General features: G+C 37.7%; 45 protein-coding genes, 1 tRNA gene and 1 pseudogene (1 of these 47 running past the window's edge). 35 read left to right on the top strand and 12 right to left on the bottom strand.

Annotated features, from left to right (window positions below; translation table 11 throughout):
• From ACFIQC_RS05060 to ACFIQC_RS05120, 13 genes and pseudogenes are all read left to right on the top strand, one after another.
• Nucleotides 1-65 (top strand): annotated as a pseudogene (locus tag ACFIQC_RS05060) (elongation factor Tu); the annotation flags it as partial.
• A gap of 47 nt (nt 66-112) precedes the next feature.
• Nucleotides 113-188, top strand: a tRNA-Trp gene (locus tag ACFIQC_RS05065).
• A gap of 200 nt (nt 189-388) precedes the next feature.
• Nucleotides 389-601 carry a preprotein translocase subunit SecE gene (gene secE / locus ACFIQC_RS05070; RefSeq protein ID WP_273790652.1) on the top strand — a complete coding sequence of 71 codons (213 nt, stop codon included), beginning with the start codon at nt 389-391 and terminating at the stop codon, nt 599-601.
• 20 nt (nt 602-621) lie between these two features.
• Nucleotides 622-1,152 (top strand): transcription termination/antitermination protein NusG, encoded by a 531-nt coding sequence (gene nusG, locus ACFIQC_RS05075; protein WP_273790740.1) that lies wholly within the window; start codon nt 622-624, stop codon nt 1,150-1,152.
• A 150-nt stretch (nt 1,153-1,302) separates the two neighbouring features.
• Nucleotides 1,303-1,731, top strand: coding sequence for a 50S ribosomal protein L11 (gene rplK, locus ACFIQC_RS05080; protein WP_375706824.1), 429 nt, complete (start codon nt 1,303-1,305; stop codon nt 1,729-1,731).
• A 4-nt stretch (nt 1,732-1,735) separates the two neighbouring features.
• Complete coding sequence (rplA, locus tag ACFIQC_RS05085; RefSeq protein ID WP_375613460.1) at nt 1,736-2,440, top strand: 50S ribosomal protein L1; 705 nt, start codon at nt 1,736-1,738, stop codon at nt 2,438-2,440.
• Nucleotides 2,441-2,795: 355 nt separating this feature from the next.
• A complete protein-coding gene (gene rplJ / locus ACFIQC_RS05090) occupies nt 2,796-3,314 on the top strand; it encodes a 50S ribosomal protein L10 (protein ID WP_012755027.1) in 519 nt (172 codons plus the stop codon).
• 101 nt (nt 3,315-3,415) lie between these two features.
• Nucleotides 3,416-3,787, top strand: coding sequence for a 50S ribosomal protein L7/L12 (rplL, locus tag ACFIQC_RS05095; RefSeq protein WP_375620778.1), 372 nt, complete (start codon nt 3,416-3,418; stop codon nt 3,785-3,787).
• A gap of 289 nt (nt 3,788-4,076) precedes the next feature.
• Entirely contained in the window at nt 4,077-8,225 is a 4,149-nt protein-coding gene (gene rpoB / locus ACFIQC_RS05100) for a DNA-directed RNA polymerase subunit beta (protein ID WP_375706825.1), read from the top strand.
• 172 nt (nt 8,226-8,397) lie between these two features.
• A complete protein-coding gene (gene rpoC, locus ACFIQC_RS05105; protein WP_375613463.1) occupies nt 8,398-12,609 on the top strand; it encodes a DNA-directed RNA polymerase subunit beta' in 4,212 nt (1,403 codons plus the stop codon).
• A gap of 724 nt (nt 12,610-13,333) precedes the next feature.
• Complete coding sequence (locus ACFIQC_RS05110; RefSeq protein WP_375630046.1) at nt 13,334-13,486, top strand: hypothetical protein; 153 nt, start codon at nt 13,334-13,336, stop codon at nt 13,484-13,486.
• Nucleotides 13,487-13,742: 256 nt separating this feature from the next.
• Nucleotides 13,743-14,432: a nitroreductase gene (locus tag ACFIQC_RS05115; RefSeq protein ID WP_375612167.1), complete on the top strand. Its 690-nt coding sequence runs from the start codon at nt 13,743-13,745 to the stop codon at nt 14,430-14,432.
• 340 nt (nt 14,433-14,772) lie between these two features.
• Nucleotides 14,773-16,164 (top strand): L-serine ammonia-lyase, encoded by a 1,392-nt coding sequence (locus tag ACFIQC_RS05120; protein WP_375640931.1) that lies wholly within the window; start codon nt 14,773-14,775, stop codon nt 16,162-16,164.
• A 1,829-nt stretch (nt 16,165-17,993) separates the two neighbouring features.
• Here the strand turns inward: ACFIQC_RS05120 and ACFIQC_RS05125 are convergent.
• On the bottom strand, nt 17,994-18,272 hold the full coding sequence (locus tag ACFIQC_RS05125) for a hypothetical protein (protein WP_375640930.1): 279 nt from the start codon (nt 18,270-18,272) through the stop codon (nt 17,994-17,996).
• Nucleotides 18,273-18,304: 32 nt separating this feature from the next.
• The gene (locus ACFIQC_RS05130; protein ID WP_375706826.1) at nt 18,305-19,654 is read right to left on the bottom strand and encodes a D-alanyl-D-alanine carboxypeptidase; all 1,350 of its coding nucleotides are present in this window, start codon (nt 19,652-19,654) and stop codon (nt 18,305-18,307) included.
• Nucleotides 19,655-19,888: 234 nt separating this feature from the next.
• Here ACFIQC_RS05130 and clpS point away from each other — a divergent pair, with 234 nt between their 5' ends.
• Both clpS and clpA read left to right on the top strand, forming a co-directional pair.
• Nucleotides 19,889-20,260: an ATP-dependent Clp protease adapter ClpS gene (clpS, locus tag ACFIQC_RS05135; RefSeq protein WP_375706827.1), complete on the top strand. Its 372-nt coding sequence runs from the start codon at nt 19,889-19,891 to the stop codon at nt 20,258-20,260.
• A 6-nt stretch (nt 20,261-20,266) separates the two neighbouring features.
• Nucleotides 20,267-22,618 carry an ATP-dependent Clp protease ATP-binding subunit ClpA gene (gene clpA, locus ACFIQC_RS05140; RefSeq protein ID WP_375706828.1) on the top strand — a complete coding sequence of 784 codons (2,352 nt, stop codon included), beginning with the start codon at nt 20,267-20,269 and terminating at the stop codon, nt 22,616-22,618.
• A gap of 7 nt (nt 22,619-22,625) precedes the next feature.
• Here the strand turns inward: clpA and ACFIQC_RS05145 are convergent, their stop codons facing one another.
• Entirely contained in the window at nt 22,626-23,048 is a 423-nt protein-coding gene (locus ACFIQC_RS05145; RefSeq protein ID WP_375607220.1) for an HIT family protein, read from the bottom strand.
• A gap of 134 nt (nt 23,049-23,182) precedes the next feature.
• Nucleotides 23,183-23,644 carry a RidA family protein gene (locus tag ACFIQC_RS05150; protein WP_375620782.1) on the bottom strand — a complete coding sequence of 154 codons (462 nt, stop codon included), beginning with the start codon at nt 23,642-23,644 and terminating at the stop codon, nt 23,183-23,185.
• A 145-nt stretch (nt 23,645-23,789) separates the two neighbouring features.
• On the opposite strand from ACFIQC_RS05150, the gene ACFIQC_RS05155 reads away from it, so the two are divergent.
• The 13 genes from ACFIQC_RS05155 (at nt 23,790) to lpxB (ending at nt 37,878) form a co-directional block, all read left to right on the top strand.
• Nucleotides 23,790-24,626 (top strand): cell envelope integrity EipB family protein, encoded by an 837-nt coding sequence (locus tag ACFIQC_RS05155; protein WP_273790664.1) that lies wholly within the window; start codon nt 23,790-23,792, stop codon nt 24,624-24,626.
• A 167-nt stretch (nt 24,627-24,793) separates the two neighbouring features.
• Complete coding sequence (gene rpsB / locus ACFIQC_RS05160; protein WP_273788135.1) at nt 24,794-25,573, top strand: 30S ribosomal protein S2; 780 nt, start codon at nt 24,794-24,796, stop codon at nt 25,571-25,573.
• Between the two features lie 102 nt (nt 25,574-25,675).
• Nucleotides 25,676-26,599 carry a translation elongation factor Ts gene (tsf, locus tag ACFIQC_RS05165; RefSeq protein WP_375630041.1) on the top strand — a complete coding sequence of 308 codons (924 nt, stop codon included), beginning with the start codon at nt 25,676-25,678 and terminating at the stop codon, nt 26,597-26,599.
• A 157-nt stretch (nt 26,600-26,756) separates the two neighbouring features.
• Nucleotides 26,757-27,476, top strand: a complete 720-nt coding sequence (pyrH, locus tag ACFIQC_RS05170; protein WP_375612123.1) for a UMP kinase — start codon at nt 26,757-26,759, stop codon at nt 27,474-27,476.
• A 37-nt stretch (nt 27,477-27,513) separates the two neighbouring features.
• The gene (frr, locus tag ACFIQC_RS05175; protein WP_273790667.1) at nt 27,514-28,074 is read left to right on the top strand and encodes a ribosome recycling factor; all 561 of its coding nucleotides are present in this window, start codon (nt 27,514-27,516) and stop codon (nt 28,072-28,074) included.
• Between the two features lie 731 nt (nt 28,075-28,805).
• Nucleotides 28,806-29,621, top strand: coding sequence for a phosphatidate cytidylyltransferase (locus ACFIQC_RS05180; RefSeq protein WP_375613469.1), 816 nt, complete (start codon nt 28,806-28,808; stop codon nt 29,619-29,621).
• A gap of 15 nt (nt 29,622-29,636) precedes the next feature.
• Nucleotides 29,637-30,785, top strand: coding sequence for an RIP metalloprotease (locus tag ACFIQC_RS05185; RefSeq protein ID WP_375706829.1), 1,149 nt, complete (start codon nt 29,637-29,639; stop codon nt 30,783-30,785).
• A 202-nt stretch (nt 30,786-30,987) separates the two neighbouring features.
• Complete coding sequence (gene bamA / locus ACFIQC_RS05190) at nt 30,988-33,384, top strand: outer membrane protein assembly factor BamA (protein WP_375630040.1); 2,397 nt, start codon at nt 30,988-30,990, stop codon at nt 33,382-33,384.
• Nucleotides 33,385-33,449: 65 nt separating this feature from the next.
• Nucleotides 33,450-34,496: a UDP-3-O-(3-hydroxymyristoyl)glucosamine N-acyltransferase gene (gene lpxD, locus ACFIQC_RS05195; protein ID WP_375630039.1), complete on the top strand. Its 1,047-nt coding sequence runs from the start codon at nt 33,450-33,452 to the stop codon at nt 34,494-34,496.
• 1 nt (nt 34,497) lies between these two features.
• Nucleotides 34,498-34,965: a 3-hydroxyacyl-ACP dehydratase FabZ gene (gene fabZ, locus ACFIQC_RS05200; protein WP_375620785.1), complete on the top strand. Its 468-nt coding sequence runs from the start codon at nt 34,498-34,500 to the stop codon at nt 34,963-34,965.
• A gap of 24 nt (nt 34,966-34,989) precedes the next feature.
• A complete protein-coding gene (gene lpxA / locus ACFIQC_RS05205; RefSeq protein WP_375609506.1) occupies nt 34,990-35,814 on the top strand; it encodes an acyl-ACP--UDP-N-acetylglucosamine O-acyltransferase in 825 nt (274 codons plus the stop codon).
• Nucleotides 35,815-35,816: 2 nt separating this feature from the next.
• Nucleotides 35,817-36,689 (top strand): LpxI family protein, encoded by an 873-nt coding sequence (locus ACFIQC_RS05210; protein WP_375629630.1) that lies wholly within the window; start codon nt 35,817-35,819, stop codon nt 36,687-36,689.
• Complete coding sequence (gene lpxB / locus ACFIQC_RS05215; RefSeq protein ID WP_375640927.1) at nt 36,682-37,878, top strand: lipid-A-disaccharide synthase; 1,197 nt, start codon at nt 36,682-36,684, stop codon at nt 37,876-37,878. Before ACFIQC_RS05210 ends, lpxB begins: the two co-directional genes overlap by 8 nt.
• Nucleotides 37,879-37,898: 20 nt before the next feature.
• Here lpxB and ACFIQC_RS05220 read toward each other — a convergent pair whose 3' ends face one another.
• The 7 genes from ACFIQC_RS05220 to gltX (ACFIQC_RS05250) all read right to left on the bottom strand — a co-directional run bounded on the left by ACFIQC_RS05220 (nt 37,899) and on the right by gltX (ACFIQC_RS05250) (nt 45,924).
• Nucleotides 37,899-38,672, bottom strand: a complete 774-nt coding sequence (locus ACFIQC_RS05220; protein ID WP_375620787.1) for an amino acid ABC transporter ATP-binding protein — start codon at nt 38,670-38,672, stop codon at nt 37,899-37,901.
• Nucleotides 38,673-38,751: 79 nt separating this feature from the next.
• Nucleotides 38,752-39,459, bottom strand: coding sequence for an ABC transporter permease (locus ACFIQC_RS05225; RefSeq protein ID WP_375620788.1), 708 nt, complete (start codon nt 39,457-39,459; stop codon nt 38,752-38,754).
• Nucleotides 39,456-40,178, bottom strand: a complete 723-nt coding sequence (locus ACFIQC_RS05230; protein ID WP_375620789.1) for an ABC transporter permease — start codon at nt 40,176-40,178, stop codon at nt 39,456-39,458. The genes ACFIQC_RS05225 and ACFIQC_RS05230 overlap by 4 nt, the downstream gene beginning before the upstream one ends.
• Nucleotides 40,179-40,257: 79 nt before the next feature.
• Nucleotides 40,258-41,010 (bottom strand): transporter substrate-binding domain-containing protein, encoded by a 753-nt coding sequence (locus tag ACFIQC_RS05235; protein WP_375630036.1) that lies wholly within the window; start codon nt 41,008-41,010, stop codon nt 40,258-40,260.
• A 466-nt stretch (nt 41,011-41,476) separates the two neighbouring features.
• Nucleotides 41,477-42,229, bottom strand: a complete 753-nt coding sequence (locus ACFIQC_RS05240; RefSeq protein ID WP_375706830.1) for a transporter substrate-binding domain-containing protein — start codon at nt 42,227-42,229, stop codon at nt 41,477-41,479.
• 707 nt (nt 42,230-42,936) lie between these two features.
• Nucleotides 42,937-44,232: a citrate synthase gene (gene gltA, locus ACFIQC_RS05245; RefSeq protein WP_375618359.1), complete on the bottom strand. Its 1,296-nt coding sequence runs from the start codon at nt 44,230-44,232 to the stop codon at nt 42,937-42,939.
• A gap of 261 nt (nt 44,233-44,493) precedes the next feature.
• On the bottom strand, nt 44,494-45,924 hold the full coding sequence (gene gltX / locus ACFIQC_RS05250; RefSeq protein ID WP_375706831.1) for a glutamate--tRNA ligase: 1,431 nt from the start codon (nt 45,922-45,924) through the stop codon (nt 44,494-44,496).
• A 111-nt stretch (nt 45,925-46,035) separates the two neighbouring features.
• On the opposite strand from gltX (ACFIQC_RS05250), the gene ACFIQC_RS05255 reads away from it, so the two are divergent.
• From ACFIQC_RS05255 to gltX (ACFIQC_RS05285), 7 genes are all read left to right on the top strand, one after another.
• A complete protein-coding gene (locus tag ACFIQC_RS05255) occupies nt 46,036-48,294 on the top strand; it encodes a ComEC/Rec2 family competence protein (protein ID WP_375706832.1) in 2,259 nt (752 codons plus the stop codon).
• A gap of 482 nt (nt 48,295-48,776) precedes the next feature.
• On the top strand, nt 48,777-49,481 hold the full coding sequence (gene rpiA / locus ACFIQC_RS05260; protein ID WP_375612139.1) for a ribose-5-phosphate isomerase RpiA: 705 nt from the start codon (nt 48,777-48,779) through the stop codon (nt 49,479-49,481).
• Nucleotides 49,482-49,587: 106 nt separating this feature from the next.
• Nucleotides 49,588-50,157: a DUF2059 domain-containing protein gene (locus ACFIQC_RS05265; RefSeq protein WP_375612140.1), complete on the top strand. Its 570-nt coding sequence runs from the start codon at nt 49,588-49,590 to the stop codon at nt 50,155-50,157.
• A gap of 203 nt (nt 50,158-50,360) precedes the next feature.
• Nucleotides 50,361-51,752, top strand: a complete 1,392-nt coding sequence (gor, locus tag ACFIQC_RS05270) for a glutathione-disulfide reductase (protein ID WP_375706833.1) — start codon at nt 50,361-50,363, stop codon at nt 51,750-51,752.
• Nucleotides 51,753-51,820: 68 nt separating this feature from the next.
• The gene (locus ACFIQC_RS05275) at nt 51,821-53,200 is read left to right on the top strand and encodes a class II 3-deoxy-7-phosphoheptulonate synthase (protein WP_375640923.1); all 1,380 of its coding nucleotides are present in this window, start codon (nt 51,821-51,823) and stop codon (nt 53,198-53,200) included.
• 119 nt (nt 53,201-53,319) lie between these two features.
• Complete coding sequence (locus tag ACFIQC_RS05280; protein ID WP_375706834.1) at nt 53,320-54,981, top strand: NAD+ synthase; 1,662 nt, start codon at nt 53,320-53,322, stop codon at nt 54,979-54,981.
• Nucleotides 54,982-54,991: 10 nt separating this feature from the next.
• Complete coding sequence (gltX, locus tag ACFIQC_RS05285) at nt 54,992-56,365, top strand: glutamate--tRNA ligase (protein WP_375630030.1); 1,374 nt, start codon at nt 54,992-54,994, stop codon at nt 56,363-56,365.
• 59 nt (nt 56,366-56,424) lie between these two features.
• Here gltX (ACFIQC_RS05285) and ACFIQC_RS05290 read toward each other — a convergent pair whose 3' ends face one another.
• Nucleotides 56,425-57,671, bottom strand: partial view of a DEAD/DEAH box helicase gene (locus ACFIQC_RS05290; protein WP_375620798.1) — the 3' portion only. 157 nt of this gene lie beyond the right edge of the window; only the last 1,247 of its 1,404 coding nucleotides appear in the window; its start codon lies beyond the right edge, outside the window; it ends in the stop codon at nt 56,425-56,427.

Consider the following 57,671-nt stretch of genomic DNA (forward strand, 5'->3'; position numbering starts at 1 on the left):
GTTTTGCTATTCGTGAAGGTGGTCGTACTGTTGGTGCCGGTATCGTCTCTAAGATCATTGAATAAATAATGCTTGTTAAAGGGGTGTTAAAAGTGTTTTAGTTTTGAGAGTTAGGGGTATAGCTCAGTTGGTAGAGCGGCGGTCTCCAAAACCGCAGGTCGCGGGTTCAAGTCCTGCTGCCCCTGCCAAAGAGGGATTTTACATATAAGGGAGTGGATTTTGCTACCTTTTTCGCTTTTTTTGATATGGGGCTTGTTTTTTTGTGTGTGAAACGGTATTGAATAGAAAGTAAGGAAATTGCATAAGTCTGAAAGTTGGCTTTTGCATTTTTTTCCTGTTTATTTTGTTCTATAAAACACAATAGGACTAGAGAGAGTATAGTGTGACGATGGCATCTAAAACCAATCCGATTACCTTTTTGAAGCAGGTTTATGCAGAAACAATTAAAGTGAAATGGCCTACACGTCGTGAGACGGTTATTTCTACTATTATGGTTTTGTTGGTAACTGCATTGGCTTCAGCTTTCTTTTTTATTGTGGATCAGGTTATGCATTTTGGTGTTTGGCGGGTTATTGATCTTCTGAAATATCTTTTTAGTTGAGAATGTAAGGAAATGTGACTGTGGCAGCTCGTTGGTATATTGTTCAGGCATATTCAAATTTTGAAAAGAAAGTAGCGGAAGCTATTGATAAGGAGGCAAAGCAAAAGGGACTTGATCATCTTTTTGAAAAGATTTTTGTTCCAACAGAGCGTGTTGTAGAGGTACGTCGTGGACGCAAAGTTGATACTGAGCGAAAATTTTTTCCTGGTTATGTTCTTGTTCGTGCTGAGTTAACAGATGAAGTTTATCATCTTATTAAGAATACGCCTAAAGTGACAGGTTTTTTAGGGTCGGATGCGCGTCCTGTTCCTATTTCTGATCGAGAGGTTGAGCAAATTCTCAAACAAGTTCAGGAAAGGGTTGAGTCTCCAAAGTCCTCTGTATTGTTTGAGGTTGGAGAGCAAGTTCGCGTTGCTGATGGTCCTTTTGTTTCGTTTAATGGAATTGTTCAAGAGGTTGAAGAAGAGCGCTCTCGTCTTAAGGTTGAGGTGCTTATTTTTGGGCGTCCTACGCCTGTTGATTTGGAATTTGGTCAGGTTGAAAAACTCTGATTAAACTTAGAGTAGTTTTAATTACTTTAAGGAAGGAGTGGGAGGTGATTTATAGCTTTTGTCGGCTTAATGATCCGAACCACGTGACTGCAAGCGGGTGACGGGCAAGATGAATTGTCAGTATACCAGTGAAATTAAAGGCAGATTGTTATGGCAAAAAAAAGTATAGGTCAGCTTAAGTTGCAGGTCCCTGCAGGAACTGCTACTCCATCTCCACCAATTGGTCCAGCTCTTGGGCAGCGTGGTATTAATATCATGGAATTTTGTAAGGCGTTTAATGCAGCGACACAAGAAATGGAAAAGGGGGCACCGATTCCAGTTGTTATTACGTATTACCAAGATAAGTCTTTCTCCTTTTCTCTCAAGACGCCTCCTGTATCCTTCTTTTTAAAGAAGGAAGCAAACCTGAAATCTGGCTCAAAAGAGCCTGGTAAAGTGTCTGTAGGAAGCATTTCTCGCGATAAAATTCGTTCGATTGCGGAATCAAAGATGAAAGATCTTAATGCGAATGACATCGAGGCAGCAATGCGTATGGTTGAAGGTTCTGCTCGCTCGATGGGCTTGGAAGTGGTGGGCTAATATTATGGCAAAAGTAGCAAAAAGAATAAAAAATATCCGAAAAGATATTGATTTTAATGAACTTTACGCTTTAAAAGATGCCGTTTCAATGGTTAAGGAGCGTGCCGTTGCTAAGTTTGATGAAACAATCGAAATTTCAATGAACTTGGGTGTTGATCCTCGTCATGCTGATCAAATGGTTCGAGGCGTTGCTCATTTGCCTAATGGAACAGGGAGAAATATTCGTGTTGCCGTTTTTGCTCGTGGGGATAAGGCTGAGGAAGCTAAGGCGGCAGGAGCTGATATTGTGGGTGCCGAAGATTTATTTGAAAGCGTTAATAGAGGGACTATAGATTTTGATCGTTGTATTGCAACGCCAGACATGATGCCTCTTGTTGGTCGTCTTGGTAAGATTCTTGGTCCACGGAGTTTGATGCCGAATCCGAAAGTTGGTACTGTAACACTTGATGTCGCCGGTGCTGTCAAAGCTTCTAAAGGTGGTGCTGTTGAGTTTCGTGTGGAAAAAGCTGGTATTGTGCATGCTGGTATTGGTAAGGCTTCTTTTGGTGTTGAAAAAATCGTAGAAAATATAAAAGCCTTTGCAAGTGCAGTTATTAAAGCCAAACCGCAAGGTGCAAAAGGTGAGTATATTAAGCGCGTTGCTGTTTCGTCGACTATGGGAATTGGTGTTAAAGTTGATCCAGCAACGGTTCGTTCAGAGCTAGTATAAGCTGATTTATAATTTTGTTTTGGGGTATGGGAATATCAAAATTGTATTTAAAATGCTGATTTTGATCAGCTCGCTATCTAAGCTTTATAGGGCTTAGGTTGTACCGGGAGAAATTCCGGAATATCCTGTCCGAGATTGTAGGTGATGCTTTTAAGTATCTTAATCAAAAAAAACCTGCATGAGACTGGGGTAAAAACTGAGAGTTAAAAGACTTAAAGGGTTTGAGCCAAGGTTGCCTTTGAACGCTGTGCGTAAAAAAGGGGACAGGATCCTCATCGGTGACATGAAGTATTTTATGTTATCAAAGGTAACCAACAGGTTTGTTTTAAGCAAATCTGTTAAATGGAGAGAGACAGTGAATAGAGCGGAAAAACGCGAATTTGTTACATGGCTTAACGAGGCTTTTCGGAAGTCTGGTTCTGTTGTTGTTGCACATTATTCCGGTCTGACAGTTTCACAGATGAATGATCTGCGTTCGAAAATGGGTGAAGCTGGCGGTGCCGTTAAGGTCGCCAAAAACCGTCTTGCTAAAATCGCTCTTCAGGGCACGGAATCTGAATCGATAGTGGGTTTGTTTACTGGACAAACACTTATTGCTTATTCAGAAGATCCAATCACAGCACCGAAAGTTGCTGTTGATTTTGCGAAAAGCAATGACAAATTTGTCATACTTGGCGGTTCAATGGGTGCAACAAGTTTAACTGTAGATGCTGTGAAGTCATTGGCTTCATTGCCTTCATTAAACGAGTTGCGTGCAAAACTTGTGGGTATGATTTCTACCCCTGCGACCCGTATTGCACAGGTTGTTAATGCCCCTGCTGGTCAGGTTGCACGTGTCATTGGAGCATATGCTCAGGAGGATAAGGCGGCTTAAGGCTGTTTGTATTCACGTTTATGGAAGAGCTTTAATGCTTTTCTGTTTTTTTGAATAAGATTTAATAATGGTTCAAATCTTTTAATTGAAGGAATTTAAAAATGGCTGATCTAGAGAAGATCGTAGAAGACCTTTCTAATCTAACCCTTTTGGAAGCCGCTGAGCTTTCTAAGTTACTTGAAGAAAAGTGGGGAGTTTCGGCTGCTGCTCCTGTAGCTGTCGCTGCTGTTACTGGTGCTGCTGCTCCAGCTGCTGAAGAAAAAACAGAATTTGATGTTATTCTTGTTGAAGGTGGCGCACAAAAAATTAATGTTATTAAGGAAGTTCGTGCTCTTACTGGACTTGGTCTTAAAGAAGCTAAAGATCTGGTTGAAGGTGCACCTAAGCCTATTAAAGAGGCTGCTTCTAAAGAAGAAGCAGAAAAAATTAAATCTCAACTTGAAGCTGCCGGTGCTAAGGTGGAACTTAAGTAAATTTAATTTTATCGGCGGGCATTTATGTTCGCCGATTTTCTTTCTCTTAATACAAAGAGGGAAAATAATGAGTAAAAAACTTTTCCCAATGGTTTCGTAACAGGAATGGGATAAGTTTGGATTACTTATCCCTTCATCATAGAGTCAAAGAGATAAATGGCTTATGTTGGTGGGGAAAGTTAATGATGCTCATTATTGAGTGTCAAGTGAACTGGTCTGCATATGCAGGTTAATGGTATAAGGCTTTCAAGGTTGGTCTACCTTGAAGAGTAAAGATCAAGGAGCGACGATGGCTCAGACTCACGCAATGATGTCTCAATTCAATGGTCGTAAGCGCGTACGGAAATTTTTTGGTAAGATTCCTGAAGTAGCAGAAATGCCGAATCTTATTGAGGTTCAAAAAGCCTCATACGATCAATTTCTCATGGTTGAGGAACCGAAAGGTGGGCGACCAGATGAAGGTTTGCAAGCTGTTTTTAAATCGGTTTTTCCTATTTCAGATTTTTCCGGTACAGCTATGCTTGAGTTTGTAGGTTATGAATTTGATTTACCAAAATTTGATGTTGAAGAGTGCCGTCAACGTGATTTAACTTATGCTGCCCCATTAAAGGTCATATTGCGTTTGATTGTTTTTGATGTTGATGAGGATACTGGCTCCAAAGATATCAAAGACATTAAAGAGCAAGGCGTTTATATGGGCGATATGCCTTTAATGACGACGAATGGTACCTTTATTGTTAATGGTACGGAGCGTGTTATTGTTTCTCAGATGCATCGTTCTCCTGGTGTCTTTTTTGACCATGATAAAGGAAAGTCCCATTCATCAGGAAAGTTTCTTTTTGCTGCTCGTGTTATTCCGTATCGTGGTTCTTGGCTTGATATTGAGTTTGATGCTAAGGACATCATTTATGCGCGTATTGATCGACGGCGCAAGATTCCTGTTACTAGTCTTTTGATGGCATTAGGTATGGATGCGTCGGATATTTTATCGACGTTTTATGATAAAGTGACTTATGAGCGTGATGGAGAAGGATGGCGAGTTCCTTATTCTGTGGATCGCTTTAAAGGAATGAAGCTCATTTCTGACCTTATAGATGCAGATAGTGGTGAAGTCGTTGCGGAGGCTGGTAAAAAATTAACAGTTCGTACTGCGAAGTCTTTGGTAGAAAAAGGACTTAAAGCGGTTAAAGTTAGTGAAGATGATTTATTAGGTTGTTATCTAGCCGAAGATATCGTCAATTACGAAACAGGTGAAATCTACCTTGAAGCTGGTGATGAAATTGACGAAAAAGTATTAAAAGTTCTGCTCGATGTTAGTGCTGATCAAGTCAATATTCTTGATATTGATCACATGAATATTGGCGCTTACATCCGCAATACTTTGAAGGTGGATAAAAATGAAAGTCGGCAGGATGCGTTATTTGATATTTACCGGGTGATGCGTCCAGGTGAACCTCCAACAATCGATACAGCAGAAGCAATGTTCCATTCATTGTTTTTTGATCCAGAGCGTTATGATCTTTCAGCTGTCGGGCGTGTTAAGATGAATTTACGTATGGATCTTGATTGTCCAGACACAGTTCGCATTTTACGCCAAGAGGATATTCTTGCTGTTGTTAAGATGTTGGTTGAATTGCGTGATGGACGTGGTGAAATTGATGATATTGATAATCTTGGCAACCGTCGCGTTCGTTCCGTCGGGGAGTTGATGGAAAATCAATATCGCATTGGTCTTCTTCGTATGGAGCGTGCGATAAAAGAGCGTATGTCATCGGTTGAAATTGATACAGTTATGCCACAGGATTTGATTAATGCAAAGCCTGCGGCAGCAGCAGTCCGTGAATTTTTTGGGTCTTCACAATTGTCGCAGTTTATGGATCAAACCAATCCATTGTCAGAAATTACCCATAAGCGCCGTCTTTCTGCTCTTGGTCCAGGTGGTTTGACACGTGAACGTGCGGGTTTTGAAGTTCGTGACGTACATCCTACGCATTATGGTCGTATTTGTCCGATTGAAACACCAGAAGGCCCCAACATTGGTCTGATTAACTCCTTAGCAACATTTGCGCGAGTTAACAAATATGGCTTTATTGAAAGCCCATATCGAAAAATTATTGATGGAAAAGTCACAAAAGAAGTTATTTATCTTTCAGCGATGGAAGAAGCAAAGCATTATGTCGCTCAGGCTAATTCTTCATTAGATAACGAAGGTCGTTTTATAGAAGAGTTTGTTGTTTGCCGTCATGCTGGTGAAGTTTTAATGGCGCCGCGTGATCATGTTGATTTGATGGATGTTTCACCAAAACAGTTGGTTTCAGTTGCAGCAGCGCTTATTCCTTTTTTGGAAAATGATGATGCGAATCGTGCGCTTATGGGATCGAACATGCAGCGTCAAGCAGTTCCTCTTGTACGCGCTGAAGCGCCATTTGTTGGGACGGGAATGGAATCTATTGTTGCGCGCGATTCAGGAGCTGCTGTGAGTGCAAAGCGTAGTGGTGTTGTTGATCAAGTCGATGCTACCCGTATTGTTATCCGTGCAACAGAAGATTTAGATCCTTCAAAATCAGGCGTTGATATTTACCGCTTACAGAAATTTCAGCGTTCTAATCAGTCCACTTGTATTAATCAGCGTCCTCTTGTACATGTCGGTGATAGGGTAGAGAAAGGTGATATCATTGCAGATGGTCCATCCACGGATCTTGGTGATTTGGCTCTTGGGCGGAATGTTCTCGTAGCCTTTATGCCTTGGAATGGATACAATTATGAAGATTCTATTTTGTTATCCGAGCGCATTGTTGCTGATGATGTGTTTACTTCAATTCATATTGAGGAATTTGAAGTTGCGGCACGCGATACAAAACTTGGACCTGAGGAAATTACGCGCGACATTCCTAATGTTGCGGAAGAAGCGTTAAGAAATCTTGATGAAGCTGGCATTATTTATATTGGTGCTGAAGTTCAACCAGGTGATATTTTAGTTGGAAAGATTACCCCGAAAGGTGAAAGTCCCATGACGCCGGAAGAAAAGCTTCTGCGTGCAATTTTTGGGGAAAAGGCATCCGATGTTCGTGATACTTCTATGCGTATGCCTCCTGGGACTTTTGGTACTGTTGTTGAAGTTCGCGTTTTTAATCGCCATGGTGTGGAAAAAGATGAACGTGCGATGGCAATTGAGCGTGAAGAAATTGAGCGTTTAGCAAAAGACCGTGATGATGAACAGTCTATTCTTGATCGCAATGTTTATGCGCGCCTCACCGATATGTTGACAGGTAAAGTTGCTGTAGAAGGTCCGAAAGGCTTTTCGGGTAGTAAAAAGCTTGATAGTACAGTAATGGGGCATTATCCACGATCCCAGTGGTGGCAATTTGCTGTTGAGGATGAAAAGCTTCAAAATGAAATTGAAGCTTTGCGCAAGCAATATGATGAATCAAAAGAAGCATTACAACGTCGCTTTATGGATAAGGTTGAAAAGGTCCAAAGAGGTGATGAAATGCCTCCTGGTGTCATGAAAATGGTGAAAGTTTTTGTGGCTGTGAAGCGCAAAATCCAACCAGGTGACAAGATGGCGGGGCGTCATGGGAATAAGGGTGTTGTTTCACGTATTCTTCCCGTAGAAGATATGCCATTTCTCGAAGATGGGACCCATGCTGATATCGTCTTGAATCCGCTTGGTGTGCCTAGTCGTATGAATGTTGGACAAATTCTTGAAACGCATCTTGGTTGGGCATGTGCGGGGATGGGCAAGAAGATTGGTGCTTTGTTAGAGTTATATCAAGAGACTGGGGATATATTGCCGTTGCGTCAGCGTATTGAAAATCTTATGCCTGATGATAATCATAATGAACCAGTTCGTCAGTATGATAATGAAAGCCTTTACAAATTGGCATTGCAGATGAAGAAAGGGGTTTCAATTGCAACGCCTGTTTTTGATGGAGCACATGAGTCTGATATTAACATGATGCTGGAAGACGCAGGCTTAGATAGTTCAGGGCAGGTTACGCTTTATGATGGTCGTACTGGGGAGCCTTTTGATCGCCCAGTAACGGTGGGATATATTTACATGTTGAAATTGCATCACCTTGTTGATGATAAGATTCATGCACGTTCTATTGGTCCCTATTCACTCGTTACGCAGCAGCCATTAGGAGGTAAGGCACAATTTGGTGGTCAGCGTTTTGGTGAAATGGAGGTTTGGGCACTTGAAGCTTATGGTGCTGCATACACTTTGCAGGAGATGCTAACAGTAAAATCAGATGATGTGGCTGGTCGAACAAAAGTCTATGAGGCAATTGTGCGTGGTGATGATACATTTGAGGCAGGTATACCCGAAAGCTTTAATGTGTTGGTAAAAGAAATGCGCTCACTTGCTCTTAATGTGGAGCTTGATGATGCGCGTGAACTTATTGCACAGCGGGCATTGTCTGATACGGCAGAATAATAATTCAAGGAGCGCACTAGAAAAAGGCTGCGCTCTTATTGCTTTAAGAGGCTCAATAACCTTATTAAGGCTATACAGGTCGTTTTTAAAAGTAAATGTATTTTAAAGAAGATCTGTTATAAAATAAATGAGATATTACAACAGGTTCTAAGAATCTTTGAAGGAGAACAGCATGAACCACGAGGTCATGAATCTTTTCAATCCTCAAGCGCCAGCGCAGACATTTGACTCTATTCGTATTTCTATTGCGAGTCCTGAGAAAATTTTGTCCTGGTCGTATGGTGAGATTAAGAAGCCTGAGACGATTAATTATCGGACTTTTAAACCAGAGCGTGATGGTCTTTTTTGTGCACGTATATTTGGCCCTATTAAGGACTATGAATGTCTATGTGGCAAATATAAACGCATGAAGTATAAGGGCATTATTTGTGAAAAATGTGGTGTAGAGGTTACTCTTTCGCGTGTACGTCGTGAGCGTATGGGGCATATTGAACTTGCGGCACCCGTTGCACATATATGGTTTCTTAAATCATTACCAGGTCGTATTTCTACACTTTTAGATTTAACTTTAAAAGATATTGAACGGGTTCTTTATTTTGAGAATTATATTGTAACCGAACCAGGGTTAACATCTCTTAAGCTCCATCAGCTTCTTTCTGAAGAAGAATATATGCTTGCTATTGATGAATTTGGAGAAGATCAGTTTACAGCTATGATTGGCGCTGAAGCTATTTACGAGCTTTTAGCTAGTATGGAGTTAGATAAAATCGCTAATGATTTGCGTCTTGAATTAGCTGAAACAACTTCAGAGTTAAAGCAGAAAAAATTGATTAAACGACTTAAAATCGTTGAAAATTTTCTTGAATCTGGAAATAAGCCAGAGTGGATGATTATGAAAACAATTCCGGTTATTCCACCGGATTTGCGTCCATTGGTTCCGCTTGATGGTGGGCGTTTTGCGACATCAGATCTGAATGATCTTTATCGGCGTGTTATTAATCGTAATAACCGCTTGAAGCGGCTGATTGAATTGCGAGCTCCTGGAATTATCGTACGCAATGAAAAGCGTATGGTACAAGAAGCTGTTGATGCATTGTTTGATAATGGACGGCGTGGGCGTGTGATTACTGGAGCCAATAAACGTCCTCTTAAGTCTTTATCAGATATGTTGAAGGGCAAGCAAGGACGTTTTCGTCAGAACTTACTTGGGAAGCGTGTTGATTACTCGGGGCGTTCTGTTATCGTGACGGGTCCTGAATTAAAATTGCATCAATGTGGTCTTCCCAAAAAAATGGCTCTTGAATTATTTAAGCCTTTTATTTATGCGCGGCTTGATGCAAAAGGCTATTCATCAACGGTAAAGCAGGCAAAGAAGCTTGTTGAAAAAGAACATCCAGAAGTTTGGGATATCTTGGATGAGGTTATTCGTGAACACCCTGTTTTACTCAACCGCGCGCCAACATTGCACCGTTTGGGGATTCAGGCTTTTGAACCTATCTTAATTGAAGGCAAAGCTATTCAACTTCATCCACTGGTGTGTACTGCTTTTAATGCAGATTTTGATGGTGATCAGATGGCGGTTCACGTGCCGCTTTCTCTTGAAGCACAGCTTGAAGCCCGTGTTTTGATGATGTCCACCAATAATATTCTTCATCCGGCAAATGGTGCTCCCATTATTGTTCCCTCACAGGATATGGTTCTTGGTCTTTATTATCTTTCAATTGTTTCTGAAAAAGAACCAGGTGAAGGAATGGCCTTTTCTGATATAGGTGAGCTTCATTATGCCTTGGAAAATAAGGTTATAACGCTTCATACGAAGATTAAAGGCCGTGTTAAGAATATGGGGAAGGATGGAAAAGAAGTCTCTAAACTTTATGATACGACACCTGGTCGTTTGATTATCGGTGAGCTTTTGCCAAAAAGTGCGGATATCTCATTTGATATTGTCAATCAAGAGATGACGAAAAAGAACATTTCTAAAATGATTGATCATGTTTATCGGCACTGTGGACAAAAAGAGACGGTTATTTTTTGTGACCGTATTATGCAGCTTGGCTTTTCTTATGCTTGTCGTGCAGGAATTTCATTCGGTAAGGACGATATGGTTATTCCTGATAGTAAGTCGCGTTTAGTCGCAGAAACAGAAGCTTTGGCTAAGGAGTACGAACAGCAATATAATGATGGTTTGATTACACAAGGTGAAAAATACAATAAGGTTGTAGATGCTTGGGGTAAATGTACAGATCGCGTCGCAGATGAAATGATGAAACGTATTCAAGCTGTCGATTTTGATCCTAAAACAGGTCGTCAACGGCCGATGAATTCTATCTATATGATGTCGCACTCTGGTGCTCGTGGTTCTGCTAACCAGATGAGACAATTGGCCGGTATGCGTGGATTAATGGCAAAACCATCGGGTGAAATTATTGAAACACCCATTATTTCAAATTTTAAAGAAGGTCTAACTGTTAATGAATACTTCAATTCCACGCATGGTGCACGTAAAGGACTTGCTGATACTGCGTTAAAGACGGCGAACTCTGGTTATTTAACACGGCGTCTTGTTGATGTTGCACAGGATGCTATTATTTCAGCAGTTGATTGTGGTACCGCAAAAGGGCTTACCATGCAGCCGATTGTTGATGCAGGACAAATTGTTGCCTCCCTTGGGCAAAGAATTCTTGGTCGTACAGCGCTTGTTGATATTCTACATCCTGTCTCTGGAGAGGTTATCCTTGAAGGTGGAGCAATGATTGAGGAAGCTGATGTCGCGAAGATTGAAGCAGCTGGGATTCAATCTGTTCAAATTCGTTCTGCATTAACATGTGAAACACGTCTTGGTGTTTGTGCAAAATGCTATGGTCGTGATTTGGCGCGTGGAACACCTGTTAATCAGGGAGAAGCCGTTGGTGTTATTGCTGCTCAATCCATTGGTGAGCCGGGAACACAGCTTACTATGCGTACTTTCCACTTAGGAGGAACTGCGCAGGTTGTTGATTCATCGTATTTAGAGGCATCTTATGAAGGTAAGGTGGAGATTCGTAATCGTAATGTAGTTCGTAACTCTGAAGGCCATTTGGTTGTTATGGGGCGTAATATGGCTATCCTTATCAAGGATGAGTTAGGAAAAGAGCGCGTTGTACATCGTGTTAGCTATGGTGCTCATATTTTTGTTGATGATGGTGATGTGGTTAAACGTGGCCAACGTATAGCAGAATGGGATCCTTATACACGTCCAATTTTAACGGAAGTTGAAGGCTATGTGGGTTTTGAAGATATGATTGATGGTTTATCTGTCACTGAAACAGCTGATGAATCTACGGGTATTACGAAGCGTTTGGTGATTGATTGGCGCGCTAATCCACGTGGTGCGGATCTTAAACCAGCTATTATTATTCACACGGATAAAGAAGGTGAATCCATTGCTAAATTGTATAAGGGAGGTGAAGCCCGTTATATGATGTCAGTGGAAACTATTCTTTCTGTTGAGCTTGGTGCTCATGTTAAGGCTGGTGATGTTATTGCTCGTTTGCCAATGGAAAGTGCCAAGACGAAAGATATTACGGGTGGTCTTCCTCGTGTGGCTGAGCTTTTTGAAGCGCGTCGTCCAAAGGATCATGCGATTATTGCTGAAGTTAGTGGTACAATTCGATTTGGCCGTGGTTATAAGAATAAACGTCGTATCATTATTGAACCAAATGATGAAACTCTTGAGGCAGTAGAATACTTGATTCCAAAAGGTAAGTTGTTCCACTTCCAAGAAGGCGATCAAATTGAAAAGGGAGATTATATCCTTGATGGTAATCCAGCACCTCATGACATCTTGGCGATTAAGGGGGTTGAAGCTTTGGCATCTTATCTTGTTAATGAGATTCAGGAGGTTTATCGTTTGCAGGGAGTTCTTATTAATGATAAGCACATTGAAGTGATTGTTCGTCAAATGTTGCAAAAAGTTGAAATTACTGAATCTGGAGATTCTGGTTATATTCCAGGTGATAATGTTGATCGTATTGAACTTGATGAAATCAATGATAATTTGATTGCAGAAGGTAAGAAACCTGCATCTGGTAATCCCATTCTTCTTGGAATTACAAAAGCTTCTCTTCAAACGCCTTCTTTCATTTCGGCGGCATCGTTTCAGGAAACAACACGTGTTCTTACTGAAGCAGCAGTTTCTGGTAAAATTGATACTTTGCAAGGACTTAAAGAGAACGTTATTGTCGGTCGTCTTATTCCAGCAGGTACGGGTGGTACAATTTCTCAAATCCGTCGTATTGCTGCAGTTCGTGATGATTTGATTGTAGATGAGCAGCGTAAGTCTAGTAATAACGAAGTGGCTAAGGCTATGTTGACAAATATGACAACTGGGGCCGTTGCTGAATAATTTAAATACAACATCACATAATAAAAAACGTCTGAATAGAACGTTCAGACGTTTTTTTATTTCGAAATACAGAAGTTGTATATTTTCTTGAAAAATATCAAAAATTATAAGGCGATAGTTATTTTAAACATCTTTAGTAGCTTATTGTTTTGTAATGATGCTTATCTTTTTTGTTACTTTATTTTAAAGTTTCTTAATTTCTAAAAGCAGTATAGAAAGTTTTTTCCCAAATATGTGAAACTCAAAAATCATATTCAAGGAAAAGAGTTGATTATCTACAAATCAAATAATGATTGATTTTGAATTTGAGGAAATTTTTTGATTGATATCTTCTATAAAGCTTTAAAAAGACTTATAATGAAAGATCAATAGTCTTTTCTGTAATCTAAAAAATAATTGATTCTCTACTATACAATGCTTGTACGATAAAATGTATTTTCTTATAAATTAGAATGCAGGAAAGTAGAGATTGGGGTGCTTATTAAGTTATATAAAAAATAGACATATTTCTTATAACAATGTGATCTATGCAGACAGAATAATAAAATGTACGAATATTATTCAATTGGAAAATTAACACGTGAGTTTTCAATAATAGCTCGAACTTTGCTATGAAGAAGAGGGACTTCTTATCCCTTTTCGGTGTGGAAGTACACGGATTTATACATAAACGGATCGTCATAAGTTAAAACAAATCCTGTATGCTAACAGAGTAAAATTTTCGTTGTCTGAAATATCTGATATGTTGACAATGGTTGGAAAACCACCTGATGATGAGAAAAAGCTTAAGAAATTAATTGCAGGAATTCATAAAAAACGAACTGATTTAAAGCAGATGCAGCATGATGTTGATGATCTTCTACAGGATTTAGAATGAATTGAAGAGAGTTCTTTTGAGAGCTTCGCGGAGTTGGAGGGTAGTCATTGATTATAAATTTATTTTGTCTTCTTTTAGACTAATTTCTTTCTCTTAAAAGAGATAGATTATACCGTCTCTAAGGGGAATATTTACCACTGCGTGAAATGTGTAAGTCATTTAAAGAAATAGAGTGTTTGAAAAAGCTGCAAAGGTATTTTCGCAGTATATTATTCTTGATAAGAAAAAACTATTTTTCATAAAGAAAGTAAAAACAATGACAGTTTCTCCTATGAGTGTTTTTCAATCTATTTTGTCACGAAAGTCAATTCGCGCTTTTACTGATCAGCCAGTTAGTTTGGAAACAATCAAAGAAATCTTAAAACTTGCAGCACGTGCACCATCTGGAACAAATATTCAGCCGTGGCAAGTAATTGTGCTTACAGGAAGTGTATTACAGAAAGTAGGGCAAGAGCTTTCACAACTTGTGCTTTCAGGTGTAAAAGGAGAGCGTGAATATAGTTATTATCCACGTCAGTGGCGTGAGCCTTATATTTCAAGGCGTCGAAAAGTTGGTTTGGATCTTTATCAGAGTCTTGGAATTCAAAAAGGTGATGAAGAAAAAATACTTCATCAAAAGGCGCGAAATTTTTTATTTTTTGATGCACCTGTAGGACTCTTATTTACAATGGATCACGACATGGAAATGGGGAGTTGGCTTGATTTGGGTATGTTTATGCAGACCATTATGTTAGCTGCACGTGGATTTGGATTAGATACCTGTCCTCAAGCTGCTTTTGCTGATTATCATAAACAGATTCGTACGCTTTTATCTATTCCTTCTGATCGCCATATTATCTGTGGTATGGCACTTGGTTATCGCGATATGAGTGCTCCAGAAAACAATTTTGAGACAGAACGAGAATCGTTAGAAAAATTTGTACGTTTCATTGAAACATACCCATAAAATATTTTATACAATTAAGCATATGTTTTGAAGAACTTAGTGCATTATGAAAAATATTTCCGATAAGATTTCTCATCCTTATTGAATTTTAATATTGCATATTAACACTTATTTTACTACGTTTGGAACATTGGGAGTAGTGACTCTAGGGGCATTGTCCGTTTTAAAGGTTGGCTAATGGAAAACACTATAGAAAGAAAGTGTTGGGTGGTAGCAAGACGAGCGACATTCGTGTTTATTGTTGTCATTTTTTTAGTTTATCTCGCAATTTGATTTTAAACGGAAGAAACGTTATGAAAAAGCATATATGCTCAAGCTGTACTATAGTTTAAGGTGATACGTGTTTCTATCTGTTTTTGAACTTTTTAAAATTGGGATTGGTCCTTCTAGCTCACATACGATGGGACCAATGACTGCTGCTAATATGTTTTTGCAAAAGATAGGAGATTTTTCTCAGTCGTCTGATGTTCAAGTTTCTCGTATACGTGTTTATCTTTATGGTTCTTTAGCTTTCACGGGTATTGGTCATGCAACAGATAGAGCTATCATATTAGGACTTTTAGGAGAAAAAGCTTCTACTGTTGATCCTGATAGCATGGGGTTTTTGTTAAAAAAAGTTATACGTGAAAAAAAAGTGCAACCAGAAGGTCATCCCGCTTATCAGTTTGATGTGCAACGTGATCTTATTTTTGAACGAAAGCAAATCCTCCCTGGACATACAAATGGACTAGCCTTTGAAGGACTTGATACTGATGGGAATGTTCTGTTGCGGCAGATTTATTATTCTATCGGTGGTGGCTTTGTTGTGACTGAGGATGAATTAAGCCATATGAATGATAATATACAACCAGAAGCATTTGAGGTACCATATCCATTCGATTCTGCTTGTACAATGTTATCAATGGCAGAAAAATCAGGACTTTCAATTGCTGAAATGAAGCGCTTAAATGAAGAAACAAAGATAGAGCGTTCTTCTCTTGATGTAGGGCTTGATGAAATTTTTTCAGCGATGACAAATTGCATTGATAGAGGTCTTTCACAAGAAGGTGAGTTGCCTGGTGGATTGCGTGTTCTAAGGCGCGCTAAAAAGCTGCATGAAACGCTTTTGGAAAAACAAAAGAAAAATTACAATTATCCACTTTGGGCAAATGATTGGCTTTCGGTGTATGCTATAGCAGTCAATGAGGAAAATGCAGCAGGTGGTCGTGTTGTTACAGCACCAACAAATGGAGCAGCCGGTGTCGTCCCAGCCGTTTTGCGTTATTATCTTCAGTTTAATGATGATTCAGATCGAGAGGGAATACATAATTTTCTATTAACGGCAGCAGCTATAGGCGGTGTTATCAAACATAATGCCTCTATTTCTGGTGCAGAAGTTGGGTGTCAAGGTGAAGTTGGAACGGCATCTTCAATGGCCGCAGCAGGGTTGACTGCAGCGTTAGGTGGAACACCAGCTCAAATTGAAAATGCGGCAGAAATTGCGCTTGAACATCACTTGGGAATGACATGTGATCCTGTTGCAGGTCTTGTACAAGTGCCTTGTATTGAGCGTAATGCAATGGGAGCTGTTAAGGCGGTAACGGCTTCTTCTCTTGCATTATATGGTAATGGAGATCATTTTGTTTCTCTTGATGCTTGTATAGAAACAATGCGCCAGACTGGTCATGATATGAGTGAACGCTATAAAGAGACAAGTAAAGGTGGTCTTGCAGTCAATGCGATATCTTGTTAAGAGCTGGAACATTTTTCAATCCATAACTGGACTTTTTGGAGAGAGATCGTATTTCCCTAATAAAGCTTATGTTTTTTGTTCCTTATAAATCAAAATTCCACTTTAATGCAGCAGTAGTTTGAAATAAATCTGAGATGATTCAGTGTTTTCTTAACGAATAATAGCTTTTTCATGCAAGCTTGGAGGGGAGAGTGTTCTACATCTGTTTGATTTGTCTCTAAAATAGGAAAAAAGTTTAATTTGGAAAAAATAAGAAAGCGTAAAGTAAAATTAGTGATCAATCTGCCATTATTTTTAGCTGGGTTTTATGGCTTTAAAAAGTTTCCATAGCCATATATCTTTTAAGTAATGGAAGATTATGCCTGAGTATCCAAGGAAAATTTGTTTTAAGTCTGAATAATTATGATGAAGAAAGTAGAATTTTAAAGGTTTTAATTTTTTAAAAGTGAAGTTTTTTTCTACCTAGTATGGTAAAAATGCCTTGAAAAAAACACTAATTTACAATAATTAAGAGATATATCGGAAATATCTTTTTTATTTATAAATTTTGTACCGACAAAAAAATTAAAATAAATAATAACGTATACATTAAGAAATATTTATAAAAATTCTCATGAGAATAGAATGCACACGATAGAACATTATCGTGTGACACGTTCGTGAGTTCGTTTTAAAAAAATGTCTCACAACGCTCCCAAGCTCATTTCGCGATGGCACCTGTGAATGATATAACGGTAAATCCATTGAGCTGTCTCCATCTTTATGCTTAATAAAAAGAAGTACGCTGGCATGGTTACGCACTTTGCCAGCCCCCCCCCTCTGTACAGGGGAACTAAAGCACTTGGCATTTGAAACGGTTCATTATAGGCATTTTTAGTCTTTTTGGTACAGTTTCACGCTACACACTAATCTCGCTCATAACATGCAAGAGACGGTTTTGATTGATTCAACATAAACAGATTTTAAATGAGAGAATCTTACGATATTCGAGATTCTCATCTAACATACAAAATAATTAATTATCTTTATAAATCAGTATCTTGCATATGAATAATATAATGTAAGTTTTCCATGAATGGTATAAAAGCTATAGAGTATTAGCATCTTTATTTATAAAGGGAGAAAACCAGCACTATCATCCTTTTTTCAACTTTCAATGTTACAAAAGATCCTAGTACTTGAAATGATTCATAAGGGATATTTTGATTCCTTTTTTAAATGGTTTATATGCTAATTTTGCTTGTGATGAGCAAGCGAGCGATTTTGACTGATTCAAGATAAGAAGTAAAATAAGATTATTTTACGAAAATCTCTTGTTCAATATGCAAAAAATAAATTATAATTATAAATTAAAATCTTATGGAAATCGTTATCATAATATTTAATCTGATAATTTGTTTACGTTTTTTTATCGATAGTATTTGTATTTTCCAATTTGCTGTGCCTGTTGACATAAATACAAGTAAGAGGAGTGAGATTGTTTTTTTTTACAGCGTTTATGTTGTATAGGGAGCGTTATTAAGAGGGATTTTCTTTATTGAACTTTTACAATAATCCCATCAAATGATAAGCTTTCATCTAATGAAGCTATTCATTTTTTCCAGAAAGATATCAAGGATAATTTTTTATATTAAATCCAAAAGTGGAAAAATATTGGGTATTTTTATGTCCTTAACAATGTTTTTATTGAAAGCTTGGAGATATTGGATAGTTGGAAAAGCCGTCAGAAAATTCAACAATTTAAGAAAAAAGTATGTTTATCAAAAGGTTTTCTAAGGCTGTAGATAATGGTTAATAATAAAATAGTTTTTTAGAGAGGATCTGTAGAATTAAATATTTGTTGCTCCTAAACGGATTTTAATAGGCACATTACCAGTTTGGCTCGCAACACGTAAATGAATGCGTACAGGAGGCATTATGAGACGACGGTTGCGCATTGTTTGGCAAATGAGAAGGTTAACAAGAGACTGTGTATCTAATGCAGTCGGATTATATTTTAAACCAGTAAGTTTTGCGGCAGCATCGTGAAGAGAACGCAATGAAAGGAGGGATGATTGCTTCAATAAAACTTCTTTTTTATGGAATGAAGCAAAAGCATTATCTGTCATAATACTATCCTTAATGCAGAATTCAAAAACTTTTAGTAGGCTACAGTATAGCAGTTAAAATTTGCTTTCTTTAATGTAGAACAAGCATCAAATGCAGCTTTTTTTGATTGAAACCCTGTAAAGCGCGCTCGGTAATAACGCTGCCCATTTTTTTCAAACAGTTGCATGTGTGAAGATGCGTGCTTTAAAGTGGAAAAAGCTGTATTTTTTGCTTTTAAAAGTAGAGTTTTTGCTTGTTCTTCACTAGGAAGAGAACCAATTTGGATAGCCCATCCGGCATTTTCGGATAAAGAGGCTGTTACAATTTTATGAGTCTCAACCGGTGTAGTTTTTTGAGGGTTCGGTATTGGTATAATTACCTTATTGACAGCCGTTATTGCGATATTGGAGTTTTTAGGTTGTTCTGCAAATGCTGTCAACATAGTCGAAATTTCATCGTCAAAATTACTTGAATCATCTTTAATGGTTGGTATCGGAGTATTGGCGCCAGTGGGTAAGTGATAGCGTACAGAAGCCATTAAACGTTCATCACTTTTCATTTGGCTTGCTTTGGGCAAATATTGATTCAATAAGCTAGCCATATGTTCGTCACGTGCAGTAGATGATTTACCTCCCATAACAACAGCGACAATAGAGCGCCCCTCAAGACGCATCGAAGTTGCTAAATTAGAACCTGACATTTGTGTGTAGCCTGTTTTAATTCCATCGACACCTTTCATTATTTTAACAAGTTTATTGTGGCTGTTAATTTTATGTCCACGAAAATTAAAACTTTTTGTTTTGAACAATTTATATTGTTTGGGAAAATGTTTACGTAAAGCTAATGACAAAGTCGCTATATCTCGTGCCGTAGAATAATTGTGCATATCCGGAAGTCCTGAAGCATTTGCAAAATGTGTATGTTTCATACCAAGTTTACGAGCTTTTACTGTCATCATTTGAGCGAATTTTTTTTCACTACCTCCAAGATATTCTGCAATGGCAGCAGCAACATCATTTGCGGATCTTGTAATGAGTGCTTTAGCTGCTGCTTCAGCAGAAATTGTTTGGCCTGCTTTAAACCCAATTTTTGTCGGTGGACGCATTGCTGCATAATGAGAAACAGGAATTGGTGTATTTGGTGTCACACGACGCATCTGCATAGCTTCAAAGAGTAAGTACAATGTCATCATTTTTGTTAAAGAAGCAGGATAACGTTTCAGTGTTGCATTGGCTTGAAATAGAGTTTTTCCCGTAGTAGCATCTATAACAATAGCCGCATACTTATCAGGATAGGCCCCTTGAGGTGTGGCGGATGCCCAACAGTAAGAAAAAGCTAACATAACAAAAGAAATTGCTATTGTTTTACAGTAGCGCATAATTTTTTGATAATTAATATACACTTGCAGTATCCTATTTCTCCATTTATCCTAAAAAACTTCTATAAAGCTTCCTTTTCTGTAATTTATTGATGCAGTTTAGACGAATGGTATTACTAATTTGTTTACAGAAGTTATTTTATGAGTGAGTGATTGAAGTCTAACCATAGAGGGAAATTTTTTTCTAATACAAACAGGTATTGCAATAGTTATGAAAGAATTTAAAATTAATAAAAATGTGCTGCATGGAAAACGATAATGGGACAGATGCTCATAATAAACTCTATAGCTCATATTATGCATAATGAAAAGGGCAAGAATTGGGATGAAGGTAGGCATGGTGCGGTTATAATGCCTAAGGCTAGAGAAAAACTCGAAAAACCTAAATTATGTCGAGTTTTTTTGCTTAATGATGATTACACACCTATGGATTTTGTTGTTTTCGTTTTGAAGAACTTTTTTAAAAAAAGTTTCGAAGAGGCAACGCGGATAATGTTAAATGTTCATCACAATGGGATAGGAGAATGTGGGACTTACACTTATGAAGTCGCTGAAATGAAAATATTACAAGTGAGGGAATGTGCGCGTCAAAATGAACATCCGTTACAATGTGTAATGGAAGGGAAGTGAGGAGCTATGCCATCTTTTACACCTAGTCTTGAAGAGGTTTTGCATCGTGCATTAACAATTGCTACTCAAGCACGGCATGAATATGCAACACTAGAGCATCTTCTACTTGCGCTGTTAGATGATGCCGATGCAAATTCCGTTATTCAGGCTTGCCAAGTAGATGTGGAGGAATTGCGAGAGCGCTTAACCAATTATCTTCGCTCAGAATTAGATGAACAGATTAGAGCTGATGAGGATACAAAGCCTACAGCTTTTTTCCAGCGTGTTATCCAACGTGCGGTGATTCATGCACAATCAGCTGGAAAAGATGAAGTATCGGGGGCAAATGTTCTTGTTGCAATTTTTTCTGAACGTGAAAGCCATGCAGCATATTTTCTTCAAGAGATGGGAATGACACGCTACGATGCTGTACGTTTTATTTCACAGGGTGTCACGCGTGATGATGGGTTATCCATGTTACTTGAAGGACTTGAAGAGCAATTAGATCAGCAGATTTCGGATAATGGTGAAAGAGGAACAAGTGCTTTAACGAATTATTGTGTTGATCTCAATTGTAAAGCACGTAATGGAAAAATTGATTTATTAATTGGCCGTGAAATAGAAATTTCACGCATGATACAGATTTTATGTCGAAGGTCAAAAAACAATCCGCTTTTGGTTGGTGATCCTGGAGTAGGGAAAACAGCTATAATTGAGGGGTTGGCAAAGCGTGTTGTTGATGGGCAAGTGCCTGAAGTTTTATCAAATGCAACAATATTTTCTCTTGATATGGGGGGACTTGTTGCAGGTACACGTTATCGCGGTGATTTTGAAGAACGCTTAAAGCAAGTTATTAAAGAGTTTGAGCTGTATCCAGATGCTATTTTATTTATTGATGAAATTCATACCTTAATTGGAGCAGGAGCGACATTAGGGGGAAATATGGATGCAGCAAATCTTTTGAAACCTGTGTTATCTTCTGGAACTATGCGATGTATTGGTTCGACGACTTACAGAGAATATCGCAAATTCTTTGAACAAGATCGTGCTTTAGAGCGTCGTTTTCAGAAGATTGATATTAATGAACCTTCTGTTACAGATGCGATTAAGATTTTGCAGGGGATGAAGCCTTACTTTGAAGATTTTCATCAGATTAAATATACAGATCAGGCGATGAAGGCATCTGTAGAATTATCTTCACGTTATATAATTGACCGTAGGTTACCTGACAAAGCAATTGATATTATTGATGAAAGTGGCGCAGCGCAAAAGCTTTTGCCACAAAAACAACGCAAGAAGAGTATAGGTGTTAAAGAAATTGAAGCGACTGTTGCTACAATTGCAAGAATTCCACCAAAAACAGTTTCTCGGAATGATCAGAAGATACTGAGTAAGCTTGAAAGAGAACTCAAACATGTTGTTTATGGTCAAGATCAGGCAATTTCCGTCTTAGTTTCATCCATAAAATTGGCGCGAGCAGGTTTACGCGAACCGGATAAACCAATAGGAAGTTATTTATTTTCAGGACCAACAGGTGTAGGAAAAACTGAAGTTGCAAAACAGCTTGCATCATCTTTAGGCATTGAATTATTGCGTTTTGATATGTCAGAATATATGGAACGGCATACGGTAGCACGTTTAATCGGAGCACCTCCAGGTTATATAGGGTTTGATCAAGGAGGTCTCCTTACAGATGCAGTTGATCAGAAACCTCACGCAGTTCTATTGCTAGATGAGATTGAGAAAGCGCATCCAGAGTTATTTAATATTTTATTGCAGGTAATGGATTATGGTAGATTAACAGACCATAATGGTAAGAAAATTGATTTCCGCAATGTTATTTTGATTATGACAACCAATGCTGGTGCTTCAGATATGGCAAAATCAGCTATTGGATTTGGGAAAGTACATCGTGATGGTGAGGATATAGAAGCAATCAATCGGTTATTTACACCAGAATTTCGTAATCGGTTAGATGCAATTATTCCGTTTGCACCTTTATCTCATTTAATCATCAATCAGATAGTGCAAAAATTTATTTTTCAGCTTGAAGCACAATTAGCTGATCGGGGAATTTGTTTTGAATTAAGCCCTTCTGCAACTTTATGGCTTTCTAATAAAGGATATGATTCTCAGATGGGAGCACGCCCATTAGGGCGTGTTATACAAGAATATATTAAAAAGCCATTAGCTGATGAAATTTTATTTGGAAAGTTACGCAATGGTGGGACCGTTCGCGTATTGACACAAAAATCAAATGGTAAAAAAGAAAGCTTACAGTTAGAAATTTCATCTTCCGATATATCTGTAAGTTCAAAGAAAAGTAAAATGGAAAACTTTACAAAAAAACGTGTAGGAAAAAAAAGTACAACAACTTAAGAGTGTGTTATAAAGCTGCACGAATTTTTTTTGCATTCTCTTCAAGTATTTCTGGAGGCGTTACCATATCATTATGAGGGGTAAGCTCTATTCCCTCCATACGTGGTATAATATGAAAATGAAGGTGATAGACGGTTTGTTGACTAGCTGCTTCATTAAATTGCATGACAGTTATGCCATCTGCTTGAAAGGCTTTTTTGACAGCATTTGCAATTTTTTGAACAGCTTTAATAACAGGAAATAATGTTTCAGGATCTGCATCAAGTAAGTTTCTAGAGCCTTTTTTAGGAATGACCAGCGTATGACCTGGTGCCTGTGGCATGATATCCATAAATCCAATAACATCATCATCTTCGTAGACACGAACAGAAGGGATTTCATTGCGAATCAATTTAGCAAAAATATTGTTATTGTCATAAGCTTGTTTCATACAAATATTTCCTTTTATCGTAAGTTTAAGATTCTAATTTAAAAACGAAAAAATGCAAGGTTTATCAGAGTGTAAGACAAAGAAGTATTTTGACTTCAGTTATATTTAGGATAATGCACTGTCTTAATGAAGGTTTAGATTTCTATGATGGCTTCAACTTCTACAGGAACATCCATAGGAAGAGAGGCAACACCAATAGCAGAACGGGCGTGTTTTCCAATTTCACCAAGGATATTGACGAATAAATTAGAAGCTCCATTGGCAACAAAAGGAATATCGGTAAAATGAGAATCTACAGCCACAAAAACAGTAATTTTGACCACACGTTTTATTTTATTTAAGTCACCCAGAGTTGCCTTGAGTTGCGCGAGAATATTGAGAGCGCAAGCTTCAGATGCTTTTTGGGCTTGTTCGGTATTCACAGTTGCACCAACTTTACCGATGGCTATTGGTTTTCCATTAATAAGAGGGAGTTGTCCAGAAATAAAGATTTGATTGCCACTTTGTGAAGTGGTGATGTAATTGGCAAGGGGGGAGATTACTTCAGGAAGAGTGATTCCGAATTTTTCTAAGTTTTTTTCAATCATATTGGTCATAATTTTAACTCCATAGCTGCTCTATAATATATTCATTGCATAATCTATTTTTTGATTTAAGAAAATGTGTGGTTAATTGAGAAATTAACCTTTTTTGCCTTATTGTATGATGTTATGCAACTGGGATAAAGTTCGGAAGTTGGGAATGATTAGATCATTATTTATAATAATTTTATATATTGTTTTTTTATGTACTGCGAGAGCTGAAGAGCCCATTTTTATTGTGCCTCATCGAGCAATTTATGATTTTCATCTCGATAGTGTTTCTCATGAAATGACAATTTCTGCGATGTCAGGACGAATGGTTTACGAGCTTACTGGTTCGGCATGCCAAGGCTATAGCACACGTTTTCGTTTCATTAGCCGTGTTCACATTGAAGATATGCCAGTACGTTTGACTGATCAACAGACGACGAGTTATGAGACAGGAGACAGCCGTACATTTCGTTTTAATATCACAGATCAAGAGGGAGAAGAGGTTGTGCATCGTGCCGAGGGGGTTGCGGAGCGTACTCAAGATGGTATTACAGTTACCTTAAAAAAGCCAAAGGAAAAAGAGTATAAGCTTGCAATGGCTGAATTTCCAATAATGCAACTAAAAAATATTATCCGCCATGCAAAAGCAGGAGATCATTTTTACAATGTTACTGTATTTGATGGGACAAATAAAGCAGATAAAGTTATAAAAGAAAGTATCGTCATAGGGGAAAAGAAGACACTTTTATCTGATAGCGAAACGGAAAAAGTAAGAAAATTGGATGAAGAAGAATATTGGCCTGTTACAATTTCTTATTTTGATGATGGAGAAAATAAAGATGGTTTGCCGGTTTATCGTAGCAGTTTTCTCTTACATGAGAATGGTGTCATGCGTGATCTTCATATAGATTATGGAACTTTTTCAGTGCGTGCAAAATTGAACAGTCTTGAATTCTTGGAACTTGGAAAAGATCTTAATCAATGTGAAAATGCAAATATTAAATGATTAAAGAAAATAACTTGAAAAAGAATCAAATATTAGTATGTTTGCGCTATTCCACACGCGGAGTCTGGGTGTTTGCAAATGATCTGTGAGAAAATTCTAGCAAGCATCCGCCGGTAGCAGGTCTTTCTGCTTTTTCCGCGGAGGTTGAACCGGAAAGGATAAGATTTATGGCACTACCCGATTTTACTATGCACCAGCTTTTAGAAGCCGGTGTGCATTTTGGTCACCAGACTCATCGCTGGAATCCCAAAATGACTCCCTATATTTATGGTCAGCGTAATAATATCCATATTATTGACCTTGCTCAGACTGTTCCACTTTTACACCAAGCACTTAAACTTGTTTCAGATACTGTAGCGCGTGGTGGTCGTATTCTCTTTGTTGGTACGAAACGGCAAGCATCTGATATTATCGCAGATGCGGCGAATCGTTCCGCTCAGTATTACGTTAATGCACGTTGGCTTGGCGGCATGCTCACAAACTGGAAAACGATTTCCAATTCGATCCATCGTTTGCGGAAGCTTGATAAAATTCTTGCTGCTGAAGCGCAAGGCTTTACTAAAAAGGAACGTTTAAATCTTGAACGTGATCGTGAAAAGCTTAATCGTGCGCTTGGTGGTATTAAAGATATGGGTTCTGTTCCAGATCTTATCTTTGTTATCGATACGAATAAAGAAAATATTGCACTCCAAGAAGCAAAGCGTTTAGGTATTCCAGTGATTGCTATTATTGATACCAATTGTGATCCCGATGACGTAACACATCCAATACCAGGTAATGACGATGCTTCACGTGCAATTTCTCTTTATTGCGATCTTTTTGCCCGTGCTGCTCTTGATGGTATTGCACGCCAGCAAGGAGCAATGGGTATCGATTTAGGAGCTCAAGTTGATGCACCTGTGGAGCCTATTTTGGAAGAAAATGCAGTTTCAGAAGTTTCTGAATAATATAAAATGCCTAATTAAGGTACTTTTATTGTCTAAAGAAGAAGTTATAGGCGTGCAGAGGGATTTTGCACGCTTTCACTGTTACAAAATAAAGAGGCAAATATGAGCATTACTGCTGCACAAGTAAAAGAACTTCGAGAACTATCTGGCGCTGGTATGATGGACTGTAAAGCCGCTCTAGCAGAGACCAATGGTGATATGGAAGCTGCTGTTGATTGGCTTCGTAAAAAAGGAATAGCTAAAGCAGATAAAAAGGCTGGTCGTACAGCAGCTGAGGGATTAATCGGAGTCGTATCAAAAGATTCACATGCAGTTTTGGTTGAGATTAATTCTGAAACAGATTTTGTTGCACGCAATGATGGATTCCAAGACATTGTGCGTAAAGTAGCAACTGCTGCCTTAGATACGCCAGGGGATGTTGAATCTGTTTCTGTTTCTCTTTATCCAGGCTCTGAGAAGACTGTAGAGCTTACGATTAAAGATGCAATTGGTACAATTGGCGAAAATATGACATTTCGTCGTTCCGCTAAATTGTCTGTTGAGAATGGTGTTGTTGCGACTTATATACACAATAGTGTGGCTGATGGGCTTGGAAAACTTGGTGTTTTGGTTGCGATTGAAACAACAGGAAATAAGGAAGCTGCTCTTGCTTTTGGTCGGCAGGTTGCGATGCATATTGCGGCAACCAATCCATTAGCACTTACAGCTCAAGATGTTGATGCTGCTGCTGTTGAGCGTGAAAAAGCAATTTTTTCAGATCAAGCACGTCAGTCTGGAAAACCTGAAAATATCATTGAAAAAATGGTAGAAGGACGTATGCGTAAGTTTTTTGAAGAGGTTGTTTTGCTTTCTCAAGCTTTTGTTATGAATCCTGATATAACTGTTGAGGCCGCTTTAAAGGATGCTGAGAAATCAATTGGTGCTCCAGCAAAAATTACAGGCTTTATTCGTTTTGCATTAGGTGAAGGTGTGGAAAAAGAGGAGTCTGATTTTGCTGCAGAGGTTGCTGCTGCTGTAAAAGGCTAGTTATTGCAAACTCTTGAACAGAGATTTAAAGTCATATCGTTGGTTGTAGAATCTCTGAGGGGAACAATGTAATTGTTGAGAGGGCGTCACGTGAAAAAAGTGGTGCCCTTCGTGATGTCAAAAGCAAAAAGTAAATAGGCTTTTGGGGAGATTATTAATGGCATTAGCACTTCCGTATAAACGTATTCTTTTAAAGGCTTCTGGTGAAGCTCTTATGGGAGGGCAGAATTTTGGCATTGATGTTTCTGTTGTAGACCGTATTGCCGCTGATATTGCAGAAGTGCGCACAATGGGGATAGAAGTTGCGGTTGTTATCGGTGGGGGAAATATTTTTCGTGGCGTTGCTGTTGCTTCGCATGGTGGGGACCGAGTGACAGGTGATCATATGGGAATGCTTGCAACTGCTATTAACTCTTTAGCATTGCGAACATCTTTGACAAAAATAGGGGTTGAAACTGTTGTACTCTCTGCGATTGCTATGCCACAAATTTGTGAAAGTTTCTCGCAACGTAAAGCAATAGCTTATATGAATCAGGGAAAAGTTGTTATTTTTGCAGGTGGTACAGGAAATCCATTTTTTACCACTGATTCTGCTGCTACTTTACGTGCAGCAGAAATTGGTGCAGATGTCCTTCTTAAAGGAACACAAGTTGATGGTATTTATTCAGCAGATCCAAAAATAGACCCTACGGCTAAGCGTTTTGACCAATTAACACATGTTGAAGTTTTGCAATGGGGATTATCTGTTATGGATTCAACGGCGGTCACTTTAGCACGTGAGAACAATGTACCGATTATTGTGTACTCCATTCATGAAAAAGGCGGTTTGGCTAAGGTCTTGAATGGAACAGGACGCTTTACAATAGTATCGGAATAAGGGTAAGCTTCAAAGGACAATTGAAGGAGACAGAAATATGAATGTTACATCAATTATGGATGATCTGAAACGTCGCATGGATGGTGCCATTACGGCTTTTAAACATGAATTAGGTGGTTTACGGACTGGACGTGCATCGGCCAGTTTATTAGAGCCGTTGACCGTTGAATCTTATGGTTCTGTTGTGCATATAAATCAGGTTGCTAATATTTCTGTTCCTGAACCTCGGATGCTTTCTGTTTCTGTATGGGATAAAACGATGGTCGGAGCTGTAGAGCGCGCTATTCGCGATTCTGGTCTTGGTTTAAATCCCATAACTGATGGTACGAATCTACGTATTCCTTTGCCTGAGTTGAATGAAGAGCGCCGTAAAGAACTTGTAAAAATTGCGCATCACTATGCAGAGCAAGCGCGTGTTGCTACACGTCATGTTCGTCGGGATGGTCTGGACAATTTGAAAAAGTTAGAAAAAGATGGTGAAATTGGACAAGATGAAGCCCATAGTTTGTCTGAAAAAGTTCAAAAACTCACAGATGAAACTATTGCTGATATTGATAAAATTTTAGCCGTAAAAGAATCTGAAATTATGCACGTTTAAGACGATTTTGTCACTAGAAAAAGGATATTTACTCCCAGCCTGTAAATTGTTTCTAGGGAAATTGTAGGGAGTGGTGTGCTCTGTGGTAGCAAGGTGTGATGCAGGAAGGTATTCTATCATTTTGATATGGGAGAGACTGATTTGAAAGGGCAGATGTTTTTATTTTTTAGTCTGCATGGTAAATCATGCCCTTTGCTGGGAGATACTATTTAACAGCATGGTGCGGTTTTTTAGTTGAGCACGTCTTTGTTAAAATGCATAATGAAAGCATTGTTAGAAATTATTCAAATATTCTAAGATGAAGGTTGGGGAAAGAATATAATGCAAAAAAACAAGTCTAACCTTTCTCTTATTTCTCATTATAAAACATGGTAAGTATAATCGATCAAGCAGATGTTATGTGGCGTAATTCGTTTTTTAATGACGAATAGTTGATAGAAAAGTGTTTTTATACGAAACCTATATTGGTTAATTTGTATGGGGCAGAGGTAACTGCTTTTTCATTTTATATTTGAGAAAATATTAAAAAAATATTTATAATTTTGACGGAGATTTTTGAAGCTGTTTTCATTGATTATTAGTTTCATAAGCGCTATCTTAGTAGACTGAATTATTTATGATAAATTATAAGAGAAATTATACAGGTATGAGATAAAAATACTGCGTAGGGGAGTTTTTCTTGCGTTAATTTTAGAGCTTGTATTTTCTATTTTTATTGTTTGGATGTTGTTTTGTCTAATTTGGTTTATCGTATTCTGACAGCTTTTGTTTTTGGCATTATTGCGTTGTATCTAACATGGTTGGGAGGAAACTTCTTTTTTTTATTTGTATGGTGTATTGGCGGTTTTGTTCTTTATGAGTGGATGAGTATTACTAAAGAGAAATGGTGTATTTTACAAAAAATATTAGCAAGTATCTTTTATTTAATCTTTGGCTTTTTTTTAGTATTGAGTGTATCTGCTTCATTGATTTTTTGTGTTTTAATCGTTTTAGCTACAGTGTTAGCTATTATATCTATAAAAAAGAGTGGTTGGGTTTTTTGTGGTTTTTTATATGCATCTTTTCCTGTTGTTGCTTTATGCTTTCTACGGGATCATGAAATGTTGGGGTTCCAAGTTGTTATTTTCTTATTTACGATAGTGTGGGGAACAGATATCGGTGGTTATTTTATCGGACGTGCATTAGGGGGCCCTAAATTAGCACCACAATTTTCTCCTAATAAAACATGGTCAGGAGCACTTGGTGGTACATTTGTCGGAGTTTTCGGTGGTATATGGGTTGCTTTTGGATTTTTTGATATAAATTTAGCCAGTTTTTTTGTGCCACTCCTTACACTTGTTTTGTCAATTGTTTCACAATTGAGTGATTTAGGGCAATCATGGCTCAAAAGACGGTTTTCTGTTAAAGATTCTAGTTCTTTATTGCCTGGACATGGTGGTTTTATGGATCGTATAGATGGATTGGTAGGGGCAGCTTTTCTTCTTTATTTAATTGGTTCATTTATGTCTGATATGGATGCGCCTTTTAATCTTTTTAGTATGATCTAATTAGGAGAAGATAGTTTGGAACCTTTAAATCATATCGTCACTATGGGTGATTTTCTTTTAAGAAGTTTGAGTATTCTTTTCATCATTATGATTATCATTTTTGTGCACGAATTTGGGCACTATCTCATTGGTCGGTGGTGTGGTATTAAGGCGTTAATTTTTTCGCTTGGATTTGGACCAGAAATAGCGAGTTATACAGATAAGCATGGCACGAAGTGGCGTTTAGCACTTATCCCCTTAGGAGGTTATGTAAAATTTGTTGGGGATGAGGAAAAAATCGATACGGAATCATCCCAATCATCTCTGATTGTTGATGGTTCATTTGCTAGTGCGCATGCTTGGAAAAAAGCAGCAACTGTTTTTGCCGGCCCTTTCTTCAATGCCCTTTTTACTGTTGTTATTCTAACATTTTTTTTCTTTATCTATGGTCGTGTAGCCATTGAGCCCGTTGTTGGTTCTTTGGTAAAAGATAGCCCTGCTCTTCAATCCGGTTTGGAATTAGGTGATCGTTTTGTTGAAATGGATGGACGACGGGTTGAAAGCTTTGAAGATTTGATGAATTATGTAGCTTTTCACGGAAGAGAACCCATAGAGTTTAAAATAGAACGCATGGGGCGAGTCTTTACAACGATGATTACCCCGAAAGTCGTTGAGCGAGATGATGGATTTGGTAATCGAACACGAAGTGCTATGATAGGTGTAGGTGTTCCTGTTGATTTAAATAATCCTGCACGTTTAGATCCAACTTATATAAAACATATTCGCTATGGTTTTGTAACAGCTGTAAGAAAAGCGTCAGACCGTACTGTGTTTATCGCCACTCAAACCGTTCTTTTTATGAGTCGTTTAATAGGAGGCAAAGAGGATCGTTGTCGGCTAAGTGGACCTTCTAAAACCGTTAAAATTGCTTGGAAAGTGAGCGAGACAGGTTTTATCTCTTTGTTGAATTTGGCAGCTTTTCTTTCAATAAGTGTTGGGCTTATTAACCTTTTTCCGATTCTACCGCTTGACGGTGGGCATCTTTTATTGCATGTCATTGAGGTCATTACTGGGAGGAAAATATCTGCTAAAATTCAGGGAATCGTTTTTCGTTTAGGTTTTTCCATTCTTCTCCTTTTTATGATCTTTGTCTTTTTTAATGATTATTTTTGTTGGTTTAGCTAATTAAATTATGGAAAACGCTTTATAAATTAAGTAATAATAGCAAAAACAAATTGAAGGTTGTTTACCATGTCTACAAAATGTTGTGGCGTTGTACATTATAATGAGTAATTAAGGAATTAAAAGTCTCGCTGTAAAAAGGTTGTTATGGCAGTTAGCTTTTAAGGCATCATGTCCAAGGAACGAGAGTAAGGTAAAAAAGCCAATGACTACGAATTCAAAGTTTTTAAATGCAGCATCTGTATTGGTGTTAAAGATGGGGATGATTGCCCCAACAACGGTTTTTATGTCAATTGCTGCGGTCGGAGAAATACAAGCGTCTGTAGTCCGCTCTATTGAGGTTCGTGGGAATAAGTTTGTAAGTTCTCAGGCGATTCGAGACAATATGGGGATTAAGGTTGGGCAAGGTGTTTCCAGTGGTGATGTTGATAGTGCTGTGAAGAATCTTTTCGAATTGGGTTTATTTTATGATGTTAAAATAAATCCGGTGGGTGATAAATTGGTTGTATTCGTAAAAGAATATGAGGTTGTCAATCAAATATTGTTTCAAGGAAATAAATCTTTTAAAGACCCAGATCTTAAGCGGTTTATTTCTTTAAAACCGAATGAGCCTTTTAATTCTGCTAAGCTTTCTGCTGATATAAATACAATTCGTGAGGCTTATAAAACTCTTGGTCGTAATAATATCACTGTTAACGTTCAAACGATTAACCTTGGAAAAGGGCGGGTTAATGTGGTATTTAATGTCGTTGAAGGGAAAAAAACAAAGATTGGTGATATCACTTTTAAGGGAAATAATGTCTTTGGAAGTCGCCGTTTGCGTGATGTGATTTCAACAAAAACTTCAGGAATTTTTTCGAAGTTGTTGGGAGGTGATGTTTACAGTGAAGAGCGCCTCGCTGTTGATGAAGAAGCTTTACGTCGCTTTTATTATAACCGTGGTTATGCAGATTTTCGTGTAGTCTCTTCTAAAGCAACTTTTGATGCAGCAAGCAATACGTATAAAATTTCTTTCGTTCTTGATGAGGGTGCGCTCTATAAAATTAGCGATATTCAGGTTGAAAGTGATGTTGATGGAATTGACGTTCAATCTGTGAAAAGGATACTTAAAACCCAGCCAGGTAATGTTTATAGTGCAGAAGATATTGAACAGTCTGTTGCAACTATTAATAACAAAGTTGCTGATTCGGGATATGCTTTTGCTAAAGTTGAACCGCGGGGAAATCGTAATTTAGCAAATCATACAATTTCAATTTTATATAATATTGAACAGGGAACACGTGCTTATATTCAACGTATTGATATACGTGGCAATGAGAAAACGCGTGATTACGTCATTCGCCGTGAGATTGATTTAAACGAAGGAGATGCTTACAATCAAACTTTATTACAGCGGGCAAAACGTCGTCTAGAAAGTTTAGGTTTCTTCAAAGCCGTTAATATTTCAATGGTTCCTACAGATCAATCTGACCAAGTTGTTTTGGTAATAGATGTCGTTGAAGCTTCAACAGGAGATCTCTCTCTTTCTGGAGGGTATACAACAGGGGGAACAAGTCCTGGTATGTCACTTGAAGTTTCTGTTACTGAACGTAATCTCGGGGGACGTGGTCAATATGTTCGTTTAGGATTAGGTGCGGGGCAAGAAAAATCTCGTAATTATAATTTATCATTTGTTGATCCTTATTTCTTAGGGTATCGTTTATCTGCTGGTGTTGATGTTTTTCGTAGTACTTATCGTGCTGATAAAGCCTATGATGTACGGCAGACAGGTGGATCGCTGCGGTTTTCGTTACCTATTAATAATCAATTATCTGCTAATGTAGCTTATTCTTATGTGCAGGAAGAATATGATTTTGGCGGAGAGTATGATTTTGACAAAGAGAGTGACATAATAGAATTATATGGGAAATATTCTGGTGCGATTGTTCAAGCTGCAAAACACAGCCCTTGGAAACGTTCATCAATTAGTTATGGTTTCACCTATAATACGATTGATGATATGAGATCCCCCCATGATGGGTGGTACGTACATCTGCTTCAGGAATATGCAGGGCTTGGTGGGAGTGCAAAATTCTTGAAGACCACGGGTAAGGCGATGATGTACAAGACTCTTTCTGACCAGAAGGATATCGTTGGTTTGCTTTCCTTTGGGGGTGGTTATATCCACGGAATGGGCCGAGATGGTGTTCGTATTTTCGATATGTTTAAAGTAAATTCTGATATGATTCGAGGGTTCAAATATAATGGAATAGGTCCGCGTCAGGTTTCCAGTAAGGGTGAGGTTTATTTCTTGGGGGGAACGACATATATGAATGCGACTGCTGAAGTACAGTTCCCTATCCCTGTCGTGCCTGAAGGATTTGGGTTGCGCGGTGCTTTATTTGCGGATATTGCCACGCTTTATGGCAATAATTATAAAGCCGTTTTTAAGGGTGAACCGTCTGTTACCAATACCAAAAGTGCTTGGCGTTCATCTGCAGGTGTGAGTTTGATGTGGGATTCTCCGTTTGGTCCTTTGCGTTTTGATTATGCTTGGCCAATAACGAAGCAGGAAGGTGATCGTTTGCAAAAATTGAACTTTGGTATTTCTACGAAGTTCTGATTTGAGCGATTTTAAGAAGGAAAAACTTGAAGAGAATAGCTTAAGCTGGGAGAGAAAGTGTTTTGATGGCGGATACATTTTTTTTTACGCCGTCCCGACGATTGACAGTTGCAAATGCTGCTGAGTTGACGGGTGCAAAGCTTCTTAATCCAGAGTTTTCTCATAAAGTTATCAATACTCTTTCTTCACTTGAGAGTGCTGTGGAAGGTTCGCTTGTTTTTGTAGAGCATCGGAAGTTTTCTGATGCTTTACTGGACAGTTCTGCTGTTGCTGTTTTGTGTACGAATGAGATTGTTTTTAAAGTTCCCGAAACTATGGCAATTTTGGTGACATCCACACCACAGCGTGACTTTGCTCAGATTGGTCGTATTTTGTTTCCAGATTCTGTCAAGCCAATGCCTTGGTTGGGGCAGAAGGGGATTTCATCGCATGCGCATATTCATCCAACGGCTAAGTTGGCAGATGATGTGTGTATTGAAGCGGGAGCTGTTATTGGTAAAAATGTTGAGATTGGTGCAGGAACTCTCATTTCATCCACAGCTGTTATCGGTGAAAATTGCCGTATTGGATGTGACTGCTATATTGCTCCTAAGGTAACAGTTCAGTGTTCTATAATAGGTGATAAGGTTCAGCTTTATTCTGGTGTTTGCATTGGGCAAGATGGTTTTGGTTATGTTGGGGGCGTTTCTGGAATCGAGAAAATTCCACAGCTTGGTCGCGTTATTATTGAGGATGGTGTAGAAGTTGGTGCGAACACGACAATTGATCGTGGAACATTTCAAGATACTGTTATTGGTGAAGGAAGCAAGATTGATAATCTTGTACAAATTGCCCACAATGTAAAAATTGGCCGCTATTGTCTTATTGCCGCTCAATGTGGCATTGCGGGAAGTACATCTATAGGGGATATGTCTCAGCTTGGCGGAAGTGTGGGAGTAGCTGATCACATCATAATAGGTAAATCTGTTCAGATTGCTGCTCGTAGTGGTGTTATGAATGACATTCCGGATGGCGAAAAATGGGGAGGTAGTCCAGCGCGACCATTTAAACAATGGTTTCGTGAAGTAGCGGCGTTGCGCAGTATGGGAAAAGTTAAAAAGGAGAAACGCTGATATGATCAGCAATGAAAAAACTAAAAACTTAGAGGCTGTCGATATTGAAAAGCTATTATCAATATTACCGCACCGTTATCCATTTTTATTAATTGATCGTATCGTTGATATTGATGGTGAACAAGAAGCGATTGGTATTAAAAATATAACGATTAACGAGCCACATTTTACGGGACATTTTCCCTCAAAGCCTGTTATGCCTGGAGTTTTGATTTTAGAAGCTATGGCACAAACGGCAGGAGCAATAGCACTTTTAAATTTAGGCAATAAGCAAACAAATTTAGTTTACCTTATGACGGTTGATAATGCGAAATTTCGTAAGCCGGTTATGCCTGGTGATCAGCTCAAGATTCATGTTCAGCTTTTGAAAAAAAGATCTGGTATGAGACGTTTTTCATGTGTTGCAAAAGTAGAAGATGTCCGCGTCGCTGAAGCAGAAATTGCAGCAATGATTGTCGAAGAAGAATAAACGATATTTGATGGGAATTTAAAAATGTCCGGTACGAAAATCCATCCAACTGCTCTTGTGGAGAAGGGAGCGCAGCTTGGTGAGAATGTACGCGTTGGACCATTTTGCCATATTAGTTCAGAGGCTGTTATTGGTGATGAATGTAGTTTGACAAGTCATGTTGTAATAATGGGAAAGACAACGTTAGGAGCCAAGAGTAAAGTATTTTCTCATGCCGTTTTGGGGGCAGATCCGCAAAATAATAAACATAAAGGAGGGGCTACAACTCTTTTTATTGGTAAGAATTGTACGATTCGTGAAGGTGTAACAATGCATAGGGGGTCCGATTCGAGTGTAGGAATGACAGTTGTTGGTGATAATTGCCAATTTTTTTGTTATGCGCATATCGCTCACGATTGTTATGTAGGCAATCATGTAACATTTGCCAATAACGCAATGATTGCTGGTCATGTTACTATTGGTGATTATGTGATTATTGGTGGTGGTGCTGCTGTTCATCAATTTGTTCGTGTTGGACATCATGCATTTATCGGCGGCGTATCTGCACTGGTTGGTGATCTGATACCTTATGGAACAGCTGTTGGTGTGCAGGCAAAACTTGCTGGACTCAATATTATTGGCATGAAGCGTGCAGGACTTGAGCGTCAAGATATTCATGCACTCCGTCATGCGGTTGCTATGCTTTTTGATCATAGCAAACCATTTAAAGAGCGTGTCAGTGATGTTGCTTCTTTCTATTCTTCTTCTCAGTCTGTTTCTGAAGTTGTTAATTTTATTAAAGAAGAAGGAAAGCGTTTTTATTGTACACCAAAATTTGAAGGTGTTAGAATAAAAGAACATAAGGATTAAAAATGCCTATTTGGGGAGCCAGAAGTTTTCTTTCCGGCCGTACTGCTATTATAGCAGGAAATGGTGTTCTACCGATTACTGTTGCGCAGACTCTTGAGAAGAATGGAGAAAATCCTTTTCTTGTGCTTTTGCATGGTGAGGCAGATTCTGTTCTTTATCGCTATGAGCATTGCGAGCTATCAATTGTAGAGTTAGCACGACTCGTTAAAATTTTAAAAGAGGCTGGTGTATATAATGTTGTTTTGGCAGGTGGTGTAAAAAAGCGTCCACTTCTTAAACAATTGCGACTGGACTGGACAACATTTTTAGCTCTTCCTAAGTTAATCGGAGCTTTGAAGAGGGGAGACGATGCGTTATTAAAAGCTTTTATACGAGTTATTGAAGCACATGGTTTTTGTGTTATCGGTGCTCACGAAATAGTCCCAGATCTTTTAGCTCCCATAGAATTTAATTTAACAGTACGGCGCGCTACTCCAAAAGAGAAAAAAGATATTTTTTTAGCAGTAGAAGCAGCAAAGCTTTTAGGTCAATTAGATATCGGGCAAGCCGTTGTCGTTGTCCAAGGAAGGGTGGTTGCTCTAGAGGGCGCTGAGGGAACTGATAATATGTTGTGGCGTGTTTGTGAAATGCGAGAAAGAGGGCAAATTCCCCTTAAAGGTGGCATTCTTGTAAAATGCGCAAAACCACAACAGGATAATCGCGTTGATTTGCCATCAATTGGGCCCGCGACAATAATGAATATTGCAAAGAGTGGTTTATCTGGTGTTGCGGTGGAGGCAAATAGAAGTCTAATATTATCAGTGAAAACAACAATAGAAAAAGCCAACAAATATTCTTTATTTATAGAGACATTTGAAAAGTTTGGTCATGAATAATTGTTTCTTAAAGATTGCAGTGGTTTCAGGTGAGGAATCTGGTGATTTACTTGGGGCCGATCTAATTTCTTGTTTATCACAACAGATAGGATGCAATATTCATTTGATTGGTGTTGGGGGGAGCCATTTAAAGGCATTAGGCTTAAAAAGCTTTTTTGATTCCCATGATATTGCTTTAATAGGTTTAAAGGAGGTGTTGAAAAAACTACCATTGTTGTTGCTACATATTCGCAATTTATCCAAATTTATTGCACAAGAACAACCTGATTGTTTAATTATTATTGATAGTCCTGATTTCACGCATCGTATTGCAAAAAAGGTACGTGCTTTAGCGCCTTCTATTCCTATCATTAAATATATTGCACCGACCGTTTGGGCATGGAGGCCAGAGCGTGCGAAAGCTATGTGTGGATTTGTTGATCATGTTTTAGCGGTTTTTCCTTTTGAAGAAAAGATTATGCAAGATTTGGGAGGCCCTGCCACGACTTATGTTGGACATCGTCTTTTGACATATCCTCCCCTTTTGAGAGTTCAGTCAGAAAAAAAAAGCCAATTAGAACACAGAAATTTGATCGATACACAAACATTATCGCCTACATTAGTTATTTTGCCAGGATCACGCAATTCAGAAATTCGTTCCTTAATGCCTATTTTTCGAGAAACAGTAGAGATTCTTGTACAACGTATTCCTCATTTACGTATTATTTTACCAACCTTACCTCATTTGGTAGATAGAATCTGGGATTTTGTGCAGGGCTGGAAAAGCAAGATAGAAATTGTAGTTGGTGAAGATGAAAAATGGCGTGCTTTTGCACAAGCAGATGTTGCTCTTGCTGCACATGGAACTGTTTCACTTGAATTAGCCTTAGCAAAAGTTCCTATGGTTCTTTGCTATAAACTTGATTTCTTTTCTAAAATATTTATTTTTCCTAAAATGATGTTATGGAGTGCTGCTCTTCCAAATATTATTTCTGATAAGCCTATTGTTTCGGAATATTTGAATGAATTAATCCGTCCTGGCATGTTAGCAAGACAGGTAGAACAACTTTTGGCTAATCCTTTATTGCGACAGGCACAACTTGATTCCTTTGAGATGGTAGAACAGAAAATGAAAACTGAAGTACCATCGGGGGTTGTTGGCGCACAAACAATTATCACTCTTTTAAAAAGCAGGAATAAAATTGTATAAATAAAGCAATATTTTAATGATTAATATTTAATTTTAGCAAGAAAATTACAAGCACGTTGGCTTTTAGGATTGGTAAAAAATTCTTCAGAGGCTGTATCTTCAACAATTTTTCCATTTTCTAGAAAGAGTATTCTTTCTGAGACTTTACGTGCGAAGCCCATTTCATGGGTAACACAAAGCATTGTGATCCCTGTATCGGCCAATCGAGCCATCACTTCCAAAACTTCTCCCACACTTTCTGGATCAAGGGCAGAGGTTGGTTCATCAAAAAGCATGACTTCGGGTTCCATACAAAGTGCACGGGCAATCGCAACACGTTGTTGTTGCCCACCAGAAAGTTGTAAAGGATATTTTTCACAGTGTTTTTCAATACCAACATGCGTTAAGTAACGAATTGCCCGTTCTTTTGCTTGTTGTTTGGAAAGTCCCTGAACTGTCATAGGTGCTAAAATACAATTTTGTATAACGCTCATGTGGGGAAATAAATTAAAGTTCTGAAAGACCATTCCTATCTTACGAAGAACATTTTTTTGCTGTTGTATAGGTGCAGTATGGATATCAACGTTATGGATACAGATTGAACCTTTTTGTGCTTGTTCTAATTGATTAATACAACGAATTAACGTTGATTTTCCTGATCCGGATGGTCCACAAATAACGATATGTTCACCAGCTTGAACATTAAAGTTGATATCATGTAGGACCTGAAAGTTTCCATACCATTTATTTAGATTTCGAATAGAGATCACTGGTTTTTTACTGGGAGAGATCGATTTATTATTTTTCAAATTCATCTTATTTTATTCTTTCATTGATGAAGAACTTGATTAATTCAACATTTTGGTTTGGTAAAGTTTTTTATGATCATTTTATTTACCGTAAATGTCGAGTGAGGCGCTGCTCGATAAAAACAATAAAACGATGAATGAGTTCAACGATAAAGAGATAGATAAGAGCAGCCCAAACGTAAACTTGAAAATCGAAAGTCCGTGAATAAGCGAGTTTAGCAACCCCCATTAAATCATAAACAGTAATAAGTGAGGCAACAGCACTGGATTTAATCATTAAAATCAACTCATTTCCTAGGGGGCGTAATGCTACAATCATTGCTTGTGGAAGAATAACTCTAAAAAATGTGACAGAGTTGCTTAAACCTAAAGCTTTTGATGCTTCGCGTTGTCCAGTTGTTACGGATAGAAAACTTCCTTTAAAGATCTCAGATTGATAGGCAGCAGAATTGAGTGTAAAAATAAAAAGACAACAATACCACGCGTTTTGAAAAAACCACCATAGCCCCACCTGTTGCCAAAAACTGTTCATTGAACCAAGCCCATAATAAAAAAGAAAGAGTTGAGCTAATAAAGGAGAGCCGCGGAAAAAATAGACATAAGCATTTGCAAAATATTGTAAAAATGTATTCTTTGATAGACGTGCAAAAGCGATAATCATACCCAAAAAAAGACCTAGAGAACAAGAAATAGAAACAAGCTCAACAGTAATAATAAAGCCATTAATAAATTTTGGTCCATAATGGCTTAAAAGATCAGGATTAAAAAGGAAATAAAGCCACTCAGGAATCATTGACCTAGCACCTTTTTATAGCCTATTTGAGTGTATGTTTCCAAATGGCGTAAGATTGCAGTAAAAAACGCTGAAAATAACAAATAGAGTAAGCATGCTATAAAATAAAATAGCATGGGTTTATTGGTAGCAGCGACAGCTAAATTCGTTTGTCGCATGAGGTCAACAAGCGCGATTGTAGAAACAAGGGATGTATCTTTCAGTAAAGTAAGCCAATTATTAGAAAGTCCTGGTAAGGCATTTCGGATGAGCTGAGGAAAGACAATACGAAAAAATGTGGTTGTTCGCGAAAGACCTAAAGCTTTAGCCGCTTCATATTGACCTTTATCAAAAATATTAAATGCTCCAAGCCAAACTTCACAAGAAAAAGCTGCAAGAACCATACTAAGAGCAAGAACACCAGCAACAAAAGCATTGATACTGAACATGATTTCAAAATTAAAATAGTCAAATAAATTTTGAATAAGGCTTTGTAATCCGTAGTAAACTAAAAACAGAGTTAAAAGCTCTGGTAATCCACGAAACACCGTTGAAAAGAGACGTGCTAGAGCTTTAGCTATCTTAATATTGGATCGAATCATTACTGCATTGAGAAGTCCTAGAGGAAATCCTAGAAGGCCACAACATAACGCCAATGACAATGTCATTCCTGCACTGGAAAGTATAACCGCTCCCCATCCCCCATTGCTAAATGATAGCAATGCTAAATTTTCAATCATTCTTGTGTTCCTCATGAAAGAGTTAGATAATATTTTTTAGCAATAACCAACGGGTTTCATTTAAATATCATATTGATATTTAATAAACATCACTTGTAAAATATTTTCTCATAATTTTCTCATAAGTTCCATCCAAACGAATTTCTTTTAGCGCCTCATTGAGCTTATTTTTAAGATCATTATTATTTTGACGGACTGCAATTGCAACAGGAAATCTTGTTTCTTCTAGAGTTCCTAGGAGGGAACAGCAATCTTTTCCTTCATTTTTAAGCCAATTTAATGCTTGTAATTTATCAACAATAATCACATCAAGTCGATGATTTAAAAGATCACGATTCACTTCGATTGTGGAAGGATAGAGTTTTATTTTCACCTCTTCAGAGGCATAATGATCTTCTGCATAGAAAGCTTGTGTTGTATTGGATTGCACACCAAGATTTTTACCTCTAAAATCTTTTGTCGAGATTTCTTTAATTCCCGAAGCTTTGGTAACAATAACAGCCAGTGCTGTATCGTAGTAAGGATCTGTGAAGTCAATTTTTTGTAAGCGATCTTGTGTGAGAGAGAGGGAAGCAATGATAGCATCATATTTTTTTGCAATAAGTCCAGGGATCATTCCCTCGAAGTCTTGTGTGACAATAGTACATTCAATATTCATTTTTTTACAAAGTGCGTAAGATATATCAATATCAAATCCTTGCAGTTTGTTATTTGAGTCAATATAACTAAAGGGAGGATAGGTGCCTTCACTCGCAATTTTTAATGTTTTCGCATCAGCCAATTGGGTGAATAGTGCAGCGCTTATTATAAGAGCTCCAGCTAATAGTTTCATGATGTTCTCCTATTGGATAAGCGGGCAATATGAAATCATTATGTTTTTATAATCTGTAAGCTTTTTGGGAGCAATTCAAAAATTTATTGATGTTTATTTTAGATCATTATGTTGGACATTATTGATAAAAAAAGAATAAATATCTTATTGCTTGTATGATAGCTTAATTTTCACGAAATATTTGATTTGAATCATTTCATGAGTCAAAACTGCGGATTTTTTTTGAAAATAAGGCTATTAAATTTGAACATAAAGAAAAAATTAGATTTTGATACGATAAAAATACAACCTTATTGTTGTCATTAGATTCTACAAAATGTTTAGCTCTCAAGGAGCAATTAAAAGTTATTTTGATAATGTAAATTTTCTTATAAAAAAGCCGAATTTCCAATTATACCCGCATGTCCAATAAAAAGTTAAAGATACCCCTTAAATATACAGATTGAGTTTTAATTCATAGTGATATCTAATTGATATCGAAAGTAAAATATTTTCTCATAATTTTCTCATAGGTTCCATTGGCGCGAATTTCTTCTATTGCTTTATTAAAACTGTTTTTAAGATCATTATTATTTTGACGGAGTGCAATTGCAATAGGAAAATTTGTTTCTTCTAGAGTTCCCAAGAGGAGACAGCAGTCTTTTCCTTCATTTTCAAGCCAATTTAATGCTTTTAATTTATCAAAGATGATGATATCAAGCCTATGGCTTAAAAGATCACGATTAACTTCTGTTGCTGTAGGATAAAGTTTGATATTAACTCCTTCAGAGGCATAATGATCTTCCGCATATGCAGCTTGTGTTGTATTTGATTGTACACCAAGGTTTTTACCTCTAAAGGCTTGTGTTGAGATTTCTTTAATTTCCGAATTTTTGGTAACGATAACAGCGAGTGCTGTGTTGTAGTAAGGATCTGTAAAATCAATTTTTTGTAAGCGCTCTTTTGTAGGAGAGAGGGAAGAAACGATAGCATCATATTTTTTGGCAAGAAGACCGGGAATCATCCCCTCAAAGTCTTGTGTGACAATAGTACATTCAACATTCATTTTTTTACAAAGCGCATAAGATATATCAATATCAAACCCTTGCAGTTTGTTATTTGAGTCAATATAACTAAATGGCGGATAAGAAGCATCGCTTGCAATTTTCAGCGTTTGAGAATTGGCCGATAGGGTAAACAGTGTCGCGCTTATTATAAGAGCTCCTACTAATAATTTCATTATGTTCTCCTATTAGATAAGCTGGCAAATATGAAACCATCATGAATTTTTATAATCTGTAAGCTCTTTTGGAGCAATGTAAAAAATTTATCTGTGTTCATTTTGCTATCATTATGCTGAATATCATTATCAAAAAAATAAATTCTTTTTATCAAGTATAGGAATAAAAAATATAGGAAAGAAGGTCACCTCTTATTGATTATAGGGTGATTTTTAATAATTTTATTTAAAAATCAATAATTTATCTTTAAAAGAAAAACTATCAACTTAAATACAAAGAAAATTTCAGCTTTTAACAGAACAAAATGTAAAAGTGTTTTTATTCTAATTAGAGAAGCACTTAATGTAAGCTTTTTGCAATTTTATCTGAAGAAGATAGAAAGAAAAATTCTGACATTGCTAGATTTTAATATGTAATAAGGCTTTTAAACATGGGGGAATGATAGGGAATACATTTTCATTAAAGATAATGAGGATTATAAGGTAAACTTTTCAATTTCTTTTTGCTAAATGTTTGGCTAATTCGCAGAAGAGTATTCTCAATTTCTTTACAGAGCTAAAACTTAGAATTTTTTAGTAAATTTTTATGATGATGTTATCTCTGTAGAAAGAGTTTTAAAATCACGTTTTATAAAAATTCTTAAAGGATGTTTTTTGATTACTCTCAATAAAGCTTCAGTAAATTGAAGCTTTATTGATTTCTTTTTTTAATTTGCACGTTCATCTATAGGAACATAGTCACGCATAGCATAGCCAGTGTAGAGTTGTCGAGGACGACCAATTTTTTGTGCAGGGTCTTCAATCATTTCTTTCCATTGTGCCACCCACCCGACACTGCGCGCCAATGCAAAAAGGACAGTAAACATTTCAGTTGGAAAACCTAGAGCTTTTAATGTAATGCCGGAATAGAAATCAACATTGGGATAAAGCTTTTTCTCAATAAAATATTCATCACTTAAGGCAATTTTTTCAAGCTCTATTGCAATATCAAGAAGAGGGTCATCTTGAATGTTGAGTTCTTTTAAAACTTCATGACAGGTTTTTTGCATGATTTTTGCACGTGGATCATAATTTTTATAGACACGGTGCCCAAAGCCCATAAGGCGGAAAGGATCATTTTTATCTTTTGCACGTGCAATAAATTCAGGAATTCTTTTAATAGAACCTATTTCTTGTAGCATTTTTAGGCATGCTTCATTGGCACCACCATGTGCTGGTCCCCAAAGGCATGCAACACCTGCTGCAATACAGGCAAACGGATTAGCACCTGAGGATCCAGCAAGACGTACCGTAGATGTAGAAGCATTTTGTTCATGATCTGCATGAAGGGTAAATATTTGATCCATCGCCCGAGCAAGCACAGGGTTTGTTTTATATTCTTCACAAGGAACAGCAAAACACATATGGAGGAAATTTGCAGCATAACTAAGATCATTACGTGGATAAACAAATGCTTGTCCAATACTGTATTTATAGGCCATAGCAGCAAGCGTTGGAACTTTTGAGATAAGACGAACAGAAGCAATCATTCTCTGGTGAGGATCTGTAATATCAATAGAGTCGTGATAGAACGCAGACATAGCGCCAAGGCAGGCAACCATGACGGCCATAGGATGAGAATCACGACGGAAGCCATGGAAGAAGCGTGCAAATTGTTCGTGGACCATGGTATGCTGCATAATACATCGATCAAATTCATTTTTTTCTTGCTGTGTTGGGAGTTCACCATAAAGTAAAAGATAACAACTTTCGAGAAAGTCTCCTTTTTCAGCCAATTGATCAATAGGATAACCACGATAAAGCAATATGCCTTTATCACCATCGATATAAGTAATTTTTGATTCACAAGAAGCTGTTGAAGTAAAACCAGGATCATAAGTAAAAATATCGGTTTTTTTATAGAGAGAAGCAATTTCAATGACTTCAGGTCCACTCGTGCCTTTACGCAAGGGAAGCTCTACTTTTTTATCATTCACAATAATATATGCGTTATTCTCAGACATTCGGTATTCCTTTCAGATCCTTCACTTCTAAAAATTAAGACTCTGCTTCATCAGAGTGGGGGATGTATAACTGAAGCTTTTCTTACTTATTTAAGGGTAGATTGCCTCTAAAAGTGAGTACATGCAATCTAAAAATATTTCCTTATTGATCATTATTACTCAATAAGAAATGTATTTCAATGATATAACATAAAAAACTCTTTTAGGGCACGTTGAGATATCTGTATAGACCCTTATTTGAGGAAATATACTCAGTGTCCATCATGGGTATATTGTTGTGATAAGTTGGTCCTTGATGCGATGAAGAGATTCATCGCGTCCTAATAAAATAAGAACATCCAAAACACCTGCTGATGTTGCACATCCTGTAAGAGCTGCGCGAAGTGGTTGGGCGATAGATCCAAATTTGAGATTCTGTGTTTGTACACAAGAGCGAAGTGTTTCATCTAGAGTTTTTGTATCCCAAGAGGGGCAAGCTTTCAGAGCAAGATAAAGATCGTTTAAAATGGTTCGTCCATTTTTATCTAAGAGTATTTGAGCTTTTTCATCAAGTTGTAAAGGTCGTTGCATAAAAATGAAGGAGGCATTGTCAATCAGTTCGCACAGTGTTTTTGAACGTTCTTTCAAATGCGGGATTGCTTTTAAAAATTGAACACGGCGTTTTTCATCAAGTCTTTCAATAATTTGTGCTCCCCTATCGGTTTCTGGTAGAATATTAAGAGCGGCATCAAAAAGTTCTTGATCATTACTCATACGCATATAGTGTCCGTTGATGGAATCGAGCTTTTTGAGATCAAAACGAGCAGCACCTTTGTTAATATCCTTAATATCAAACCAAGAAATCATATCTTTAAGGGACATCAGTTCGTCATCACCATGACTCCAACCTAAACGGACAAGGTAATTGCGCAAAGCAGCAGGAAGATATCCCATTGTTCGGTAGGCATCAACACCGAGCGCACCATGTCGCTTTGATAATTTTGCACCGTTTTCACCATGGATAAGAGGAATATGGGCCATAACAGGAATGTCCCATCCCATTGCTTTAAAGATAATCGTTTGTCGGGCTGCGTTGGTAAGATGATCGTCACCACGTATAATATGTGTGATGCCCATATCATGATCATCAACGACAACAGCATGCATATAGGTAGGCGAACCATCAGAACGCAAAATAATGAAGTCATCGAGATCTTTATTAGGAAAACGGACATCACCTTGAACACGATCATGTACAATCGTTTCTCCATCTTGAGGGGCTTTGATGCGAATAACAGGCTTAACACCTTTAGGAGCTTCAGAACTATCACGGTCACGCCAACGTCCATCATAACGTGGTGGGCGCCCTTCTGAACGGGCTTTTTCACGCATTTCAGCTAACTCCTCAGGTGAAGCATAACAATAATATGCTTTGCCATTCTTGACCAACTGTTCAGCGATTTGGCGGTGACGTTCTGCTCGTTCGAATTGCGAAATAGGGGCGCCATCATAACTAAGACCCATCCAGTGCAAGCCATCTATAATGGCTTTTACAGCTGCTTCTGTTGAACGCTCTCGGTCTGTATCTTCAATTCGTAAAAGCATTTTTCCACCGGTATGTTTTGCATAAAGCCAATTAAAAAGAGCAGTACGAGCACCACCAATGTGAAGGAAGCCAGTGGGTGAAGGGGCAAAACGAGTAATAACAGACACGAATATTTTCCTTTAAACTAAGATATTACTTATGGAATTTTATAGAAAAGTCATGTTAGCATAAGTGATGGGGCGTGCAATAGCCGTATTGCGAGTTAAAGTGGGGGACTGATGTTTTATAAAAGTAAAGAGGGTTTATCCGAAAAATCTGTTACAGAAAGAAAAAAGCCATGTCAGATAGGGCAGAGTGTTTTTTCTAGGTATGATGATGCAAAGAACAGTAGCTATAATCAACAAAAACTTTTTTTATTGACACTCTTAAAAGAAGTAATCATTTTTTTTCGCAAATGGTTAGAAGATTGTATTAATAAAGAAGTTTCTTTTGGTATCCTTTTTTCGCTGATTTTAGTCTTTTTTGCCCTAGGAATCATTTTCTATTTTCATTTAGAGTGGGAACCGAGTTGGGGACAATTGGGGGCGTTGGTCAGTATTTTTCTGGGAATATTCTATGTAGCACGTTTTTATCGAAAAATAACGATTCCCGTGGGGTTTCTGTTTTGTATTATATTGGGTGCTTTAGCGGCAAAAATAGAAACGTGGCGTATTGCAACACCCATGCTAAGCAGTGACATTGTCACTACATTGACGGGAAGAATTGTTTCTATTGAGTCAGATGCCAAAGGAGGATTTCGTTTAGTTTTGGATATTTTGAATACAGAAAATCCCGTATTACGCCATAGTCTTCATCGTGTTCGTTTATCGGCAAGATATTTGCCATCTGGCTTAGCGATTGGTGATGGATTGCATGGAAAAGTTAAGATTCGTGCATTCTCTGGGCCGGTGCGTCCAGGAGGCTACGATTTTAGTTTTCATAATTATTTTAAAAGAATTGGAGCACAAGGCGTTTATTTAGGAAAACCAAGAAAAATATCCGTTTCGCAGCCTGATGGAATATTCGCTATCATTCTACAGAAAATTGAAAATTTACGCACGAAGATGACACAAAGAATCCGTATAGCCCTTGAAGGAGAAAAGGGGAGTGTTGCAGCTGCCCTCATAACAGGGCAGCGTGCTGGTATTTCAAATGAGACAAATGAAGCATTACGTACAGCTGGATTAGCTCATATTTTATCAATATCAGGTTTACATATGGCGTTGTTAAGCGGCATAGTTCTTTTGAGTATCCGTAGTTTTTTAGCATTTTTTCCAGTTTTTTCTTCCTATTATTCCAGTAAAAAATTTGCTGCTATCGTTGCTTTTATGATAACAGCTTTTTATTTGTTATTGTCGGGCTTAGCAATATCAGCGCAAAGAAGTTTTGTGATGATTGCTGTTATGTTGGTTGCTATATTGTGTAATCGCTCTGCTATAACAATGCGTAATTTTTCCATTGCAGGGTTGATAACTCTAGCGATGACACCCCATGAAATATTAGGTCCTAGCTTTCAAATGTCTTTTTCTGCGACTGCTGCTTTGATCGCTTTTTTTGATTGGTGGAGTGGAAGGTCATTTTTTCTTAAAAGAAAAACAACTCCCTCTTATGTTGGAGGAGGAGTGATAAATTTTGTTTTCTTATCGATGCTTTCAACATGTGCTTCTTCCTTTGTTGCAGGGAGTGCAAGTGGAATTTATGCTGCTTATCATTTTTCTAATATGGCATCGTTGAGCATTATCAGTAATGCTTTTGCTTTGCCTGTCATCTCAATTTTTGTCATTCCCTTTGGATTAATCGCAGTTCTTGCAATGTTAGGAGGATTCGAATGGCTTCCTCTTCAAATTATGGGTTTTGGAGTTGATCTTGTAATAAAGATTGCACATGCTATCAAGGCTATTTCTCCTGATTTGAATCCTGGTTTTATGCCGTTATCAGCGTTAGTTTTATTGAGTATAGGCTTGGTTGGACTGACTTTTTGCAAAACACCCATCCGGCTCTTTTTTAGTTTGTTTATTTTGGCAGGTATTTCTATTTGTGTATTGCATTCACCTGTACAACTGATTATAGCAGATAATATGCGCCTCGTGGGCGTTATTCATGATAAAAAATTATATATTGATCGTTACCATATTTCTAAGTTCACGACATCCATATGGAAAAAGTCATTTCGTGTGAATGAAACGATTAAACCAACAAAATATGGTCCTTCGTTGCACGGACAATTTATTTGTGATTATCATGTATGTACATCTTTATTGGATAATGGATTAAAAGTGATCGTTTTACAGAGAGAAACAGATCAATGTATAGAGGCAGATATTCTCATTCAGACATTTGTGATGCATAATCCAACTTGTTACAAGAAGGCAAAAATAGTATTTATACCTCAACAATTGTTATCACGAGGAAGCGTTATGATGACCAAAGGTGGAGATATTATTTGGTCTTCGCTAGGGTTTCATAGACCATGGAATATGCACAGACAGCATTCATAAAAACATATAATCAGTCATATTTTGCTTCACATTTGGATAATGACAAAACAAAAAATAACAGAAGACTTTTCTCATAATATTTTACGGTATTTAAATTGGTAAGTTTATCAACGTTATTGAAATGAGATAATAATCTACAGTTTTCTAGAAATGGATGATTTTTTATATCTGATCATTTTAATTTTTTCAAAAAAATTGATATGTGCATCTTTGTGCATCCTATTGATAGCACAAAATAAATCAAAAATTCTTATTGAATGAGAAAAATGCTAACAAATATTCTCAAAGAAATAAAAAAGATAATTGTTGATTATTCTATTTTATTCTTATCATATATTTCTATAACGAGTAACATCTCTTCAAGCAAGAGATGATGGTCAATTTAAATAGATTGCGTCAAGAGGTTATCTTTTATTATCATTATTATCGGTGGTAATAGGGGTGATAAATGCTGCTTATACGGATAGAAGGCAAAGTCATTCATGAATGTTCAGCAGTTAAAAAAAATGGCAGCTATTAAAGCGCTTGAGTTTGTTGAAGATGGTATGCGGCTTGGTATCGGATCTGGTTCGACAGTCAATGAATTTATTCGTCTTCTAGGTGAGCGTGTTGCGGATGGTTTGCGGGTGACTGGCGTTGCTACTTCAAAATATTCTGAACAACTCTGTCATAAGTTTGGAGTGCCTGTTAGCACTTTAGAACAAATACCTGAGCTGGATCTTGATATTGACGGAGCAGATGAAATTGGTCCTGAGATGATGCTCATTAAAGGGGGAGGGGGAGCATTGTTGTATGAAAAAATTGTAGCGTCGGCATCTCGTGCAATGCTTGTCATTGCGGATGAAACAAAGGTGGTAAAAAGACTTGGTGCTTTTGCACTACCAATTGAAGTTAATCCATTTGGTATCCACACAACATGCAGAGCCATTGAAAAAGTCGCTGATGATTTAGGGCTTTCTGGAAAAATTGCATTGCGAATGAATGGAAAAAATCCTTTTGAAACAGATGGTGGCCATTTTATTCTTGATGCATTTTGGGGCTGCATTTTGCAACCAAAACCATTATCAGATGCACTTCTTGCTATTCCTGGTGTTGTTGAGCATGGCCTTTTTTTGGGGTTGGCTTCACGTGCAATTGTCGCTATGGCTGATGGTCAAATAAAAGTTTTAGAACCGTTTGATTTTTAGAAAAGGCATTTACATGATGATATGTTAGCACAGTAAAAAAGGGTCTTAAAGATTTTAGGTAGAATAACGAATTAAAATTATAATTAGCGATCGGGGTAATCATTAAATGAAAATAATATTTTCTTTTCAGCGTTTTGTCGTATATTTTAGTGCAATTGCTATTTTTGTTGTGAATGTTGGTATGGCTTATGCACAAGGTGTGAGTGATCAACATTTAGATTCAGCGCGAAAGGCAATCAGAGCTATTCATGCAACGGATCAATTTGATAGCTTTTTACCAAATGCGGTCCATGATTTCAAAAATGAACTGATTAGCGATGATCCGAATTTGGCAACAGCTATTTCTGATATTGTTGATAAGCAGGCGCTTGCTTTAATTAAAAGGCGCTCTGATCTAGAAAAAGAGATTGCTCATGTATATGCAAAATATTTTACTCAAAAAGAGCTTGATGCGATAACAACATTTTATAATTCTGATACCGGTAAAAAGTTTTTGACAGAAGTCCCCAATATTGCACGTGATTCTTATTCAGCATTTGATATATGGCGTACTGCTCTTATGCGGGATCTTGTAGAAAATGTGAAAAAAGAGATGTCTGAAACACTTAATTTGAATAATTCTACTATGCCTACAAATATGCCTATAAAATCAGAATCTTCAGAAAATAAAAAATAGCTTGATCGATATCATGACAACAATGGGCAATTTCTAATTTTTTTAATAGCGGCGGTTTTCCCGCCGTTTTAAATATTTTAATGAGAATAAGTCTTTTTAGAATACTGCTTTATAAAAAAGGCTTCTTCAAAAGAAAAAAAGACTTTCATTTGATAATAAAAGATCTTAGCCTACTCTTGCAGATGTATAAGAAGGAATAATTCGTGCGCTCTTTTGACTTTGATTTATTTGTTATTGGAAGTGGTTCTGGTGGAGTGCGTGCAGCACGGCTTGCTGGAGGTCTTGGCAAGCGGGTCGCTATAGCAGAGGAATATCGTATAGGGGGCACTTGTGTTATTCGTGGTTGCGTTCCCAAAAAACTTTATGTTTATGCATCACAATATGTAAAAGAATTTAAGAAAAGTGTTGGTTTTGGGTGGGAATATGCGGATCCAATTTTTAGCTGGGAAAAGTTGGTTGCAGCTAAAAATAAAGAAATATCAAGGTTAGAAGGGTTGTATCGTAAGGGATTAGAAAATAACAATGTGCATATTTATGAAAGTCGTGCTACTTTTATAGATGATCACACATTAGAGCTTTCTGCCACGGGTGAGCGGGTAAGTGCAGAAAAAATTTTGATTGCAACAGGGGCAAAACTTGCACCAAATACGTCCATAGAAGGCGGTGAATTTTGCCTTACTTCTAATGAGATTTTTGACCTTAATCAACTCCCAAAATCAATAGTGATTGTTGGTGGAGGGTATATTGGTGTTGAATTTGCTAATATTTTTCATGAATTAGGTGTAAAAACAACACTCCTTCATCGTGGTGATTTAATCCTTCGTAATTTTGATCATGATTTGCGGCAATTGCTCAGCGATGCAATGATTGAAAAAGGGATTTCTATTCTCTATGGCATAACAATTTCTAAAGTGCAGGCTGCAGAAAATTGTTATGAAGTTGTTTTATCAAATGGGAAAATAATCAGAGCCGATCAGATTATGTTGGCTACGGGGCGTGTACCAAATACAACGGGTTTAAGACTTGAGCGGGCAGGTGTTAAGGTGAATGAATTTGGTGCAGTTGTTGTTGATGAGAAAATGACAACAAATATCCCCCATATTTGGGCTGTTGGTGATGTAACAGGTCATATTCAATTAACACCCGTTGCGATTCATGATGCAATGTGTTTTGTTAAGGCAGCATTTGAAAATATTCCAACAACACCTGATTATGATTTAATTACAACAGCAGTTTTTTCACAGCCAGAGATTGGAACGGTTGGTCTTTCAGAAGAGGAGGCGGTAAAGCGTTATAAGCGTCTTGAAATTTATCGTACAGTTTTTCGTCCTATGCGTAATATTCTTTCTGGTAGTTCAGAGAAAATGCTTATGAAACTCATTGTTGATGGTGAAAGCCGTATTGTTGTGGGCGCTCATATTTTAGGGGAAAATGCTGGTGAGATGGCTCAGCTTATAGGGATATCTCTCAAGGGTAAGCTGACGAAGGATATCTTTGATGAGACGATGGCAGTGCATCCAACGATGGCAGAAGAATTGGTAACGATGTATAAACCAAGTTATATATATGAAAATGGGAAGAAAATAGAAAGTTAAACAGCATATATTGCGGTAAAAAGCTTTTGATATGCTAATCTGTAAGATTAATCTTTAGAGAGAGTGTAATGATAAAAGAATGGGCGCCTGACACTTGGAGAACAAGGCCAATTAAACAAGTTCCGACTTATCCGGATAAGTCTATGTTAGAAGATGTTGAGCGAAAACTGAGAAGGTATCCTCCTTTAGTTTTTGCCGGTGAAGCACGTGATTTAAAAAATGAATTAGCAGCCGTTGCGAAAGGCCAAGCTTTTTTATTGCAAGGTGGTGATTGTGCCGAAAGCTTTGCAGAACATGAAGCTGATAATATTCGTGATTTTTTTCGTGTATTTTTGCAAATGGCGATTGTTTTGACCTTTGGTAGTTCTAAACCGGTTGTTAAAATTGGTCGTATTGCTGGTCAATTTGCAAAGCCTCGCTCTTCTGATATTGAAAGAAAAGAGGGAGTTGAATTTCCTGCTTATCGTGGGGATATTATTAATGGCATTGAATTTGAAGCCGGTTCTCGTATTCCAGATCCGCAACGGATGTCTATGGCTTATCGCCAATCTGCGGCAACACTTAATCTATTGCGAGCTTTTTCACAAGGCGGCTATGCTAATTTAGAAAATGTTCACACATGGATGTTGAGTTTTGTTTCTAACAGTCCGCAGGGAGAACGTTATGAATTATTGGCAGAGCGTATTTCTGAAGCAATTGATTTTATGCGTTCTATAGGGATTACATCCAAAACACATTCTTCATTGCGTGAAACATCTTTTTATACCAGTCATGAAGCACTGTTGCTTGGTTATGAAGAGGCTTTGACTCGGATTGATTCAACTTCAGGAAATTGGTATGCAACATCTGGTCATATGTTATGGATTGGTGACCGTACGCGTCAGATTGACCATGCTCACGTTGAATATTGTCGCGGCATTAAGAATCCTATAGGATTAAAATGTGGTCCTTCCATTGAGCCTGATGAGCTTTTGAAATTAATTGATATTTTAAATCCTGAAAACGAGCTGGGGCGGCTTACTCTCATTACGCGCTTTGGTTATGATAAAGTTGAAAGTTATCTACCTAAACTCATCCGTGCTGTTGAACGCGAGAAGCGTGCGGTTATATGGTCATGTGATCCAATGCATGGCAATACAATTACTGCCAATGGTTATAAGACGCGTCCTTTTGATTATGTTTTAAAAGAAGTAGAGAATTTTTTTGCAGTGCATCGTGGAGAGGGAACTTATCCAGGAGGCATTCATATTGAGATGACAGGTCGTGATGTTACTGAATGTACAGGAGGGGCGCACGCCATTTCTGTGGACGATTTATCTGATCGTTATCATACGCAATGTGATCCACGGTTAAATGCAGATCAAGCGTTAGAATTGGCTTTTCTTGTTGCTGAACTCCTTAAAAAAAATCGCGTGACTGACTCGTTAGCAATTGCTGCTGGGGGGTAGGCAAAAATTTGCCTAATATTTTTAGGTCATTATGGCAGAAAAGAATTTTAAAAAATGATGTTTCCGATGATGAAGAATAAAGTTGTGGTTGCTAAACTGATGAAATGATACAAAGGCTTATGAAAAATGATATTCGGGTATCAATTGCCCAATTAAATCCTATTGTCGGTGATATTGAGGGGAATTTTTCTTTAGCTGTCATGGCGCATCAAAAGGCCAAAGAAGAGGGGGCTGATCTTGTTTTATTCACGGAACTTTTTATAAGTGCTTATCCGCCGGAAGATCTTGTTCTAAAACCTGCTTTTACAAAAACATGTGAAGAGACTGTTGAGAAATTAGCAAAGATAACCGTAGGCGGACCAGGAATTGTCATTGGTCTTCCATTAAGGCGCAATGGTAATATTTACAACGCTGTCATGGTTCTTGATGAAGGGAGAGTCATTGCCGAATGTTTGAAGTTTGATTTACCTAATTATGCTGAATTTGATGAAAAGCGTTTATTTTCTTCAGGTCCACGTCCTCAGCCTATTGTCTATCATGGAATTAAATTAGGAATAGTCATTTGTGAGGATCTTTGGAATGATTCCTCTCTTAGTACAGAGCTTAAAGATAAAGGAGCGGAAATTATTCTTGTCCTTAACGGATCTCCTTATTATCGTAATAAAACATTAAAACGTATAGACGTTGTTCATACACAGGCTCTACAATCTGGAGTGCCAATTATCTACGCTAATCAAGTAGGTGGTCAAGATGAGCTCGTTTTTGATGGTGGGTCTTTTGCCTTGAATGGACAAGGCAAAAAGATATTTCAAATGAAACACTTTGATAGCCATATTGCTTTAAGCCATTGGCAAAAAACAACGACGGGATGGCACTGTATTTCAGGTCCTAATGAAAGTCTTCTCAATGGATTAGCGGCTGATTATCAAGCTTGTGTTTTGGGGTTGAAAGATTACGTTAATAAAAACGGCTTTAAGGATGTTATTCTTGGTCTTTCAGGAGGAATTGATTCAGCCCTGTGTACGGCAATGGCGGTGGATGCTCTTGGTGCTGAGAGGGTTCGCACCATTATGATGCCCTATCATTATACTTCGCAAGAATCATTAAAAGATGCCAAAGAATGTGCTGATCTTTTGGGATGTCGTTATGAAATCATACCGATTGCACAACCTGTTGAGGCTTTTTTAAAGACAATGGCACCTGTTTTTTTAGGGTTACCCTCTGACGTCACAGAGGAAAATCTTCAAAGTCGTATACGCGGTACACTTTTAATGGCGCTTTCAAATAAATTCGGCTCAATGGTGGTAACGACAGGCAATAAATCAGAAATGGCTGTGGGATATGCAACACTGTATGGGGATATGAATGGCGGGTTTAATCCTCTTAAAGATATTTATAAAATGCAGGTTTATGCATTAGCGGAGTGGCGCAATAAAAATCACTTGCACAATTTGAGAGGACCAAAAGGAATGATCATTCCATCCAATATTATAGAAAAAGCACCCTCTGCAGAGCTGCGGGAAAATCAAAAAGATGAAGATTCTCTTCCGCCTTATCCTATTTTAGATGATATATTACAATCTCTTGTAGAAAATGACATGAGTATTTGTAATATTGTTAAACGTGGACATTCACGAGAAACTGTTGCGAAAGTTGAACAGCTTCTTTATGGTGCCGAATATAAAAGGCGTCAATCTGCGCCTGGTGTAAAAATCAGTTACAAAAATTTCGGACGCGATCGTCGCTATCCTATAGTCAATCATTTTCGCGATAAAAATTGAGTATTATTTTATGGTTAAAGTTCGTTTTGCTCCCTCTCCAACAGGTTATATTCATATTGGCAATATCCGTATTGCGCTTTTCAACTGGCTTTATGCGCAAGCGTATAAGGGAGAATTTATTTTACGCTATGATGATACAGATATTGAACGTTCTAAACAAGAATATATCGATGCTATTGCTGTTGACCTTGAATGGCTTGGTATTCAACCAGATGCAATTTATTACCAATCCAAGCGATTTAATCGATATGATGAAGTGGCAGAAATTCTCAAACAACGTGGCCTTCTTTATCCTTGTTATGAGACAACAGAGGAATTAGAGCGGCGTCGTAAAATCCAGCTTTCACGCAAATTGCCTCCTGTTTATGACCGTGCAGCATTGAAGTTGACAACAGAAGAGAGAAAAAACTTTGAATCACAAGGTCGTAAACCCCATTGGCGTTTTCTTCTTCCTAATTTTGAAAGTGATCCTTTACACACAAAGCGAACAGAAGTTTGCTGGAATGATGCAATAAAGGGAAAGCAGACGATTGATTTAGCTTCTCTTTCAGATCCTGTTCTTATTCGTGAAGATGGAACCTATCTTTATACATTGCCGTCTATTGTTGATGATGTAGATATGGCTATTACGCATATTATTCGTGGGGATGATCATATTACAAATACAGGCGCTCAAATTGCTCTTTTTAAAGCTCTTAATGCAGAATTACCGGTTTTTGCTCATACCAATTTATTGGCGACAGTTTTAGGAAAAGGATTTTCAAAACGTAATAATGATCTTTCTATTCGTTCTCTACGGGAAGAAGGATTTGAATCTATAGCTGTTCAATGCCTTGCCGTTTTGATTGGGACATCGCAAAATGTGCATCCCTATCCCAATCAAGCTGCGCTTTTAGAGCATTTTAATCTCCAAGATACGTCAAGATCCGTTGCAAAATTTGATATTGCTGATCTTCTTGCTTTGAATAGTCATCTTGTCCATGAGTTAACCTATGAGGAAGTAAAAATGCGCCTTAAAAAACTTTCTATTGAGGGAGATAAGGCGGAATATTTCTGGAACGCGATAAGAAGCAATATTAATAAAGTCAATGAGGCTGTTTTTTGGTGGAAAATCATTCATGATGAACAGAATTTTGATACAGTAGCACTAGAGGATCGTGCTTTTGTGCACCAATCACTCGATTTCTTACCTGAAGGTGCTTTGAATGAGGAAAGTTGGAAAATTTGGACAACAGCATTAAAAGAAAAAACAGGTCGAAAAGGAAAAGCTTTATTTATGCCATTACGTCAGGCACTTACGGGCATGGATCATGGACCTGAAATGGGAAAAATTTTGCAGCTTTTAGGGCGTGAAAAGGTAACGGAAAGGCTCTCTAGAAAATAAGAGCGGATTTTTTAAAAGTATTTTGTTCATTTCACTCTAAAAGAGAGTAGAGAACGGGTTTATTTGCACGTTTTTATAAGCATGAAAGCAGGAATATCATCACCAAATCCAATAGGTGTGTAATTCTTATTTTTTCGTGAGCGTTGTTGCTCAGATGGCTTCTCCTTATTATTTGCATTTTTGATATATTCTGTTTTATTCTCTTCTACAGATTTTTTAGTGTGAGCAACAGTCTCTTTTGGAGCAGTTTTCTTTGATGGTTTTGAAGATTTTTTCTTTACAACAATATCTTCTGTTTGATCATCGGCTATTAAAGTTGAGAGATCTCCATTGAGCCATTCAATTTTTTCATTACTCATTTCCTCGATGGCATTGATATATTTTTGATCAGCTTTTGTAACGATTGTAAAGGCTTTTCCGCTACGATTTGCACGCCCTGTACGACCAATTCGATGGATATAGTCTTCAGCATGTGTAGGAACATCATAGTTAAATACATGACTTACAGCTGGAATATCGAGTCCACGGGCAGCAACATCAGAAGCAACAAGAAGTGTAAGTTTATTATTTTTAAAATCAGCTAGGGTGTTCATGCGCGAATATTGGTCCATATCTCCATGAAGTGCCCCTACATTAAAGTTATGTTTGATGAGCGATCTAAAAAGTTCAGAAATATCTCTCTTTCGATTACAGAAAATGATTGCATTTTGAAGCTCTGCACCTTCATTTTGGATAAGCTCTCGTAAAACCGCTCTTTTATCCCATGATTTATTTCCAGATTTGACAAGCCGTTGTGTAATTGTGGTAGCTGTTGAGGAAGCTTTTGTAACTTCAACAGATACGGGAGAATGTAAAAATTGTTTCGTTAGTTTTGTAATTTCTGGCGCCATTGTTGCAGAAAAGAACAAAGTTTGACGCGTAAAAGGGGTTAGCTTACAGATGCGTTCAATATCAGGAATAAAGCCCATATCCAACATGCGATCAGCTTCATCAATCACAAGGATTTCAACGCCCATCAGGAGTAGTTTACCGCGCTCGCAATGATCAAGAAGGCGCCCTGGTGTTGCTATAAGAACATCAGCTCCTCGTTCAAGTTTGCGATCTTGGAGTTCAAAAGATACCCCACCAATCAAGAGAGCAACGTTTAAACGATGATTTATTCCGTATTTATCGAAATTTTCTTCAACTTGAGCTGCAATTTCTCTTGTTGGTTCTAAGATGAGCGTACGGGGCATTCGTGCTCTTGCACGACCTTTTTCAAGGAGAGTGAGCATAGGCAATACGAAAGAGGCAGTTTTACCTGTTC

It is taken from the genome of Bartonella sp. AA126HLJHH (genome assembly GCF_042197425.1).
Classification (GTDB): Bacteria; Pseudomonadota; Alphaproteobacteria; order Rhizobiales; family Rhizobiaceae; genus Bartonella.

Bases quoted from the DNA above. Each gene is read 5' to 3' on its own strand.
- secE (WP_273790652.1), top strand. From the start codon at position 389: ATGGCATCTAAAACCAATCCGATTACCTTTTTGAAGCAGGTTTATGCA.
- rplL (WP_375620778.1), top strand. From the start codon at position 3,416: ATGGCTGATCTAGAGAAGATCGTAGAAGACCTTTCTAATCTAACCCTT.
- ACFIQC_RS05115 (WP_375612167.1), top strand. From the start codon at position 13,743: ATGACAGTTTCTCCTATGAGTGTTTTTCAATCTATTTTGTCACGAAAG.
- ACFIQC_RS05230 (WP_375620789.1), bottom strand. From the start codon at position 40,178: ATGATTGAAAATTTAGCATTGCTATCATTTAGCAATGGGGGATGGGGA.
- ACFIQC_RS05225 (WP_375620788.1), bottom strand. From the start codon at position 39,459: ATGATTCCTGAGTGGCTTTATTTCCTTTTTAATCCTGATCTTTTAAGC.
- ACFIQC_RS05150 (WP_375620782.1), bottom strand. From the start codon at position 23,644: ATGACCAATATGATTGAAAAAAACTTAGAAAAATTCGGAATCACTCTT.
- clpA (WP_375706828.1), top strand. From the start codon at position 20,267: ATGCCATCTTTTACACCTAGTCTTGAAGAGGTTTTGCATCGTGCATTA.
- ACFIQC_RS05220 (WP_375620787.1), bottom strand. From the start codon at position 38,672: ATGAATTTGAAAAATAATAAATCGATCTCTCCCAGTAAAAAACCAGTG.
- ACFIQC_RS05255 (WP_375706832.1), top strand. From the start codon at position 46,036: ATGTTTTATAAAAGTAAAGAGGGTTTATCCGAAAAATCTGTTACAGAA.
- ACFIQC_RS05265 (WP_375612140.1), top strand. From the start codon at position 49,588: ATGAAAATAATATTTTCTTTTCAGCGTTTTGTCGTATATTTTAGTGCA.
- gltA (WP_375618359.1), bottom strand. From the start codon at position 44,232: ATGTCTGAGAATAACGCATATATTATTGTGAATGATAAAAAAGTAGAG.
- rplK (WP_375706824.1), top strand. From the start codon at position 1,303: ATGGCAAAAAAAAGTATAGGTCAGCTTAAGTTGCAGGTCCCTGCAGGA.
- fabZ (WP_375620785.1), top strand. From the start codon at position 34,498: ATGATCAGCAATGAAAAAACTAAAAACTTAGAGGCTGTCGATATTGAA.
- ACFIQC_RS05240 (WP_375706830.1), bottom strand. From the start codon at position 42,229: ATGAAATTATTAGTAGGAGCTCTTATAATAAGCGCGACACTGTTTACC.
- rpiA (WP_375612139.1), top strand. From the start codon at position 48,777: ATGAATGTTCAGCAGTTAAAAAAAATGGCAGCTATTAAAGCGCTTGAG.
- lpxA (WP_375609506.1), top strand. From the start codon at position 34,990: ATGTCCGGTACGAAAATCCATCCAACTGCTCTTGTGGAGAAGGGAGCG.
- ACFIQC_RS05145 (WP_375607220.1), bottom strand. From the start codon at position 23,048: ATGAAACAAGCTTATGACAATAACAATATTTTTGCTAAATTGATTCGC.
- rpoC (WP_375613463.1), top strand. From the start codon at position 8,398: ATGAACCACGAGGTCATGAATCTTTTCAATCCTCAAGCGCCAGCGCAG.
- frr (WP_273790667.1), top strand. From the start codon at position 27,514: ATGAATGTTACATCAATTATGGATGATCTGAAACGTCGCATGGATGGT.
- clpS (WP_375706827.1), top strand. From the start codon at position 19,889: ATGGGACAGATGCTCATAATAAACTCTATAGCTCATATTATGCATAAT.
- ACFIQC_RS05275 (WP_375640923.1), top strand. From the start codon at position 51,821: ATGATAAAAGAATGGGCGCCTGACACTTGGAGAACAAGGCCAATTAAA.
- ACFIQC_RS05155 (WP_273790664.1), top strand. From the start codon at position 23,790: ATGATTAGATCATTATTTATAATAATTTTATATATTGTTTTTTTATGT.
- rpsB (WP_273788135.1), top strand. From the start codon at position 24,794: ATGGCACTACCCGATTTTACTATGCACCAGCTTTTAGAAGCCGGTGTG.
- ACFIQC_RS05235 (WP_375630036.1), bottom strand. From the start codon at position 41,010: ATGAAACTATTAGCTGGAGCTCTTATAATAAGCGCTGCACTATTCACC.
- pyrH (WP_375612123.1), top strand. From the start codon at position 26,757: ATGGCATTAGCACTTCCGTATAAACGTATTCTTTTAAAGGCTTCTGGT.
- rplA (WP_375613460.1), top strand. From the start codon at position 1,736: ATGGCAAAAGTAGCAAAAAGAATAAAAAATATCCGAAAAGATATTGAT.
- tsf (WP_375630041.1), top strand. From the start codon at position 25,676: ATGAGCATTACTGCTGCACAAGTAAAAGAACTTCGAGAACTATCTGGC.
- rpoB (WP_375706825.1), top strand. From the start codon at position 4,077: ATGGCTCAGACTCACGCAATGATGTCTCAATTCAATGGTCGTAAGCGC.
- gltX (WP_375630030.1), top strand. From the start codon at position 54,992: ATGGTTAAAGTTCGTTTTGCTCCCTCTCCAACAGGTTATATTCATATT.
- ACFIQC_RS05280 (WP_375706834.1), top strand. From the start codon at position 53,320: ATGAAAAATGATATTCGGGTATCAATTGCCCAATTAAATCCTATTGTC.
- lpxD (WP_375630039.1), top strand. From the start codon at position 33,450: ATGGCGGATACATTTTTTTTTACGCCGTCCCGACGATTGACAGTTGCA.
- ACFIQC_RS05210 (WP_375629630.1), top strand. From the start codon at position 35,817: ATGCCTATTTGGGGAGCCAGAAGTTTTCTTTCCGGCCGTACTGCTATT.
- ACFIQC_RS05125 (WP_375640930.1), bottom strand. From the start codon at position 18,272: ATGACAGATAATGCTTTTGCTTCATTCCATAAAAAAGAAGTTTTATTG.
- lpxB (WP_375640927.1), top strand. From the start codon at position 36,682: ATGAATAATTGTTTCTTAAAGATTGCAGTGGTTTCAGGTGAGGAATCT.
- bamA (WP_375630040.1), top strand. From the start codon at position 30,988: ATGACTACGAATTCAAAGTTTTTAAATGCAGCATCTGTATTGGTGTTA.